This is a genomic window from Kitasatospora sp. NPDC058184, assembly GCF_042883725.1.
In the GTDB taxonomy this organism is placed as follows: Bacteria; Actinomycetota; Actinomycetes; order Streptomycetales; family Streptomycetaceae; genus Kitasatospora.
Window position 1 is genome coordinate 1 of record NZ_JBHVVE010000011.1, and the last position, 57,366, is coordinate 57,366.

Below are 57,366 nucleotides of genomic sequence, written 5' to 3' on the forward strand. Positions count from 1 at the left end.
GCGAAGGTGCTGGGCTTGTTCCCGGGGTTGCGGGTGGGCAACGGGTACGGTCCGGCGGAGAGCATGGGCTTCACGACGTGCCACGCGGTGACCGATGCGGACTTGGCGGGTTCGTCGTTGCCGATCGGGCGTCCGGTGGGCAACAAGCGGGTGTTCGTGTTGGACGAGTGGTTGCGTCCGGTGCCGGCGGGTGTGGTGGGTGAGGTGTATGCGGCGGGGGCCGGTCTGGCGCACGGGTATGTGGGCCGGGCGGGGCTGACGGCGGAGCGGTTTGTGGCGAATCCGCTGGGTGCGGCGGGTGAACGGATGTACCGGACGGGCGACTTGGGTCGTTGGCGTGCGGACGGGGTGTTGGAGTATGTGGGGCGTGCGGACGACCAGGTGAAGATCCGGGGCTTCCGGGTCGAGCCGGGTGAGGTCGCGGCGGTCCTGTTGGCGCACGAGGCGGTGGCGCAGGCCGCGGTCGTGGCACGGGAAGACCGGCCGGGCGACAAGCGCCTGGTCGGCTACGTGGTGCCGGTCGCGGGCCGGGAGATCGATCCCGACGAGCTGCGGCGTTTCGCCGTGGGGCGGCTTCCGCGTCACATGGTGCCGTCGGTGGTGGTGGTGCTGGAGGCGTTGCCGATCACGCCGAACGGCAAGCTGGACCAGCGCGCGCTGCCCGCGCCTGCCGCCGTCGCTGTCGAGCCGAGCGGTCGGGCGCCGCGTTCCGCGCAGGAGGAGATCCTGTGCGTGGTGTTCGCGGAGGTGCTGGGCCTGCCGTCGGTGGGGATCGACGACGACTTCTTCGCTCTGGGCGGGCACTCGCTCCTCGCGGCCCGGCTGATCAGCCGGATTCGCAGCACCTTCGGCGCGGAACTCGGGATCCGCGACCTGTTCGACGCCTCCACGGTCGTCGGCGTCGCCGAGAAGCTGAAGGAGGGGCGGCCGGCGCGGCCGGCGCTGGTGGCGGGTGAGCGGCCGGAGATGCTGCCGCTGTCGTTCGCGCAGCAGCGACTGTGGTTCCTGGACCAGCTCGAAGGCGCTTCCGCGACCTACAACAGCCCGTTCGCGTTCCGGCTGCACGGCGCGGTGGACGTCGAGGCGCTCCGTGCGGCGATCGGCGACGTGGTCGGCCGGCACGAGGCGCTGCGGACGGTCTACCCGGCGGTCGACGGACAGCCCCGCCAGCTGGTGCTGCCGGCCGGTGAGGTCGAGGTGCCGTTCAGGGTCGAGCCGTGCGCGGCTTCGGAGGTGGCGGGGCGGATCGAGGCCGAGGCCTTCGCCGTCTTCGACCTCTCCGTCGAACTTCCCTTGCGGGTCGTGCTGTTCGCGCTTGGCGAGGACGAGTCGGCCCTGGTGCTGACCCTGCACCACATCGCCAGCGACGGCTGGTCCTCCGGCCCGCTCTGGCAGGGGGTCACGTCGGCCTACCGGGCCCGGCTGGCCGGAGCCGCCCCGGAGTGGGAGCCGCTGGCCGTCCAGTACGCGGACTACACCCTCTGGCAGCACAACCAGCTCGGGGAGGCTCTCGACCAGCAACTCGCCTACTGGTCCGAGGCGTTGAGGGACGCGCCGCAGGAGGTGGCCCTGCCCTTCGACCGGCCCCGTCCTGCCGCCGCGTCGCATGAGGGCGAGCTGTTGGAGTTCCATGTCGGCCCGGAGCTGCACGCGGAGTTGGACGCGTTGGCGCGTCGGCATGGTGTGACGCTGTTCATGGTTCTGCACGCGGGCTTGGCGGCTCTGCTGTCGCGCCTCGGTGCGGGGACGGACCTCCCGATCGGCACGGTGGTGGCCGGGCGTTCGGATGAGGCCTTGGACGAGCTGGTCGGGTTCTTCGTGAACACCCTGGTACTGCGGACGGATGTGTCGGGTGAGCCGACCTTCGGTGAGTTGCTGGGCCGGGTCCGGGATGCGGACCTGGCGGCGTTCACGCACCAGGACCTGCCGTTCGAGCGGCTGGTGGAGGAGTTGAACCCGGTGCGTTCGCTGGGCCGGCACCCGCTGTTCCAGGTGATGCTGGTCCTGCAGAACAACGAGGAGGGCAGCCTCCAGCTCCCGGATGTCGTGGTGAGTACGGAGTCGTTCGGGACACCGCCTGCCAAGTTCGACCTCAACCTGACGTGCGTCGAGAACCGTGACGCCGCCAATGCGCCTGCCGGTATCACGGTGGTCCTGCAGTACGCGACCGATCTGTTCGATCAGGGGACCGCGGGTCTGGTGGCGGAGCGGTTGGTGCGGTTGCTCGGGGTGGCGGTCGGCGATCCGGAGGTTCCGGTGTCCGGCTGGGAGGTGTTCGACTCGCCTGAGCAGGAGCGGTACTTCCTCAGCCGGTCGGAGCGGGCCCGGGCCGGTGCCGTCGAGGCTGTGGAGGTGCAGGGGCATCGTGGTCCGAGGACGGCGCAGGAGGAGATCCTGTGCGCGTTCTTCGCCGAGGTCCTTGGTGTGCCGTCGGTGGGTATCGATGACAACTTCTTTGCTCTGGGCGGGCATTCGCTTCTCGCGACGCGCCTGATCAGCCGGATTCGTACCACGTTGAACGCCGAGCTGGGCATCCGCGACCTGTTCCGTAACCCGACCGTCGTCGGGGTGATGGAGAAGCTGAAGGAGGGCCGTCCGGCGCGTCCGGCGTTGGTGGCGGGTGAGCGTCCGGAGGTGCTGCCGCTGTCGTTCGCCCAGCAGCGGCTGTGGTTCCTCGACCAGCTCGAAGGCGCCTCTGCCACCTACAACAGCCCGTTCGCGTTCCGCCTGCACGGCGCGGTGGACGTCGAGGCCCTGCGCGGGGCGATCGGTGACGTGGTCGGCCGCCACGAGGCCCTGCGGACGGTCTACCCGGCGGTCGACGGCCAGCCCCGCCAGCTGGTGCTGCCGGCCGGTGAGGTCGAGGTGCCGTTCAGGGTCGAGCCGTGCACGGCCGACGAGGTGGCCGGCCGGATCGAGGCCGAGGCCTTCGCCACCTTCAGACTCTCCGCTGAACTTCCGCTGCGGGTGGCGCTGTTCACCCTCAGTACGACCGAGTCCGTCCTGGTCCTGACCCTGCACCACATCGCCAGTGACGGGTGGTCCTCGGGCCCGCTCTGGTCGGGCATCGCCTCGGCCTACCGTGCCCGTCTGGCCGGCCTGGTCCCGCAGTGGGAGCCGCTGGCCATCCAGTACGCGGACTACACGCTCTGGCAGCACAACCAGCTGGGCGAGATCCTCGACGAGCAGTTGAAGTACTGGCGTAACGCGCTGGGAGAGCTGCCGCAGGAGGTGGCTCTGCCCTTCGACCGATCCCGTCCTGCCGCCGCGTCGCACGAGGGCGAGCTGTTGGAGTTCCATGTCGGCCCCGAGTTGCACGCGGAGTTGGATGCGTTGGCGCGTCGGCACGGCGTGACGCTGTTCATGGTCCTACATGCGGGCCTGGCGGCTTTGCTGTCGCGCCTGGGTGCGGGGACGGACCTCCCGATCGGCACGGTGGTGGCCGGGCGTTCGGACGAGGCCCTGGACGACCTGGTCGGGTTCTTCGTGAACACCCTGGTCCTGCGGACGGATATGTCGGGTGAGCCGACCTTCGGTGAGTTGCTGGGCCGGGTCCGGGATGCGGACCTGGCGGCGTTCACGCACCAGGACCTGCCGTTCGAGCGCCTGGTGGAGGAGCTGAACCCGGTGCGTTCGCTGGGCCGGCACCCGCTGTTCCAGGTGATGCTCGTTCTGCAGAACAACGACGAGGGCACGCTCCAACTCCCGGGCCTCACCGCTCAGCCCGAGTCCTTCGGGACACCGCCCGCCAAGTTCGACCTCAACCTGACGTGCGTCGAGAACCGTGACGCCGCCAATGCGCCTGCCGGTATCACGGTGGTCCTGCAGTACGCGACCGATCTGTTCGACCAGGAGACTGCGGGTCTGGTGGCGGAGCGGTTGGTGCGGTTGCTCGGGGTGGCGGTCGGTGATCCGGAGGTTCCGGTGTCCGGCTGGGAGGTGTTCGACTCGCCTGAGCAGGAGCGGTACTTCCTCAGCCGGGCGGAGCGTGCGCGGGCCGGTGCCGTCGAGGCTGTGGAGGTGCAGGGGCATCGTGGTCCGAGGACGGCGCAGGAGGAGATCCTCTGCGCGTTCTTCGCCGAGGTCCTTGGTGTTCCGTCGGTTGGTATCGACGACAACTTCTTTGCTCTGGGCGGCCATTCGCTTCTCGCGACGCGCCTGATCAGCCGCATCCGCACGACCCTCAACGCTGAGCTCGGCATCCGCGACCTCTTCCGCAACCCGACGGTGGTCGGGGTGATGGAGAAGCTGAAGGAGGGGCGTCCGGCGCGGCCGGCGTTGGTGGCGGGTGAGCGTCCGGAGGTGCTGCCGCTGTCGTTCGCCCAGCAGCGGCTGTGGTTCCTCGACCAGCTCGAAGGCGCCTCTGCCACCTACAACAGCCCGTTCGCGTTCCGCCTGCACGGCACGGTGGACGTCGAGGCCCTGCGCGGGGCGATCGGCGACGTGGTCGGCCGCCACGAGGCCCTGCGGACGATCTACCCCGCGATCGACGGCCAGCCCCGCCAGCTGGTCCTGCCCGCCCAGGACGTCCAGGTGCCGTTCAGGGTCGAGCCGTGCACGGCCGAGGAGCTGGCCGAGCGGATCGAAGCCGAGGCCTTCACCACCTTCAAGCTCTCGACCGAACTTCCCTTGCGGGTAGTGCTGTTCACTGCCACTGAAGGGGAATCCGTCCTCGTCCTGACCCTGCACCACATCGCCAGTGACGGGTGGTCCTCGGGCCCGCTCTGGTCGGGCATCGCCTCGGCCTACCGTGCCCGTCTGGCCGGTCTCGTCCCGCAGTGGGAGCCGCTGGCCGTCCAGTACGCGGACTACACGCTCTGGCAGCACAACCAGCTCGGCGCGACCATGGACCAGCAACTCGCCTACTGGTCCGAGGCGCTGAGGGATGCGCCGCAGGAGGTGGCCCTGCCCTTCGATCGGCCCCGACCGGCCACCGCCTCGCACGAGGGTGAGCTGCTGGAGTTCCACGTCGACCCCGGCCTGCACGCCGAACTGGACGCCTTGGCACGCCGGCACGGCGTGACGCTGTTCATGGTCCTGCACGCGGCTCTGGCAGCTCTGCTGTCCCGCCTCGGCGCCGGCACGGACATCCCCATCGGCACGGTCGTCGCCGGACGTTCGGACGAGGCACTGGACGACCTCGTCGGGTTCTTCGTGAACACCCTGGTCCTGCGGACCGACGTCTCGGCGGAGCCGACCTTCGGCGAACTGCTGGACCGGGTCCGGGACGCCGACCTGGCGGCGTTCACCCACCAGGACCTGCCGTTCGAGCGCCTGGTGGAGGAGCTGAACCCGGTGCGTTCGCTGGGCCGGCACCCGCTGTTCCAGGTGCTCCTGGTCCTGCAGAACAACGACGAGGGCACCCTCCAACTCCCGGGCCTCACCGCCCAGCCCGAGTCCTTCGGGACGCCACCCGCCAAGTTCGACCTCAACCTCACCTGCGTCGAGAACCGCGACGCGGCCAACGCGCCCTCCGGCATCCTCGCTGTTCTCCACTACGCCACCGACCTCTTCGACCGCGACACCATGACCCTGCTGGCGGACCGCCTGATCCGGCTGCTCGGGGTGGCGGTCGGGGATCCGGAGGTTCCGGTGTCCGGCTGGGAGGTGTTCGACTCGCCTGAGCAGGAGCGGTACTTCCTCAGCCGGGCGGAGCGTGCGCGGGCCGGTGCCGTCGAGGCTGTGGAGGTGCAGGGGCATCGCGGTCCGAGGACGGCGCAGGAGGAGATCCTGTGCGCCTTCTTCGCCGAGGTCCTCGGCGTACCGTCGGTGGGCATCGATGACAACTTCTTCGCTCTGGGCGGCCATTCGCTCCTCGCGACGCGCCTGATCAGCCGCATCCGCACGACCCTCAACGCCGAGCTCGGCATCCGCGACCTCTTCCGCAACCCGACCGTCGTCGGGGTGATGGAGAAGCTGAAGGAGGGCCGCCCGGCGCGTCCGGCGTTGGTGGCGGGGGAGCGTCCGGAGGTGCTGCCGCTGTCGTTCGCCCAGCAGCGGCTGTGGTTCCTCGACCAGCTCGAAGGCGCCTCTGCCACCTACAACAGTCCGTTCGCGTTCCGCCTGCACGGCACGGTGGACGTCGAGGCCCTGCGAGGGGCGATCGGCGACGTGGTCGGCCGCCACGAGGCCCTGCGGACGATCTACCCCGCGATCGACGGCCAGCCCCGCCAGCTGGTCCTGCCCGCCCAGGACGTCCAGGTGCCCTTCAGGGTCGAGCCGTGCACGGCGGACGAGGCCGCAGGGCGGATCGAGGCCGAGGCCTTCACCGCCTTCGACCTCTCCGCCGAACTCCCTCTGCGGGTGGCCCTGTTCACCCTCGGCGCGACCGAGTCCGTCCTCGTCCTGACCCTGCACCACATCGCCAGTGACGGCTGGTCCTCCGGTCCGCTCTGGCAGGGCATCGCCTCGGCCTACCGGGCCCGCCTGGCCGGCCTCGTCCCCGACTGGGAGCCGCTGGCCGTCCAGTACGCGGACTACACCCTCTGGCAGCACAACCAGCTCGGCGACACCATGGACCAGCAACTCGCCTACTGGTCCGAAGCACTGAGGGGTTCGCCGCAGGAGGTGGCTCTGCCCTTCGACCGGCCCCGCCCCGCCACCGCCTCGCACGAGGGCGACCTGCTGCAGTTCCACGTCGGCCCCGAGCTGCACGCCGAACTGGACGCGGTGGCGCGCCGGCACGGCGTGACGCTCTTCATGGTCCTGCACGCGGCCCTGGCGGCCCTGCTGTCCCGCCTCGGAGCCGGCACGGACCTCCCCATCGGCACCGTCGTCGCCGGACGCTCGGACCAGGCGCTGGACGACCTGGTCGGGTTCTTCGTCAACACCCTGGTCCTGCGGACGGACCTCTCGGACGCCCCCAGCTTCGGCGACCTGCTGGGCCGGGTCCGGGACACCGACCTGGCGGCCTTCACCCACCAGGACCTGCCGTTCGAGCGGCTCGTCGAGGAGCTGAACCCCGTTCGCTCCAGCTCCGTGCATCCGCTGTTCCAGGTGATGCTGGTCCTGCAGAACAACGACGAGGGCACCCTTCAACTCCCGGGCCTCACCGCCCAGCCGGAGTCCTTCGGGATGCCGCCCGTCAAGTTCGACCTCAACCTCACCTGCGTCGAGAGCCGCGACGCCGCCGGCGCTCCCTCCGGCATCCTCGCCGTTCTCCACTACGCCACCGAGCTCTTCGACCGCGACACCATGGCCCTGCTGGCGGACCGCCTGCTCCGGCTGTTGACCACCCTGGTCGCGGACCCGGACCAGTCGATCGAGGCGGTCGACATCCTGAGCCCGGCCGAGCGCCGGCAGATCCTCGTCGAGTGGAACGACACCACGCGCGTCCCGGCGGACACCGGGCTGGTCCCGGAGGTCTTCGAGGGGCACGTCCGGCGGACGCCGGACGCGACCGCGCTCGTCTTCCAGGGCGAGGTTCTGACGTTCCGTCAGCTCAACGCTCGGGCGAACCGCCTGGCGCGGCTGCTGATCGACCGTGGGGTGGGGCCGGAGCAGTCCGTGGCCGTCCTGCTCCCGCGGGGTACGGACCTGGTCGTCTCGCTGCTGGCGATCCTGAAGGCCGGGGCCTGCTACGTCCCGGTCGACCCGGAGTACCCGGTCGAGCGGGTCGGGTACATGCTCGACAACTGCCGCCCCGGCCTGGTGATCACCGGCGGGGACACCGCCGAGCGTTTCGCCGGTCTGGCCGGGCGGGTGCCGCACCTGCTGGACCTGGCGGAGCCGTCGCTGGGCGCCGAGCTGGCCCGCCGGTCCGAGGCCGACGTGTCGGACGCCGACCGGCTCGCGCCCCTGCGTCCCGGGCACGCCGCGTACGCCATCTTCACCTCCGGGTCGACGGGGACGCCGAAGGGCGTGCTCGTCGAGCACCGCTCCCTCGCCAACCTCGTCCACAGCCACCGGGAGGACGTCTACCGGGCCGACATCGCCTCGGCCGGCCGTCCCCTGCGGGCCGCCATGATCGGGGCGACGACCTTCGACGCCAGCTGGCTGCTGCTCTTCTGGCTGCTGGACGGCCACGAGCTGCACCTGGTGGACGACGAGACGCGCCGGACGCCGGAGCTCCTGGTCGACTACATCGACGGCGAGCGGATCGACTACCTGGAGACGACCCCGACCTACTGCCGGCAGCTGGTCGAGCTGGGGATGCTCTCCGAGCAGCGCGCCTCCCGCCCGCGGATCGTGGACGTCGGCGGTGAGGCCGTCGACGAGGCGCTCTGGGATGTTCTGCGGCGGGCCGGGGTCACCGCCAACAACCAGTACGGTCCCACCGAGTGCACCGTGTACAGCACGAACGCCGTGATCGGCGAGTACGAGCGGCCGGTCATCGGCCGGCCGATCCGCAACACCCGGCTCTACGTCCTGGACGACCGCCTGCGGGTGGTCCCGCCGGGCGTTCCCGGCGAGCTGTACATCGCCGGGGAGAGCCTCGCCCGCGGCTACCTGGGCCGGCCGGGTCTGACGGCCGAGCGCTTCGTGGCGGATCCGTTCGGTGCGGCGGGCGAGCGGATGTACCGCACCGGCGACCTCGTGCGGTGGCGCGCCGACGGTGCCCTGGAGTACGTGGGCCGCGCGGACGACCAGGTGAAGATCCGGGGCTTCCGGATCGAGCCGGGCGAGGTCGCCGCGGTGCTGATGGCGCACGAGGCGGTGGCGCAGGCCGCCGTGGTGGTGCGCGAGGACCAGCCGGGGGAGAAGCGCCTGGTGGGCTACGTGGTGCCGGTCGCCGACCGGGCGGCCGACCCGGAGGAGCTGCAGCGCTTCGCCGCGGGCCGTCTGCCGCGGCACATGCTGCCGTCGGCGGTCGTGGTGCTGGCGGACCTGCCGATGACCTCGCACGGCAAGCTGGACCAGCGGGCGCTGCCGGCGCCGGTCGCCGGTGCGGGAGGCGGCGGACGGGCCGCGCGCTCGGCGCAGGAGGAGATCCTGTGCGCGGTCTTCGCCGAGGTCCTCGGGGTGCCGTCGGTGGGCATCGACGACGACTTCTTCCTCCTGGGCGGGCACTCGCTGCTCGCGGCCCGGCTGATCGGCCGGATCCGCACCGCCCTCGGCGCCGAGATCGGCATCCGGGACGTCTTCGACGCCCCCACCGTCGCCGCGCTCGCCGGCCGCTTGGACGACGCGGGGGACGGGGACGGCGCGCTCGCCACCCTGCTGCCGTTGCGCAGGAGCAGCGGCCCGGCGGCCCGGCCGCTGTTCTGCGTGCACCCCGCGGCCGGCGTCAGCTGGGTCTACTCGGGCCTGCTCCGCCACCTCGACGGCGGCCGTGCCCTGTACGGTCTCCAGGCCCGCGGCCTGCTGGCCCCCGAGGCGGTTCCGGCCGGCCTCGACGCCATGGTCGACGACTACCTGGCGCTGATCCGCTCCGTCCAGCCGCAGGGCCCGTACGCGCTGCTGGGGTGGTCGTTCGGCGGGGTCGTGGCGCACGAACTCGCCGTCCGGTTGCAGGAGGAGGGCGAGGAGGTCGAGGCACTCACCCTGATGGACAGCTTCCCGAGCGGGGGCGGCGGCGGATCGGCCGAACCGGCCCGGGAGTTGACCGGTGCGGAGGCCGTCGGGGCGCTCCTGGAGTCGCTCGGCCACGACCCGGAGTCCGCGCGGGCCGCGGACGGTCCGTTCGCCCTGCTCGGCGACGCCGCGCTGGAGGCGATGGCCAGGGTCTTCCTCGCGAACATCGCGGTGCTGGACTCCTTCAAGTCCCGTACGTTCAGGGGCGATGTGCTGTTCTTCGAGGCGACCCGGGAGGAGCCGCGCCCCCCGGTGCGGCCGGAGGACTGGCGGGCCCACGTCACCGGTCGGATCGAGGTGCACCGGGTGACCGGGCGGCATGGTGAAATGACGAGGCCCGATCAGCTCGCCCAGATCGGCCCCGTTCTCGCCGCCTGGCTGGCCGGCGGGCGCGACCGGTCCTAGCCGGCGGGGCCGGCGGCCCGTGCGCCGACCGGCTTACGGGCCGCGCGGCGGTCCTGCTCCCCGCGCCGGCGTCGGCCGCGGGGTGCCGGAGGGGACACAACCAGTGGGCGGCTCCGGGCAGTTCGGATTTCCTACCGCGACAGATCGGAGCGTTCAATGGGCAACGGCACACGTGGCGGCTTGCTCCGCCGCCACCGGGACTTCCGGCTCCTCTGGTTAGGCGAGACGGCGGGGCGGTTCGGCCAGTCGGTCACGGTCCTCGCCGTTCCGCTGATCGCCGTGTCGACCCTGCACGCCGACACCTTCGAGGTCAGCCTGCTGAGCGCGGCGCCCTGGGTGCCGTGGCTGGTCATCGGCCTTCCGGTGGGCGTCTGGGTGGACCGGCTGCGGCGCAGGCAGGTGATGTTCTGGGCCAACGTCATCTGCTTCGCGCTCTTCGCCAGCGTTCCGGTCGCGGCGTGGGCCGGAGTGCTGGGGGTGACCCAACTGCTGCTCGTGGCCCTGCTCGCGGGCGCCGCCACGGTGTTCTTCCAGACCGCGTACACCGCCTACCTGCCGGACCTGGTGAAACCGGAGGACCAGGCCGAGGGCAACGCCAAGCTCCAGGGCAGCGCCTCCGCGGCGCAGATCGCCGGGCTCGGCTGCGGCGGCCTGCTCATCCAACTCGCGGGCGCCGCCAACGGGATGCTGGTCAACACGACGACCTTCCTGCTGGCGACCCTCTGCCTGGTCGCCATCCGGCACCGGGAGTCCGCGCCCGAGCGGGTCCAACGGCCGCGCGGCGCCATGGCCAAGGAGATCCGGGAGGGGCTGGGACTGCTCTTCGGCGACCCCTTCCTGCGGAGCCTGGCGCTCTTCGGAGCGGCGTCCAACCTCGCCCTGACCGGGTACCAGTCGCTCATGGTCGTCTTCCTGGTCCGTGAGGTCGGCCTGTCCTCCGGCGAGATCGGCAGCCTCGCGATGGTCAGCGGCATCGGCGGTGTGCTGGGGGCGTTCGTCGTGCGCCGGGTCAGCGCCAGGCTGGGCAGCGGACGCGCCCTGCTGGTGTTCGAGCTGGTGCTGCCGGCGCTGGCCCTGCTCATCCCGCTGGCCGGCCCCGGGTGGGGCCTGCTGATGATCGTCCTCGCCTACAGCGGGGTGGCGATCGGCATCGTGGCGGGCAACGTCATCAAGTCCGGGTTCGTCCAGAGCTACGTCCCGAGCGCCGTGCTCGGCCGGCTCGTGGCGAGCTCCGCGTTCCTCAACTACGGCACGATGCCGCTGGGCGCCCTGCTCGGGGGCGCGCTCGGCACCTGGCTCGGCCTGCGCCCGGCCCTGTGGATCCTGACCGCGGGCGTACCGGCGGCGGCCCTCTTCCTCTACTGCTCCCCGATCCGCCGCCACCGGGACCTGCCGACCGGGCAGCTGCCCGGGCACCGGCCGCAGGCCGAGCCGGAAGCGGTCGAGGCGGTGCGGTAGAGCTTGTTGCGGAAGGTTCGGGCGCCGGGTCGGGGCACCTGAACGGGGGAGTCCCCCGCGCGGCGGGCGGGTGCGGCCGGTGAGCATGTAGTCCGACCGCCCGTGGCGCCGGGCCGGGTCCGCGGCGCGCGTCGGCGGGCGGGCACGGCCGCCCCGGGAACCCGCGGCGCAGGCCCGCGAGCCCCGCCGGGGGACTCCCCGAGGAAGGAAGCACCCGCCATGGAGGCATCGGCACAGATCGGCGTGACGGGGCTCGCGGTGATGGGCCGCAACCTGGCGCGGAACTTCGCCCGCAACGGCTACACGGTCGCGGTGCACAACCGGAGCGAGGGCCGGACCAAGTCCCTGGTCGAGGAGTTCGGCCACGAGGGCGCGTTCGTCCCGGCGTGGTCGCCGCAGGAGCTGGTGGCCGCACTGGAGCGCCCCCGCCGGCTGCTGATCATGGTGAAGGCCGGCCGGGCCACCGACGAGGTCATCGAGGAGTTCACCCCGCTGCTGGAGGCGGGCGACCTGCTCATCGACGGTGGCAACGCCCACTTCGCCGACACCCGCCGCCGGGAGCGGGCGCTGCGCGAGCGCGGCATCCACTTCGTCGGGACCGGCGTCTCCGGCGGGGAGGAGGGCGCGCTGCACGGCCCCTCGGTGATGCCCGGCGGCTCCGCCGAGTCCTACGCCGTGCTCGGCCCGATGCTGGAGCGGATCAGCGCCCACGTGGACGGCGACCCGTGCTGCACCCACATCGGCACCGACGGGGCCGGGCACTTCGTGAAGATGGTGCACAACGGCATCGAGTACGCCGACATGCAGCTCATCGCCGAGGCCTACCACCTGCTGCGGGAGGTCGGCGGGTACGCCCCCGCCGAGATCGCCGAGACCTTCCGGCGCTGGAACGAGGGGCGGCTCGACTCCTACCTGATCGAGATCACCGCCGAGGTGCTCGCCCACACCGACGCTGCCACCGGCGGGCCCTTCGTCGACGTCGTCCAGGACGCCGCGGAGCAGAAGGGCACCGGGCGCTGGACCGTCCAGACCGCCCTCGACCTCGGCTCCCCGGTCACCGCCATCGCCCAGGCCACCTTCGCCCGGGTCGCCTCCGCCCGGGCCGAACTGCGGGCGGCCTACCGGCCGCTGCCCGGGGGCGGCCGGCAGGAGTTGCGCCCGCACGAGGCCGAGCGCTTCACCCGGGACGTCGAGCAGGCCCTCTACGCGTCCAAGGTCATCGCCTACGACCAGGGCTGGACGATGATCCGTGACGCCGCGGCCGAGTACGGCTGGGACATCGACCTGGGGGCGGTGGCGAGGATCTGGCGCGGCGGGTGCATCATCCGCGCCGCGTTCCTCGACCGGATCCGTGCCGCCCACGCGGCCAACCCCGACCTGGTCAGCCTGCTCGCCGAGGAGGAGTTCGCGGCCGAGGTCTCCGACGCCCAGGCGGCCTGGCGCACGGTGGTGGCCGGCGCGGCCCAGCACGGCATCCCGGTGCCGGCCTTCTCCGCCGCGCTCGCCTCCTACGACACCCTGCGCAGCCCGCACCTGCCCGCCGCGCTGATCCAGGGGCAGCGCGACTTCTTCGGCGCCCACACCTACCGCCGCACCGACCGCCCGGGCAGCTTCCACACCCTCTGGGCCGAGCCTGGACGCCCCGAGGTGCGGACGGACGGCGGGACGGCGTAGCCGGACGGCCCCGGCGCCCCGGGGGGGGCGGGCGTCAGGGCCTCTCCGGGGCGGGCCTCAGGGCGTCTCCGGGACGCTCTTCCGCTCCGCCGCCCGCTCGATCTCCGCGAGCATGTCGCGCGGGAACCAGAGGCTGCTCGCGCCCGCGAGGGCGACGGCCGCCGCGCCGACCAGTACCGGCACGATGCCGACCCGGGAGGCGAGCCACCCGCCGAGGAAGGCGCCGACGGGCAGGGTGGCGGTCAGCACGGCCTGGAGGAAGGCGTTGACGCGGCCCAGCAGGTGGGCGGGGGTGACGAGTTGGCGCCCGGTGGTCATGGCGATCGACCAGATGGTGGCCATCAGTCCGAACAGCAGCTGGTACAGGACCAGCACGGCGAAGGACAGCCCCAGGGAGGCCGCCGGGATGAGGAAGAGGGCGGCGCCCGCGCCCACGGCGCACAGCCGGATGGCCCGGGCCATGCCCAGCGCCCGGGTCACCGAGGTCGCGACCAGCACGCCGGTGCCCATGCCGACGGCGTACGCGGCGTAGACCGTGCCGAGCTGCCACGGGGGCAGCTGCAGCTCCCGGTCGGCGTACAGGACGAACAGGCCGCCGCCGGCCCCGCCGCCGAGGTTGAGCCCGGCCGCGGCCAGCGCCTGGCGGCGCAGCAGGGTCTCGCGCCGGATGACCGCGAGGCCCTCCCGCAGGGCGTCGAGGCGGGAGCGCGCGCCGCTGCCCGCCTCCTGCGCGGACCGGTTCAGCGCGGCCGGCAGGGCGAGGAACAGGGCCCCGCCGACGAGGTAGGCGGCGCACTCGACCAGCAGCGCCGGGGCCGGGTCGATCAGGCCGATCAGGATGCCGCCGAGCGCCGGCCCGCCGATCAGGCCGATGGTCCGGGCCCCGGTGAGCGAGGAGTTGGCCGGCAGCAGGCGGTCCGGGGGCACCACGCGGGGCAGACAGGACTGCAGCGCGACGCCCTGCGCGGAGTTCAGCGCCCCGGAGGCGGCGGCCGCGGCGAACAGGTGTGGCCAGGTCAGGCCGTCCAGCGCGGCGGCGAGCGGCACGCTGCCGATGGCGGGGACCTGCAGCCAGGACACCGCTACCAGCATCCGCCGCAGCCGGGCCCGGTCGACGGCCACGCCGATCAGCGGGCTGAGCAGGACGCCGGGCAGGTAGGTCATCGCCATCAGCGCCGAGGCGCCGAGCGGGCCGGCGTGCAGGTGGGCGATGGCCAGCAGCGGCAGCGCCAGCGCGGTGACCTGACGCCCCACCGAGCTGGTCATCTGCTCCGTGACCAGCAGCAGAAGCGGCCGGTGCCGGCGCAGCGGTACGGAATCCGGGGCTTTGGCCGGGGCCGGGGTGGCGGCCGGGGTCGCGGCCGGGCCGGACTCCGGGGGTATGGACGACTCCTCGGCCGTGGAGGATCCCATGTATCAAACTCCTGTGTCGGGCACGGGCCAGTGGCGGATGCGGGGCGGGAGCGTCACCGCCCAGCCCCGGGTGACGAGCACGAGGCCCTCGGAGGCCGGCACGGACACCGCCTCACGGCCCGTACTGCTGAGGTCGTCCAGGGCGGTGGGGGTCAGGCAGGCCCGGAAGGTGGCCACCAGGTCGGGGTGGTCCAGGGCGAAGCGGGCCGAGGCGTCCGGGGTGCGGCGGTCGCGGACCTGGAGGACGTCCGGTCCCCGGATGCGCGGGCCCCACGTGCTCTCGGCAGCCCGTGGCGGGGAGTCACGGAAGTAGTCCATGCCGATGATGTTGTCGACCGTGATGAGGTCGAGCAACTTGTGCTGGTGGACGAGCCGTTCGGTCTCGGACTACGCCCGGCTCGCGGTCGTGGAGAAGGCGTACGACCCGGCGAACGTCCTGCGCGACAACCTGAGCATCCGACCCGAGGGCGACGAGCTCTAGGCAAGCGGCGGTCCGGGCCCGGGCTCAGTTCGGCGCGGAACCGCCCGGCCCGGCGACCAGCCAGTGCGCGGGCAGCTCGATCCGGGAGCCGTCGGCGGCCGACTCCGTGGTGGCCAGCGGCAGTTCGCCGGCGGCGAGGACGTCGAGGCCGGCCGTGCGGAACAGCTCCGGGAAGACCGCGTCGGCGACCTCGGCGGGGGCGAGCCCGTGCGAGAACACCGGGCGCAGCTTCGGCGGCGGACCGTCCGGGGCGTGGACGAGCTCGCCCAGCACGCCCTTGGCCGCCTCGGCGAGCTCGAACACGAAGGCCCGGCCGCGGTCCCCGAGCAGGATGCGAATGGCCTCGACCACCCGTGGGCGGTCCGCCGGCTCGCTCTGGTGGATCACCCCGCGCACGTACACGTTGGCGTCGCCGAGGCGCTGGTGGAGCGCCCGGACGGCCTCGGGGTCGGTGGCGTCCAACCGGGTGAACTCGGCCCGCCCGGCCGGGTCGCAGCGCCGGGCGAGGTCCAGCGCGGCGGCGGACAGGTCGACCCCGAGGGCGAGCGGGAAGCGCTCGGCGAGGAAGCGGGTCTGGGTGCCGTTGCCGCAGCCCAGGTCGACGATGGGCAGCGCGGGGTCCGCCAGGTGCGGGCGGAGCAGCGTGAGGTGGCGTTCGGCGCTGCGGGCCGGCTCCGCGTCCCAGATCACCCCGCCCGGTTCCTCGGGCGCGTCGCGCCAGAAGCCCTCCCAGGCGTCCAGGTACCGACTCGTCACGCTCATGGCGGAGGCCTCCGGGTGGTGCGCGGGGTGTCTGGCTCGTGTCTATCGGTACCCGGCCGGGGCGGCAAGCGGGTACCGGCGGGCGGCGGCGGGCGCGCGCGGTCGGCGTGCGGGGGGCGCGTACGGCGGCGCGCGGGATCGGCTCGCGAGGTCGGCCCGCAGGGTCAGCCCGCGGCGCGCGCCTGGCGCAGCAGGTAGAGGCCGGAGGCGGCGGCGAGCACCGCCATGCAGGCGGCGAAGACCAGGCCCGCGTGCGTCAGGCCGAGCGGCCCGGTCAGCAGGCCCACCCCGATGACCGGGATCGAGATGCCGAAGTAGGCGACCACGAACAGCGCCGAGAGGGCGCCGCCGCGGTGCTCGGGGGGAGCGGCCGCAGCCACCTCGCCCACCGCCCCGCGCAGGCCCATGCCCTGCCCGGCGCCGCCCGCCAGGGCGCTGAGCACCAGCGGTGGCAGGCTCTCCCAGGCGAGCGAGGCGGCCAGCAGGGCCATCCCGGCGATAAGCACCAGGCAGCCCAGCGGCACCGCCCGGGCGGTGCCCAGCCGGGGCACCAGGAGCTGGCCGAGGGTGGAGGCGAAGAAGGCCGTGAAGACGACCAGGCCGACCACCGCGCGGTTGTGGACGCCCAGACCGGTGGCGAGGAAGGCGGGACTGACCGAGGTGAACAGGCCCAGCAGGGAGAAGCCGGCGAACGCGGCGATCGCGGCCGGGACGAACACCCGGCGGACCTCCGGCGGCAGCGCCGGCCGGTCGGGCCGGGCCGTGCGCAGCGGACGGGCCCCGGCGACCGTCTCCGGGAGCATCCAGGTGAGGGCGAAGGAGACCGCGAGCAGCCCCAGGTGCACGACGAACGGCAGCACCAGCGGGTACGGCGCGTACTGCGAGAGCAGGCCCGACAGCAGCGGCCCGCAGCCGAGCCCGCCCATGTTGGCGGCGGTCGCGACGAAGCCCGCGCGGGCCTGGTGCCCGGGCGGGGCGAGCTCCAGCACGTACGCCGTCCCGGTGCCGGTGAACAGGCCCGCCGAGAACCCGGACAGCAGTCGGCCCAGGCAGAGCAGGGCGACGCTGTCCGCGGTCAGGAAGACCACGGCGCTGGCGGCCGAGCAGACCAGCCCGCAGAGCAGCACGGGCCGGCGCCCGACGGAGTCCGAGACGTTGCCGATCAGCAGCAGGACGCCGATGACACCGAAGGCGTACACCGCGAACACGACCGTCACCGTCAGCTCGGAGAAGCCGAGCTTCTCCTGGTACAGGCCGTAGAGCGGGGTGGGCAGCGTGGTGCCCGCCATGCAGACGGCGAACGCGGCGGCGGCGACGAGGTGGCCCACCCGGGCCGTACCAGGCCCGGCGGTCCGACGATCGGTCATTCGCCCACGATAGGCGCGCACCCGGGAGGGGGGCCGTGCCGTGCGGGGGAGCGCTGCGCCGAATGGCCGTCCGGCCGTGCTCGGCGGCTATCGGGCGCGGGAGGGCAGGGTCAGCGGTCCGGGTGCCAGGTGGATTCGAGGGCGGTGGTGCCGTCCGGCCGGGGCACGGGGTGCCAGCGGGCGCGCAGACCGGCCGGACGGGCGGCCGGCCGGGGCGCGCCCAGGGCACCGAGCACGGTGCTGTCGAGCGGGCTGGCGGCCAGCCGGTCCAGCACCCGCGCGCAGGCGCCGCGCAGGCCGTGGCCCTGGCGGCGCGCGTCGGGGACGTCGGAATGGAAGGCAGCGAGGACGGACATGCGGCTCACCTCCGGAGCGACCTGCGGGTCGTGCAGGCGTGGTCCGTCCAGCTTCGGGCCGTCCGGGGGCACCGGGCTCCGGATTGACGGGCTATTGACGGCTGCCGACACTCCGCTGACGAACTGCTGACGCGGAGGCGGTCCCCGCGCCCGCCGCCGTTGGTCCCCGCGCCCGCCGCCGTCGGTCCCGGACCCGCTCGGCGGAGGTCCGCTCGGCGGAGGTCCGCCCGGTGGCGGGACGCGGGGTCAGCCCGTCGCCTGCCCGGCCTCGCCCTGGTGCATCCAGGCGATGACGTCCAGCACCCGCAGCACGCCGATGTCCTCGCCGATCCCGGCCTCCGTGCGGAGCTCCGCCAGCCGGGCGCGGAACGCCCCGCCGTCCGCGCGCAGGGCGTCGGCCAGCGCGGACCAGAAGGTGGTGTCGACCTTCGGCCGCCGGAAGAGCGCCTTCACCCGGATGTCGTAGACGGGTATCAGGTGCGGCCGCTTGCGGGCCAGCAGCTTGCCCGCGACGACGGGGCCGACCCCGTCCGGCTTGCCCGGGTACGCGGCGCGGGGGTTCGCCAGCCGGTCCCACAGCTCGGCGGCCGGCCCGCCGGGGGCGATCAGCGGGGCACTGGCCGGGTCCTCCAGTCGGGCGTCGCGGGGGATCGCGGACAGCAGCCGGCCCCAGTGCCCGTCGGGGTCGGTGAGCAGCTCGACGGCTCCGTGCGGCTCGACCGAGACGCTCAGCATGGTGATCGCGAGCAGGTCGTCGGCGGTGAAGGCGTCCGCCGTCTCCGGGCGGTCGCCGCCGCCGGCGAGCCGCTCGAAGTGGGCGCCCGTGTAGTAGTGGTCGCCCTTCGCCCGCAGCCGGGTGAAGTAGGCACGCAGCAGCCGGACCGAGGCCCCGGTGTCCCCGTACACCGGGGGAATCCACAGCGCCGTCATGAGGGACCCCCTTCGAATCCGTGCGTCCGGGGGCAGTGTGGCAGAGGGGTCCGACAATCCGGTCCGGAGGCCGCTGAACCGGGCCGGTGCCGGGGGCCGTAGGACCGTAGTGGGCGCGCAGCGGTGCGTCCGCGAAGCGGCGGGCGCGTCCGCGAGGAACCCGGGAGGAAGTGGATGCAGTCCCGACGCGACCAGGTGCGGGCGCACCCGGTCGTGCTGACGAGGCCGGTCCCGGATGTGTTGCGGGTGGAGCCCGAGGCACCGGACACCCCCACCCGGCGCACCACCCGGGGCGCCACGACGGGCCCGGCGGAGGAGGAGTGATGGGCGCTGTGGAGGCCCCGGAGGCGGTCGGCGCCTCGACGCTGCGGGCGCTCGGCGCGCACTACGTGATCGCACCGCCCGGCGCGGAGGCCGACGGACTGGCCGAGGCGCTGGCGCCCGTACGCGCCCAGCCGGGGGCGCTGCTGCTGCTCGCCGCCGCCGAGGACGCGGCGCCCGTCCTGCTCGCCTCGCTGGACGAACTCGCCCGGGCCGCGCGCGGGCGCGACGCCGACGTGCTGGTGCTGGCCGCCTCCGGACTGGCCGCGGTCGGCCCCGACGGCCGGCGGCCCGCCGAACTGCTCGCCCGGCGCAGCGGGTTGACCGTCGTCGCACCGGACACGGTGGTCAGCGTCGAGCCGGACGGCACCCTGCCGGCCGTGGACGGGACGTGGTGGCGCTGCCGGCCCGGCGGGGGAGCGGAGCCGCTCGGCGGCCGCTGGCCCGCCGACGCGACCATCACCCCGCTGGCCGGCGGGGCGTACTGGATCACCGACGCGGCGGTGGGACCGGTCCGCCCCGCCGTGCTGGACCGGGCCTTCGCACCGCGCGACCGGCTGCTGATGATCATCGGCGCGCCCGCCCGGTCACTGCCCAGCGGTGCCCAACTGGCCAGCGCGGCGACCCTGTTGAAGGAGCAGGCGCCCCATCGGGAGTACCTCGCACTGAGCGCGCCGTGGGCCGCGCCGCTCGAACTCATCGAGACGGCCGCCGTGCTGGCGGCCTCGCTCGGGCAGGAGGTGCGGGCGGCGATCGGCGTGCCGGTGGCCAGGTCGGGCCTGCCGGGGGCGCCCGGGTGCGGAGTGCGGCACGTCCACGTGGCGCCGGACGGGGGCGAGGGCTGGGAACCGTACCTCATCGAGTTGTCCGCCCGCCCGCGCGAACGCACCGTCACCGCCGTCGGCTGGCGCGTCGGGCCCGGCCCGGGTGTGGGCCCTGGGACGGAGCGCTTTCCGGCTCTCCCCGGCCCGGGCGCGGGGCCCGGTCCGGGCCGCTTCCCGGCCTTTCCCGGCCCGCCTCCGGTCCCCGGCGCGGGGCGTTTCCCGGTCTTCCCGGGCCCGGCTGTGGGGCCTGGGGCGGGGCGTTTCCCGGCTCTCCCCGGCCCGCCCGCGGCCCCTGGGGCGGGCCGTTTTCCGGCTCTCCCCGCGCCGCCTTCGGTGCTCGGGGCGGCGCGCTACCCGGCCTTTCCCGGCTGGGAGGTGGAGGCGGTGGCGGCCGGACTGTGGCTGCGCCCGGCCGCGACCCCGGAGCGGGGCCCCCGGCTGCGTCGGCCGGACCCGGCCCAGCCCGTGCTGGTCGTGGGCACGCCGGGCCGCCCGGTTCCGGACGCGGTCTGGGACCACCTCGGTACGGTGCTGGGCTCGCTCCCGGCCGGGCCGGTACGCCTCGCGCTCGTGGTGGCGGGGGTGTTGGACGTGGAGTCGGCCGCGGTGGGTCGGTTCTGCGCGCGGCAGTACGGGCTGGACTGGGTCGGCGAGGAGGCGGTCGAGGCCGCGGAGGGGCGGGTGGCCGTGCTCGGTTCCGAGCCGGTGACGGCTCCGGAGCCCGTCGCCACGGTGCCGACTTCGGAAGGGGCGTTGGCGGCGGAGGCTCCCGGGGAGGCCCATGAGGGAACAATATTGGCCCCTGAGGTCGTCGTGGAGGAGCCTGAGGAGTCGGTTGCCGAAGTCCCGCTAGCAGAGCCAGAGTTGCTGTCCGAGCCTGAGGTGGAGGAGTCGGTCGCCGAGGCCCCGGAAGTCGAGCCCGAGCCCGAGCCCGAGGTGCCCGCTGCGACGCCCCCGGCCCCGGAACCGTCCCCGGAGCCGGAGCCGTCGGAGCCCGCCACCCCCGCCGGGGACGGCGAGGCCCTGGTCGCCCAACTCGGCTCCGCCTACGAGCCCTTGGCCCGACGGGCCGAGGACGTCGCCGCCCGGCTGCCCGCCCTGCGCGCCCAGGCGGAGGACGGCGACCAGGGGCCCGAGCTGGTCGCCCTCCTGCTGCACGCCGGCGACTCCGGCCCCCTGGCCCCGCGCGCCGAACTCCTCGAGGCGGCCCGCTCCGGCGAGCCCGGCCGCTACGGCCCGTACCTGCGCTGCCTGGCCGCCGGCCTGCGGCGGCTGCCCGGGTACTACGGCGGTGTGCTGGTCGCCGGTCCGGCGCAGGCCTGCGACCTCGCCGCGTACGCCCCGGGCACGGTGCTGACCGAGCGGGCCCCGGTGACCGCCCTGGCGGTGCCCGAGGCGGACCTGGGGGAGGACGTCGGGATCGAGTTCGCCATCTGGTCCGTCGGCGGCCGCCGCAGCTCGGCCTTCGGCGAGCCGGGCGACCCGCCCATGGTGGTCTTCGTCCCGGGCGCGGAGTTCGAGGTGGTCGAGGTCCAGCCGGCGGACCCGGAGGAGGGCCGCCCGGCCCGGGTCCTGCTCCACGAGATCGGCGGCGTCCGCCCGAGCCCCGAGCGGCTGCGCACCTGGCTCGCCCGCCGCGATGCCGTCGCCCCCGCCGACCGCGTCCGCCCCGCCGACCCCTCCCGCTACGCCCTCGCCCTGGGCGTCGGCTCCGGCCCCGCCGACTGACTGTCGGTGGGGCCGGATACGGTGCGTCCCGGAGCCGGACCACAGGAGGGGTCATGGAAGCAGGGGAAGCATCCGTCGCCGCGCTGAAAGCCGTCATGTCGCCGCACGACGGCGCCGACGAGCAGGTGGACTGGGCCGCGGTGGGCCAGGCCTGGGGCGTCCGGTTCCCCGCCGACTACGTGGCGTTCATGGCCACGTACGGGGCCGGTGGAATCGACGAGGCGTTCGGTGTCCTGGCCCCCGAGGCGAGCACGGAGCCGCCCGAGGGCCCGGGCTTCGGCAGCGCGGCCGGGGAGACCGCCATCCTGCGGAGCCTCTGGTCGACCGAGGGCGGGCCGGCCGGCGTCGAGGCCGGGCCGGACTCGGTGATCGCGTGGGGGGTGAGCTGCGGGGCGGACATCCTCGGCTGGCTCACGGTCGACGACGACCCCGACAGGTGGCCGGTCCTGGTGTGGGAGCGCCACGGGTCGCCGAACTGGCAGCTCTACGACTGCGGGATGGTTGAGTTCCTGCGCCGCCTGTTCACCGAGGGCTTCGACCGCTGTCCGCTCAGCGACGCCTCCCTCTGGGGCGATCCGTCCCCGCACTTCGTCCACTGGCGTGAGGAGCGGCGCCGCATCGAGGAGCGGTTGGACCCGTACACCGGAGAGCCGCTCTCTTGGTCCTTCTGAACCACCCGGTGAACCCCGCACGGGCGGCCGGCCGTCGGACGGAACACAGGGACGTGATCGGCGGGAGGGGCGCGGGGTGGGACCCGGCCGGTGGCGGGCGCGGAGCCGGTCCGGACGGTCGGGCCTGAGGCGCGCCGATTTCGGCTGAACCGGTTCGGCCGTGCGGGCCGTAGCTCCCCACAGGAGTGTCATCGAGCACAGGGGATGCATGGTGGGCGAGGAGCAGCGCGGCGGGCCGGAGCGGAGGCCGGGCGGCTTCCGGCTCCCGGCGGTGAACTGGGCGTTGGCGGCCGAGGCGGACCAGGGGAAGCCGCCGGAGGTGCCCGTGAGCGCGGAGACGGCGGCGCCGCCCGCGCAGCCGGGCGCCGGTGGCGGTACCGGCACTGGTGCCGGTGCCGGTGTCAGCGCCGGGGCCACGGGCGCTGCGACGGGCGGGGCGCGGACCGGTCCGAAGCCCGAGGTCGGGTCCAAGCCCGCGAGCCCTGCGCCGACGGTCCCGCCCGCGCGGCTGGGTGGCGGTCCCGAGGCCGGCGCCGGGTCGAAGCCCGCGAGCCCTGCGGCGCCGGTGCCGCCCGCGAGGTCGGGCGCCGAGGCCGGTGTCAGCGCTGGGTCCAAGCCCGCGAGCCCCGCGCCGACGGTGCGGCCCGCGCAGCCGGGCGCCGGCGCCAATGGCGGTGCCAGTATCGGTGTCAGTGCCGGGGGCACCGGCGCTGCGACGAACGGGGCACGGCCCGGGCCGAAGTCCGAGGCCGGGCCCAGGTCCGCGAGCGCCGAGACGGCGGTGCTGCCCGTGCAGCCGGGCGCCGGTGTCGGCGCCGGAGTCGGTGTCAGTTCCAGGGCCACGGGCGCCGCGACGAACGGGGCGCGAACCGGACCGAAGCCCGCGTCCGGGTCCAAGCCCACGGTCGGAGCCAGGCCCCCGGCCGGGACCGGTATCGGGCCGGCGCCCCTGCCGTCCCCCGCCAAGGGCCCGACGGCGCCCGTCGGCCCGGTGGCCCCCGCGGGGCCCGTGGGTCCGGGGGACCCTGGGCCGCGCACCGGCCGGGTCTCCCGTCCGATGATCGCCGCGGCCGTCGCCGTCGGCCTGGTGCTGGTCGGCACCTCCGTGATGGTGACCCAGCGCAGCGGCAGCGACCCGCACGGACCGGCCCAGGCCGACGCCCCGCCCGCCAACGTCCCCGGCTTCGACGAGCACGGTGGCACCGCCGGCGGCGTCGCGCCCGACGGGCAGTCGGGCTCGGCGGCACCGCAGCCGGACGGTTCGGCCGCACCGGCGTCGGGCGACCAGGCGGCCTCGGCCCCGAACGGCACCGGTGGCGGCGCTGGTGGCGGTGCCGGCGGTGGCGGGGGCGGTGCCGGTGCGGCCGCTCCTCCCGGCGTCGGGGCCAACCCCGCTGGGGGCGGCGCGGGTTCGGGCGGTGGGGGCGATCGCGCGCAGGGCGGTGCGGCCGCCGCCTCGGGTGGTTCGGGCGGCGGTGGCCCGGCCGCCGGTGGCACGGGCGGCGGCGGTGCGGCCAACCCGGCGCCGAACCAGCCGGCCCCCAACCAGCCGGCTCCGAACAAGCCGGCTCCGAACCCGTCGGCACCCCAGCAGCCCGTGCCCCCGGCGGCCAAGCCGCCCGCACCGGTCACCGTGATCGCCGGCCCGTACTGCTCGGGCGGCGGCCAGTACAAGACCAACGGCTGGTTCGACCAGGGCAGCAGCGGTTGGCGCAACAACTCCGGTGGCTACAGCGGCGACGGCTGCAACGGCACCTACGCCTCGATGCCGATGTCCGGCAACGCCAACAAGGACGACAACGGCAACTCGGTCGTCTGGACCTTCACCGTGGACAAGGTCACCAGCTGCACCCTGTCGGTCTACATCCCGGCCAGCGGCGACGTGAAGCAGGTCGGCGGCAACCCGAGCACCTACACGGTGCAGAGCGGCGGCGGCCAGGTGGGCTCGTTCACCATCAACCAGACGGCGAGCCGGGGCAGTTGGGTGAACAACGGGCCGTTCACCTACCGCGGCCCGATCTCCGTCACGCTGCACAGCCGCGGTGTGGACTGGGGCGGCTCCAGCGGCGCCCACCACGCCGCCAGCGCCGTCCGCGCCACCTGCACGGCCTGACCCCGGCGCGCACCGGGGCCCGGACCCGTCGAGCCACCGAGCCGCTGAGTCACCGAACCACCGAGCGACCGAACCACAACGCCCCACGACGAAGGGAACCCCAGGCATGTCGCGCCCGGTGCTGACGGTCTGCGCGGAGCAGCGGGAACCCGGCTCCTACCGGACGATCGGCGAGGCCCTCCGGGCGGCCGGCGGCGGCGCGGTGATCTCGGTCCGGCCCGGCCGGTACGACGAGAACCTGGTGCTCACCAAGGCCGTGAGCATCACCGCCGCCGACGTCCGGGGGAGTGTGCGGATCAGCCCCCGGCGCGGTTCGGTGGTCCAGGTGCTCACCGAGGCCGTCCGGTTGACCGGTCTGGTGCTCCAGGGGCAGGACGACGAGCTGCCCGCCGTCGACGTCCCGCGCGGCCGCCTCACCGTGCGGGACTGCGAGGTGATCGGCAACGCCTGGACCGCCGTGCTCACCCGCGGGCCGGGCGAACTCGCCATGTGCGGCAGCCGGGTCACCAACCCGGCCGGCGCCGGGCTGGTGGAGACCTCCACCGGCTCCAGCGTGATCGAGGACAGCGTCGTCGAGCACCTGGGCACCTCGGCCGTGGTCATCGGCGAGCGGGCCGACCCGACCGTCCGGCGCTGCGTGCTGCGCGACGCGCGCGGCAACGGCCTGTGCGCCAACGGCGAGGCGCGCGGCGTCGTCGAGGACTGTGAGATCTCCGGCACCGACAAGCCCGCCGTCGCCCTGGAGGAGCGGAGCAGCACGCGCCTGCTGCGCACGGCGATCCGGGACAGCGCGCTCGGCGTCTTCGTCGGCTCCGCCGCCCGGGTCGTGCTGGAGGACTGCACCGTCACCGCCGTGCGCGGCCACGGCTACGTCCTCACCGATGGCACCGACCCGCTGCTGTGCCGCTGCCGCGCCGTCCGCCCCCAGGGGTACGGTCTGCACATCGCGGGCCGGGCCCGGGGCACCCTGGAGGACTGCGAGGTCACCGCCCCTGCCGGGGTCGGCGTCCACGTCGGCGGGTCGGCCGGGCCCAGCCTGCTGCGGACGGTGGTGCGCGACGCCGGGACCGACGGCGTCGAACTCACCGGCGGGAGCGCCGCCGAGTTCGACCGCCTGGAGGTCCGCCGCGCGGCCGGCGTCGGCATCGTGGTGCGCGACGGCGCCGACCCGCTGCTGTGCCGCGGCACCGTCACCGCCGCCGGCCGCCACGGGATCGAGGTGCTGGGCGACGGGCGCGGCCGGCTGGAGGACGTCACGGTCGTGGACGCCGGACGGCACGGGGTGCGGATCGTCGACGGCGCCCACACCCACCTAGGCGGCGGCCTGGTGCGCGGCAGCGGGTCCTGCGGGATCTCGGTCGGCGCCGGGGGCGTCGCCATCCTGCGCGACGTCGAGTCCACCGGCAACGCCCTGGACGGCGCGAGCGTCGAACGCGGCGGCGAACTGGCCGCCACCCGCGCCCGGTTGGGGAGCAACCGGCGGCACGGGCTGCACCTGCTGCCCGGCTCCCGGGCCACCCTGACCTCCTGCCGGCTCGGCGACAACACCGTGGACGGGCTGCGCTCCGAGTCCGCGGAGCCCGTCCGGCTCACCGACTGCACGGCCGCCGGGAACCAGGGCGCCGGGCTGTGGCAGACCGCGCCGACCGACCGCCTCGTGGTGGAGAACCTCGACAGCCGGGACAACCGCTCGCCGGACGCCCGCGGCACGGCGGCCGTCGCCACCACCACCGTCGCTGCGGACGCCGCCGGCGACGGTACGGTAGCCCCCGCGGAGGAGGCCGTCGGCCCGCAGGCCGTCCTCCGGGCCCTGGTCGGGCTGGAGGGCGTCAAGGAGCAGGTCGCCACCCTGGTCAACCTCGGCAAGCTGACCCGCCGCCGCGAGCAGGCCGGGCTGCCCGCCCTGCCGATGAGCCGGCACCTCGTCTTCGCCGGTCCGCCCGGAACCGGCAAGACCACCGTCGCCCGGCTCTACGGGGCGATCCTCGCCGAACTCGGCGTGCTGCGCAGCGGTCACCTGGTCGAGGTCGCCCGGGCCGACCTGGTCGCCCCGGTCGTCGGCGGGACGGCCCTGAAGACCACCGAGGTGGTCAGGGAGGCCCTCGGCGGGGTGCTGTTCGTCGACGAGGCCTACACCCTGTCGGCGGGTTCCGGCGCGGCCGGCCCGGACTTCGGCCGGGAGGCTGTCGACACCCTGGTGAAGCTGATGGAGGACCACCGCGACGACCTGGTGGTGATCGTCGCCGGGTACGAGGCCGGGATCCGCGGGTTCCTGGCCTCCAACCCCGGCCTGGCCTCCCGGTTCAGCCGCACCGTCGAGTTCCGGAACTACCGCGCCGACGAGCTCGCCACGATCGTCGAGCAGGCCGCCCGCGGACACGGCTACGAGCTCGCCGAGGGCACCCGGGAGGCGCTCGCCGCGCACTTCGACCGGATGCCCAAGGGCGCGGAGTTCGGCAACGGCCGCGCCGCCCGCAAGGTGTTCGAGGAGATGGTCGACCGGCAGGCCTCCCGGCTCGCCGAACTGGAGCAGTTCGACAACGCGGCGCTCACCCGGCTGCTGCCCGCCGACGTCGGCGAGGAGTTCGCCCCGGCCGCCGCCGGCGAGGGGTGGGCCGGGGAGCCCGGCCTGCTCGACCGGCTGCGCGCCATGGTCGGCCTCGCCGCCGCCAAGGAGCAGGTCGAGGACCTGGTCAACCTGACCCGCCAGTCCCGGCGCCGGGTCGAGGCCGGGCTGCCCGCCGCCCCCCTCGGCCACCACCTGGTGTTCTCGGGCCCGCCCGGCACCGGCAAGACCACCATCGCCCGGCTGTACGGCGAACTCCTCGCCGAACTCGGCGTGCTGCCCTCCGGCCGGCTGGTCGAGACCGCCCGCGCCGACCTGGTCGGCCGCTACCTCGGCCACACCGCCCACCTCACCCGGGACGCCTTCGAACGCGCCCGGGGCGGCGTGCTGTTCATCGACGAGGCGTACACCCTGACGCCCCGCGACGGCAGCGGCGGGGACTTCGGGCAGGAGGCGGTGGACACCCTGGTGAAGCTGATGGAGGACCACCGCGACGAGGTCGTGGTGATCGTGGCCGGCTACCAGGAGGAGATGCGCGGCTTCCTCGCCTCCAACCCCGGCCTGGCCTCCCGGTTCTCCCGGGAGATCACCTTCGAGCACTACGCGGACGAGGAACTCGTCGCCATCGTCCGGGCGCGGGCCGAGACCGCCGGCTACACCTGCACGCCGGAGACCCTGGCCGCACTCGGCACCCTGTTCGGCGCCGTCCCGCGCGACCGCTCCTTCGGCAACGGCCGGTTCGCCCGGCAGGTGCTCGAAGCGATGGTCACCCGGCAGGCGGGCCGGCTGTCCCGGGTCGACGTGGTGGACCTGGACGAACTCAGCCTGCTGCTGCCGCAGGACATCCCGGCCGAACGGTTCGGCACCTTCGCGTGACCACGCCGCCGCCCCGCCCCCGGGCGGCGGCCGACCCGGGCTCGGCCGCCGCCGTCCTCGGCTACCGCCCGGACCTGACCGTCGACCAGCCGGCCGAAGACCGGCAAGCCGCCGCCTCCCGCGGCCCTGGCCATCAGTACGGCCACGGCACCGTCGGCCCCGTGGCCGCTGTCACCCCGGCGGTCGTCCTCACCACGCGCCCCGCCCCACCCGACAGCGGCGCCGGCATCGAGGCGGGCCTCCTCGCCCTCACCGTCCTCGCGGCCGTCGCCCTGGCGGCGGTGGCCGCCGCCTTGGCCCCGCGTGCCCGGGGCCGGCGCCCGGGCCGTGCGGAGGCGAGCCGACGGGGTGCCGGTCCCGAGCCGGTCGTCCGGCCGGGGCCGAGGGCCTGACGGGAGGAATCCGCTCGCTGTGGTGATCGGCGCCGTGGGACCGTCAGGGCCCGTCGGGGACCGGATGCGCCCGGCGGGTGAGGGGCGGCACGGCACGGGAACGGAGGGCCCTGATGACGGATCGACAACCGCCGACGGCGAGAGAGCTGGTGCTCGGCTTCGTCGCCGCGCTCGACCGGGCGGAGGCGGCGTTGTGTGAGGCGGTGACCCTGCTGGAGCGGGCGGACATCCTGGCGGCGGCGCGCTCGGGTCGGATCAGCGGTGCTCGGCCATGCCGTCGCCGATGAGGGCGGCGAGTTCCAGGTAGTCGAGGCGGGCCCGGGAGCGGAGGGCGGCGGGGGCGGCCGGGAGCGTGAGGGCGGCGCGGCAGCGGGTGCGGAAGTGGGGGAGGAGGTCGCGGTCGGCGACCGGGCGGTCGGTGGGCGGGGCGGGGGTGAAGGCGGCGACCGCCCCGCGGGCCAGGCCGTGGTGGCCGAGGGCGGCGAGGTGGTCGAGGAGGGCGTCGGCGGTGCGGGCTCCGGTGGCGGAGGCCGGGGCGCAGAGGAGCAGCCGGTCGGCGTGTTCGACGGCGGCGAGCCGGACCTCGGCCGGGGCGCCGGTGGTGTCCGCGAGGATCACCGGGTAGTGGCCGTCGGCCTCGCCGAGGGCCTCCCGCAGGGCGGCCGGGTCCGGCCGTACGGACCGCAGCACCCGGCCGCCCGTGCGGCATTCGCTCCCGGCGGGCCCGGCGGTGGTGAGGACGAGCACCGGGTGGGCCCGGTGTTCCGCGAGCAGGGCGCCGAGGAGGGCGGCGGCTCCCTCGGCGGGGCCGCCCAGGACGGCGATCCGGTGGCGGGTCCGCAGCGGCGCCCGGACGCGGTCGAGCAGGCGCCGCCGCCGTGCCTCCCCGCCGCCGGGGAGGGCGAGCCGCAGGCTGCGCGGGCGGTCGGAGTCGAGGCGCGGTACGGGCGGTGCGGGCAGCGGTGCGGGGGTAGGCGGGCTCGGCGGCCGGAACGGGAGCGGCGCCGCCGAGGACGGTCCGACGGCCGGCTCCCGGGTGGACGGCCGCCGTTCGGCGGGCGGGATCAGGACGGTGCCGAGCGGGTCCAGCGGGCGCGGGGGCAGCCGGGGCAGTGGGGGCAGCAGGGCGACGGGCTCGGGCCAGACGGCCGGCGAGTAGTCGGGTGCGGCCTGGGCGGTGCCGCCCGCGCCCGCGGTGCCGTCGGAGTAAGCCATCGGACGACCTCCCGGTCCCTGGTGCGCCGGACGGGTGCCTCCGGTCCGGCCGACCGTACGGTCTACCCGTACAGCCGGGAGTACGGCTGAAGGCTACCCTCCGGTTCAGCTGAACCGCTGGTGGTGGAGGGCCCGTTGAGCGGAACAGGGCGCACGGCGCGCCCCCTGTCGCTTCGGGAGGCCCGTAACGAGAAAACCCTCCGCCCGACCGGCTACCGATCGGTACCGTCATCGGGTGGCACCCGGCGTCCGCCGAGTGTCACCGAGTCGGAAGGAGCGTGAGTCCCGTGAACGGGACGGGGGAGGGCCGCGGCATGGCCGCGGACGGGCCGGAGGCGCGGGAGTTCGTCGCGGCCCTGGTGCGGGCCGGGGCACCGAGTGCGGCCGGGCCGGCCGGGCTGGCGGTGCCCGAGGCGGCGGCGGAGCGGGTGATCGCGGTCGCCCGGCGGCTGGCGCTGCGTGCGGCGCCGGAGGAGCGGCCGCGGCCGGAGTCGGGGCTGCTGGGCGTGGCGACGGCGCTGGTGGTGGACGAGCACCCGTCGGCACCGGTGTGGTCGGCGGCGGAGCGGCAGCTGTTGGCGGGCTGGGTCGCGGTGCTGATCGAGCACCGGGGCGAGGACGGGGTGCGGGAGCTGCTCGGGGCGCTCGCCGAGGGCTGACACCGCGGCCCGGTACGGCGCTCGGCGGGGGGCCGGGCGCCGAACCGGGCGGTGGGGAAGAAGCCGCAGCTCACGGCCGCTAACGACCGGCCAACAGTCGTCGGCGCCCGCCAACGGTGGCACTCGGGGGCGGCCCGAGTGCCCCGGGCGGGGGCGTTGGCGGATCCTTGGTGCGGACTTGGCGGGCTCCGGCAGTGTGCTGGTGCAGCCACCGCCGGGGATCTCCGGCGGTGCCCAGCACGCCCTGCCCGTGCTGCGTCCCCTGCCCGTGCTGCGCCCCCTGCCCGACCTGAGAGGTAGCGCGTGTCGAAGCCGTCCGTCGCCCAGCCCACGTCCGTCACCCCGCCGTCCGAGGGTCCGGCCGCCGCGCCGGAGGGCGCCACCGCCCCGGCCCGCCCGACCCTCGACCCCGACGTGCTCGCCGAGATCCACCGGCTGCACGGCGGCTACCTGCTGCGCGCGCTGCTGCGGGCCACCGGCGGGGACCGCGGCAAGGCCGAGGACATCCTCCAGGAGACCCTGCTGCGCGCCTGGCAGCACCCGGAGGCGCTGGCCGCCGGCGCGGAGGCGGCCCGGCCCTGGCTGTTCACGGTCGCCCGGCGGATCGCGATCGACCACTACCGGATGGCCGCCGCCCGCGCCAAGGAGGTGATCGGCGAGACGGTCGAGGACCGGCCGGTCGCCGACGACCCGTACGAGCAGGTGGTGGTGGCCCGGGACCTCGCGCTGGCGCTGCGCCGGGTGCAGAAGCACCACCGCGAGGTGCTGGTCGAACTCCACCTCAAGGACCGCTCGGTGCTGGAGGCCTCGGCCCGGCTGGGGGTGCCGCCGGGGACGGTCAAGTCCCGCAACTTCTACGCGATCCGGGCGCTGCGCCCGGTGCTGGCGACGGAGCACGGGTACGCCCCGACGGTGCGCGGGGCGGCCTCGGCGGCCGGCTGACGGGGCCGTCCGGCTCCGGATGGACAGGAGCACCGGCCGACCGGGGCGCGGCCCCTCGCGCCGACCGTCCGGTTCAGTCGTCCGTCGCCCGCCGGCCGGTGCGGAGGTTGAGCGACTCCTCCAGGCTGGTGGTGAACTCGCTGCAGTGGCCCGCCTGCCGGTCGTGCGAGCGGAAGCGGTCCAGCGCCGTGCGCAGCCGGCCGCGCACCTCCGGTTCCCGTCCCCGGGCCAACAGGTAGGCGGCGTAGGACTGTTCGGCCACCGCGTGCAGGTACAGCAGGCCGGCCTCCTCGCAGGCGGCGAGCAGCCGGTGCCAGGCGAGGTCGGCGGCGTCGTCGCGGACGGTCGGCGCGAGGGCCTGCGCCTCGGTCAGCAGCGACCAGAGGTGGACCTGGGTGACGGGCGTGGCCGGCAGCAGCTCGCGGGCCTCCCGGGACCGGCGCTGGGCGCCCTCCCGGTCCCCGGCGGCCAGGCTCACCCAGCCCTGGTGCACCTTGGCGTCGACCAGCCGGCGGCGGTCACCGGACTCCAGCGCGAGCGCCGTGGCGGCGGCCGCCAGCCGCTCGGCCTCGGCGGCGTGGCCGAGCATCGCGGTGACCAGCGCCAGCGTGGCGAGCGCCCGGACGTGCGCGGACGCGGCGGCGGGCCCGGTGGCGGACTCGGCCGCGGCGACCGCCTTCCGGGCCGCCTCCGCGGACTCCTGCCGGCGTTCCAGCGCGACCAGGGCCTGCGCCCGGCAGTTGAGCAGCAGCGCGACCGCGACGGGGTCGCCGCACCGTTCGGCCGCGGCCTGCCCCAGCCGGGCACTGGCGAGCCAGTCGGTGAAGCGGCTGGCGCCGTAGTAGAGCGAGCCGCAGGTCAGCGCGAGCCGCCAGGCCCGGGCCGGGTCGGTGTCGGGGGACGCGACCAGCGCGGAGACCGCCGGCTCCTCGGCGTCGAACCAGTCGAGCGCGGTGCGGATGTCGCCGACGGCCGGGAGGGCCTGCGCCGGACCGGCGGGCGGGGCGGTGTCCTCCTGGCCGGGGTCGAGGAAGGACCCGCAGTGCCCGAGGGCCGTGAGGTAGTGGTCGGCCAGGCGGTCGCGCAGCAGCCGCCGGTGCTGTTCGGGCCGTTCGGCGAGCAGCCCGGCGCCGTACAGCCGGACCAGGTCGGTCCGGGCGTGGCGGCCGGGGGCGGTGCCGGTGAGCAGGTGGTGGGAGGCCAGCTCGCCGAGCACCCGGTGGGCGGTCGCGGTGTCGCTGCCGAGCAGGGCGGCGCCCGCCGGGGTGTCCACCTCGCGGCCGGGGTGGGCGGCCAGGGCGGTGAGCAGTTCGGCCGCGGGTTCGGAGAGCCGGCGGTGGGTCAGCCCGAGCCGGCCCGCGACGGAGAGCGTGCCGTCGGCGTCCAGGACGGCCAGCCTGGTCCGTTCGTCGGCGAGTTCGGCGACCAGCCCGGCGATCGTCCGGTCCGGCCGGTCGGCCAGGCGGGCGGCGGCGATCCGCAGGGCGAGCGGCAGGTGGTCGCAGAGCCCGGCGAGGCGGGCGGCGGCCTCCGGCTCGGCGCGCAGCCGCTCGGGCGTCAGGGCGCGCTCCAGCAGGTGCAGGGCGTCGTCCTCGGGCAGTGCGGCCAGGCGCAGCAGGGTGGCCCCCTCGACGGCGACCAGGCTCTCCAGCGAGCCCCGGCCGGTGACCACGGCGGTGCCGGCCGGGCCGGCGGGCAGCAGGTCGGCGACCTGGTCGGCGTCGGCGGCGTCGTCCAGCAGCACCAGCAGCCGCCGGCCTCGGGTGCGCTCGCGGTAGAGCGCGGCCCGGGCGGCGCGCCCCTCGGGGACGCCGTCCTCCGGTACGCCGAGCGCGCGCAGGAAGCCGGCCAGGACGGCCTCGGGCCGGGCCGGGCCGTCCGGGGCGAGGCCGTTCAGCTCGGCGTGGAGCAGTCCGTCCGGGAAGCGGTCGGCGACCCGGTGCGCCCAGGCGGTGACCAGCGCGCTCTTGCCGACCCCGGCCGGGCCGACCACCAGCACCGGGCCGTCCCCGGCGCGGCCGGTCCCGCAGGCCAGGTCGAGGCGGGCCAGGTCGGTGGTGCGGCCGACGAAGTCCGGGTGGCGGCGGGGGAGTCGGCGCGGCACCGGCGCGGGCTGCGGCGCCGCTCCGGGGGCCGGCGCAGCGGCGGGCGGCGGCTCCGCCGTACGGTCGTCGGCCAGCACCTCGGCGAGCGCCGCGCGCAGCGCCGGGCCGGGGTTGATGCCCAGTTCGTCGTCCAGCCGGACCCGGGCCTGGTGGTAGGCGGTCAGCGCCTCCGCGGACCGGCCCGCCTGGTGCAGGCAGCGCATCAGCATGGCCACCAGCTCCTCGCGCAGCCCGTCCAGCCGCACCCCGTGCTTCAGCAGCGGCACGGCCGAGGCCCCGGCGCCCTGGCCCAGCCGCAGCCCGGCCCAGCAGAGCAGGGCGGCCGTGCGGGACTGCCTCAGCCGGTCCACCGCGGCGTCCCGCAGGGGGGTTTCGGGCAGGTCGGCCAGCGCCTCGCCGCGCCACAGCCGCAGCGCCTCCTCCAGCAGCGCGACCGCCGTGGCGCAGTCGCCGAGCCCGGCCTGCCCCTCGGCCTCGCCGGCGAGCTCCTCGAAGCGCAGCGCGTCCACAGCGTCGGCCGGCCCGGTCAGCAGGTAGCCGGAGTCCCGGGTGTGCAGCTCGAACGGCGTGTCGGCGAGCACCTTCCGCAGCGCGGCGACGTGCCCCTGCACGGCCGCCCGGGCGGTGGGCGGCGGCTGCTCGTCCCAGAGCAGCTCGCACAGCTGGTCCATGGTGACCACGAGCCCCAACCGCAGCGCCAGCATCGCCAGGACGGCCCGCCGCTGGGCACCCGCCACGCTCGCGAAGCCGTCCGCCCCGACCCGCAACTCCACCGGCCCGAGCAGCCGAATCCGCACCGGTACCCCCCACCTCGCCCCAAAACCGCACATCACACCCGAAGCGGCCATCGGCCCTCGGGGTGGAGCAGTGTAGTGCGAGAACCTGTCCGGTCCACGCCGGACGGCTGCTCCCGCCCTCGGACGCCCGCCCGCGCGGGGCGCCCACCCCCGGTCCGACCGGGCTCCACGGGGCACCCCTGAGAGGGATGCCGATGGGGCCGGTGACGGTTGCACCGGACGGCCGACGCGGGGCCGTGCGGCGATGCCTGGCCCGTCCGGAGCGGCGGGCGCGGGGCCGTGCGGCGGTGGCCGCCCGGCCAGAAGCCGCGGACGCGACGCCGGTGTCGTACCGGCCCGGTACCGTACGGCCGACGTCAAGGGCCCGGTCGGCCCTATCCTCGAACCAGCCGGGGAGTCGACGGATGGTGGGGGAGGGGAACGGGCGCGTGCACATCGATCTGCTCGGGCCGGTGGTGGTGCGGCGGGAGGACGGGACGGCGGTGACGCCCTCGGCCCCCAAGCGCCGGGCGCTGCTGAGCGCGCTCGCCGTACGGCTGAACCGGACGGTGGCCACCGAGGAGCTGATCGAGCTGGTCTGGGAGGGCTGCGCGCCGCCCACCGCGCGGGCCGCCCTGCAGGGCCACGTCGCCGCGGTGCGCCAACTGCTGGACGGCTCCGGGCTGGAGCTGGGCACCCGGGGGGCCGGCTACCTGCTGGCCGGTGAGCCCGACCGGGTCGACGTGCTGCGCTTCGGCCGGCTCTGCGAACAGGCCGGCGTGCTGCTCCCCGAGCCCGCCGCCCCGCTGGACGGTGCCCCGCCGGGGACCGCCCCGCCGGAGCCCGCCCCGATGGAGGCCGCGCCGGTGGAGGCCGCGCCGGCGGACGGCGCCCCGCCCCTGCTGCGCGCCGCGCTGGACCTGTGGCGCGGCCCGGCGCTCGCCGACTGCGGCTCCGCCCTGCTGCGCGAGCGGACCCTCCCGTACCTGACCGACCTGCGGCTGCGCGCCCTGGAACGGCTGGCCGACGGCCTGCTCCGGGACGGCCGGGGCGGCGAACTGGCCGCCGAACTCGCCGAGGCCGCCGACGGCCACCCCGCCCGGCAGACGCTGGCCGCCCGGCTGGTGCGCTGCCTGGAGCAGGACGGGCGGAGCGCCGAGGCGCGGGAGCGCTACGAGCGCGCGGTGGCCCGGCTCTCCCGGCCGCCCGGCCCGGAGCTGCGCCTGGCCGGCGAGCAGTCCGGCGCCCGGCCCGCCGCCGACCGCCGGTTCGTCGGCCGGACGGACGAACTCGCCCGGCTGGACCAGGTGTTGCCCGCCGCCCGGGACGGCCGCCCGATCCTGGTCACCGGCCCCGCCGGGGTCGGCAAGACCAGCCTGGTCCGGCAGTGGACGGCCCGGCGCGGCGACGCCTACTTCCCGGACGGCGTCCTCCACGCCGAGCTGCGCGGCTTCGACCCGGACGGGCCGCGCGAACCCGCCGAGGTGCTCGGCGAGTTCCTCACCGCGCTCGGTACGGCCCCGGACGCCCTGCCCCGCGACCCCGAGGACCGCGCCCGCCGCTACCGCGAACTGGTCGGCGGCCGAAGGATGCTGGTCGTGCTGGACGACGCCGCCTCCTACGAGCAGCTCGCCCCGCTGCTGCCCGACCCGCCGGCCACCGACAGCGAGCCCGCTCCGGTCGCGATCGTCACCAGCCGCAGCCGGCTGCGCCACCTGGTGGTCCGCACCGGCGGCATCCCGCTGCCGCTGGGCGTGCTCGGCCCCGAGGAGGCCGCCGCCCTGCTCGCCCGCGTCCTCGGCGAGGACCGCACGGCCGGTGAGCCGGAGGCGGTCGCGGAACTCGCCGAGCGCTGCGACCGCCTGCCGCTCGCGCTGCGCCTGGCCGCCGCCCGGCTGGCAGCCCGGCCCGACTGGTCCGTGGCCGACCTCGCCGCCGAACTCGCCGACGAGCAGACCGGTCCGGCCGCCCTCTCCGGCACCGGCACCGCCGGCGGCCCGCTCGGCCTCACCGCCGCGCTGGACCGGACGTACCGCACACTGGCGCCCGACGCCGCCCGGCTGTTCACGCTGCTCGGCCTGCACCCCGGCGCGGAACTCGACACCGCCACCGCCGCCGCCCTCGCCGACCTCCCGTCCGCCGCGACCCGCACCCTGCTGACCCGGCTGGACGCCGTCCACCTGCTGGAGGAGAGCGGCCCCGGCCGGTACGCCCGGCGCGAGCTGGTCCGCCGCCACGCCGCCGCGCAGGCCGCCGAACTCACCTGCGACGAACGGTTCCTCGCCCTCGACCGGCTGATCGCCCACTACCTCGACGTCACCGCCGGCTGGACGGCCGGGGGCGCGGCGACCGTGGGCGCGGGGGCCTGGTTCCGCCGCGAGGAGAGCGCCCTGCGCGCGGTGGTGGTCTGCGCCGAGCAGCAGGGACGGCCCGCCGCGGCCTGGCAACTCGCCCACCGGGCCAGCCGGTTGTACGAGACCACCGGCCACGACCGGACGCACTGGCGGGCCGTGGTCGAGGCCGGGCTGCGCGCCGCCCACACCGACCGGGACGAGGCGGCGGTGGCCCGGCTCGCCACCGACCTCGCCGTCCTGCACGTCGACCGCGCGGCCCACCGCACCGCCGCCGACACCCTGGAGCGGGCCGTCGCGGCCGCCGACCGGTCCGGCGATGCGGCGCTGCGCCACCACTGCCGCAGCCGGGTGGCCGCCGCCCTGCTGCGGGCCGGCCGGTACGAGCGGGCGGTGCCCATGCTCGGCGACCTGGTCGCCGCCGCCCGCACCCCCGCCACCGACCACCTGCTGGTCCGCGCGCTCACCGACCTCGCCGACGCGCTGGTCCTGGCCGACGACCCCGGGCCCGCCCTGCGCCACGCCGACGAGGCGGTGCGCGCCGCCACCGCCCGCTCCGGCGGCGCCGAGGCCGTCCTCGCCACCCACAGCCGGGCCCGTGCCCTGCACGCGCTCGGCCGCCGGGACGCCGCGCTCTCCTCGGCCCGGCTCGCCGTCGCCCTAGGCCGCACCGTCGGCGACCCGGCCCTCGAAGCCCGCTCCCACAACCTGCTCGCCGACCTGCTGGACGCCCTCGGGCGCACGGTCGAGGGCGCGGAGGCGAGACGGCCGGCGTAACGGTCCGGCGCAGGAGGCCGGGGTGGAGGTCCGGCGCAGGAGGCCGGGGTGGAGGTCCGGCGCAGGGGGCCGGCATGGACCGGGGCCGGCCGCCGGTGGCGGGAATCCGCTGTTCGACCAGCGGAACCACAGGCGGAACTACCGGCGTCCCGCCCCTCGCGGAACCGCCCCCGCCCCGCCGCCCCGCCCGTACTCGTCCCTCCTGACCTGGGCGGATGCCCCGGGAGAGGGCGGAATAGGTGGAACCTGTCCGCCGGGGCATACTTCTGCCTGGAGCGCACCGCAGCGAACCGCCGGAGGCGACTCCAGGCAGAAGTGCGGAACTGCGCAGGACCGAGCGAGTGGGGGCGGGGCATGGCGGCCGGGGGCGGCACGGACACGGACGCGAACGAGTTCAGCCGCCTGCTGGCCGGGCACCGGGTGGCGGCGGGCCTGACCCAGGAGGAGCTCGCCGCGGCGGCCGGGGTCAGCCTGCGCGCCCTCGGGGACATGGAACGCGGCCGCACCCGCGGACCGCAGCGGCGCACCGTACGGGCCCTGGCCGAGGCGCTCGGGCTGGGCGGCGCGCAGGCGGACCTGCTGGACCGGGCCGCGCAGTCCGGACGCCCGCGCGGGGCGCGGCCGGCCCTGACGCCCGCCGGAGGCCGGGCCCGGCCCGGCCGGCCCGCCCCGCGCGAAGCCTCCGCCGACTCCACCGTCCGCGCAGCCGGCGCCCGCGACGACGCCCCGCCCGCGATCCCCGCCGAGCTGGGCCAGAGCGCCCTCGCGCTGCCCCGCGACATCGCCGACTTCACCGCCCGCGAGGACGCCCTCGCCCTGCTCGCCCGCCTGGCCGAGGACGAGCGCCCGGCCCACCCGCGCGTGGTGCTGGTCAGCGGTCAGCCCGGCCTCGGCAAGACCTCCTTCGCGCTGCACGCCGCCCACGCCCTGGCCGGGCGCTTCCCGGACGGCCAGCTCTCCCTCGACCTCGGCGGCATGTCCCCGCAGCCGCTGCCCGCCCGGGACGCGCTCGGGCAGGTGCTGCGGGCCCTGGGCGTCGCCGACGCCGCGGTGCCCGCCGGGACGGAGGAGCGGGCCGGCCTCTACCGGGCGCTGGTCCGCGAGCGGCGGCTCGTGCTGGTGCTGGACAACGCCGCCGACGAGAGCCAGGTGCGCCCGCTGCTGCCCGGCTCCGGCCCGGCCGTGACCATCGTGACCAGCCGCAACGTGCTGCCCGGCCTGGAGTCGGTGCACCGGCTGAGCCTGGACGTGCTGGCCCCGGCCGAGGCGGCCGGGCTGCTGGCCCGGATCGCCGGCCGCGAGCGGATCGAGGCCGCGCCCGACGCCACCGCCGAGCTGGCCAGGCTCTGCGGCTACCTGCCGCTCGCGCTGCGGATCGCCGGGCAGCGCCTGGTCGCCCGCCCGCAGCAGCCGGTCGCCCACCTGGTGCGCCAGCTCGCCGCCGAGGAGAACCGGCTGGACCTGCTGGAGACCGGCGACCTGGCCGTCCGCCCGGCCTTCGAGCTGTCCTACCGGCGGCTGCCCGCCGAGTCCCAACTCGTCCTCCGCCGCTGCGCGTTGACCGCCGGCCAGGACTTCACCGCGGAGATCGCCGCGGCCTACGCGGGCCGGTCGGCGGCCCGCACCGAACTGGTGCTGGAACAGCTCGTCGACGCCGGACTGATGCAGGCGGCCACCCCGGACCGCTACCGCCTGCACGACCTGGTGCGGCTCTACGCCGGCGAGCGGCTGGCCGCCGACGAGACGGGCCAGGAGCTGGCCGAGGCCCGCACCCGGGCCGGCCGCTGGATCCTCGGCCGGGCGGCCGAGTACGGCCTGCGGTTCGACCCCGACCACGCCACGGACGCGACCGGCACCGGCGGCACCGCCCCCGCGCACCTCACCGAGGCGGCCGCCTGGCTGGAGTACGAGCACCCGGAGTGGCTGGCCGCCCTGCAGCAGGCCCAGCGGGCCGGCCGCCACCGGGAGGTGGTGGACACCGCCGAGGCGATGCACTGGTTCTCCGACCGGCTGCTGAGCTGGGGCATCTGGGCCGAGGTGTTCCAGCTCTCGGCGGACGCCGCCCGCGCGATCGGGGACGAGCGGGTGGAGGCGGTGCACGTCAACTACCTGGCCTGGACGTACGTCACCTGCCTGCACCGCTACCAGCGCGGCATCGAACTGGCCACCGAGGGGCTGGAGCTGGCCCGCGCGGTGGGCGACCGGGAGCAGCAGGGCTGGGCGCTGACCTACCTCGCCTCGGGCCTGCGCTACCTCCAGCGGCACCGCGAGGCGACCGACGCCTTCCACCGGGCGGCCGACGCCTTCGCCGAGGTGGCCAACCGCTCCGCGATGATCGGCCGGCTGGTCACCCTGCGGGGCGCCGCCAACTGCCTGCGGGAGTCCGGCCGGGCGGAGGAGGCGGTGGAGTCGCGCCGGCGGGCCCTGGCCGGGGCGCTGGAGCTGGTGGAGCGCTGGTCCTCGCCGCTGATCCACCTGCTGGCGGCCATGACCGCGCACGAACTGGGCCTGGACCGCGCGGCACTGAAGCGCTGGCCGGCCGCCGAGAAGGCCTACCGGCAGGCCCTGGTGCACTTCGAGGCGGTGGGCCGCCCGGACAGCATGACCAAGACGCTGACCGAGCTGGGCACCGCGCTGATCGAGCAGGGTCGCGCCGAGGAGGCCCGCGAGCTGCTCACCGAGGCGCTCACCGACCTGAGCGCGGAGGGCCCCCGGGGGGCGGGCGCCCGGCACTGACCGGTTCCCTCCGGGGGCCGTGTCCGGCACCGACCGGGTGCCCTCCGGGGGCCGCGTCCCGTCACGCCGAACGCCCGCCCCCGGCCGGACCGGAGCGAGCCGGAGGCGGGAGCGGGCCGTACGGCCGGTGTCAGATCCGGGTGTCCTCCACCACCGGCAGCGTGTCGACCGGGGCCGAGTCGACCGGGGCCGAGGCCGGCGCGAAGGCCGTCCGCGGGGCGACGGTGGGCTGCTTGCCGCAGAAGGCCGGCTCCAGGGTGTTCATCAGGCCCTGCGTCACCGCGCCGTTGTTGGAGGCGTTGGCGAAGACCACCACGCTGCGCCGCCCGTCCGGGGTCGTGAAGGACTGGGTGTTGAAGCCCTGCACGATGCCGCCGTGGCCGTACACGTCCCCGCAGGAGAGCGAGATGCGGCGCAGGCCCAGACCGTAGGCGATCTTCGCGGTGGGCGTGGGCAGGGCGGCGGTCATCTGCTGGAGCGAGGCGTCCGAGACGAGCCCGCCCTTGCCGCCGGCCATCAGCGCGGTGAGGAAGCGGTCGAGGTCCCCGGCGTCGGAGATGACGGCCCCGGCGGCCCACACCCAGGAGCCGGTCTGCGCGGTGGAGTCCAGCAGCGGCTTGGTGCGGTCGTCGTTGGTGAGGTAGCCGGTGACGTGGGTGCCGGTGATGCCCTGGTCGGGCACCACGAAGGAGGTCTTGTGCAGGCCGAGCGGCTGGATGATCCGCTCGTTCAGCACCTCCGGGAAGGTCTGGCCGGTGAGGTGCTCGACGGCCAGGCCCATCAGCACGTAGTCGGTGTTGGAGTAGGAGTAGCGGCTGCCGGGGGTCGACTGCAGGCCGTGCCTGACCGACATCGCGACCAGCGCGCGCGGGTCGTACACGGTGCTGCGGATGCGCGCCTCGAACGCGCTGGTGGTCTCCTCGCCGGCCTGCTCCAGCAGGTCGTTGGTGTGGTCGTAGACGCCGGCCCGGTGCTCCATCACCTGGCGGCCCGTCATGGTCCAGCTCTCCGGCAGGGTGTCCGCGGGCAGGTACTCGCGCAGCGGCCGGTCGAGGTCGATCCGGCCCTCCTGCGCCAGCTGCATCACGAGAACGGCGGCGAACATCTTGCTGTTGCTGCCGACCCGGAACCTCCACGAGGAGTTCATCGGGGTCCCGTCCAGGTCGGCCAGGCCGACGTTCACCGAGCGGGTCCGGTCGACGGCGCCGTGGTCGCTGATCACCGCGAAGGCGCCCGGGGCGCCGGCCGCGGTGGTGGCCTGGAGGGCGGTGCGCACACCGGTGAGGTCGGGGGCGGTCGGGTCGGTGGTGTCCTGGCCGGCTGCCGCGGCGGGCAGGGCACCGGTCGCCACCAGGACGGCGCCGGCGGCGGCCACCGCGAGCGGACGCAGAAGGCTGGTCTTCGCCATGTTCCTCGGTTCTCTCGTGAGCTGACGCGGCGTCGGACCGCGCCGTTCGAAGATCACTATCACCGGACCGGGCGGTTGCTGGCAATGTGAACCGGTTCGCCCGCATTTCGCGTTGTCAGTGGCGGTTTCGGCGCGTCGGGGCGGTGGCACCGTTCGTTTCCCGCTCCGGGGCCAAGGTTTCACCTGCCGTCGTCTGCCCGCGTCACCCCGGGGGCCCCATGCTGTTCGGGCGCTTCCGCGCACTCCGGTGCGCCCGCCGCGCCGGCCCCCCCCTCACCGACCACGGAGCTTCCCCACGCCCCGGCCGGGCCGGCGGGGCCGGGGCGGCGTCCTGCTGCCCGCCGGGCCGTCTCCTAGCCGAGGAATTGTCATGACTTCGTCCACAAAGCCCCTGAACCCCCGCTCCCGCCGCACCGCGACCGCGATCGGCTCCGCCGTCGCCCTGCTCGCCGCCTCCGCCGGCCTCTGGGCGGCCACCGCCCCCACCGCCCAGGCGGCCGCGCTGCCCACGCCCGACCACATCGTCGTCGTGGTGATGGAGAACCACGCCTACACCCAGGTCATCGGCAGCAGCAGCGCCCCGTACCTCAACAACACCCTGAAGGCGGGCGGCGCCAACCTCACCCAGTCCTTCGGCATCACCCACCCGAGCGAGCCGAACTACTACGCGCTGTTCTCCGGCTCCACCCAGGGCACCGTCGACGACAGCTGTGTGACGGTCGGCGGCTTCCAGGCGGCCAACCTGGCCTCCGAGGTCATCGCCGCCGGCAAGACCTGGGGCAGCTACAACGAGTCCCTGCCCAGCCAGGGCAGCACCGTCTGCAGCAGCGGCAGCTACGCCCAGAAGCACAACCCGTGGTTCGGCTTCGGCAACGTCCCGGTCAGCTCGGCGAAGACCTTCGCCCAGTTCCCGACCGACTACAGCACCCTGCCGAACGTCTCCTTCGTGGTGCCGAACCTCTGCAGCGACATGCACGACTGCTCGGTCGGCACCGGCGACACCTGGATCAAGAACAACCTGGGCGCCTACGCCACCTGGGCGCAGACCCACAACAGCCTGCTGGTCGTCACCTTCGACGAGGACAACAAGCTGTCCGGCAACCGCATCCCGACCCTGGTCTACGGCGCCCACGTGACGCCCGGCAGCAGCAGCGCCACCACCTACAACCACTACAACGTGCTGCGCACCCTGGAGGACCTGGCCGGCGTCACCGGCCACGCGGGCAACGCGGCCTCCGCCGCCGACATCACCGGCATCTGGAACTGACCGGCGGCGATCAGCCCTTGACCCCGGTTCGGGTTCGCGCCCGCGCCTGATCCCGAGCCCGGGCCGGTGGCCGTTCGGTCGGCGGCCCGGGCTCGGGCACGGTCGTCCGCCGGGCGCCGTACCGCCGGACGCCGGGCACCGCCGCCGTGCCCGCGCAGACCGCCGTCACCAGCCCCGCCGCCGCCAGCAGCGGCACCCGGTCGCCCCAGGCCCCGGCGGCCAGCGGGGCCAGGACGTAGCCGAGCGGGGCGGCGGCCAGCGAGAGCAGCCAGTCGTACGAGGTGACCCGGGCCAGCGTCCCGGGCGGGAAGTCCTGCTGGACCACCGTCTCCCAGAGCGGGTTGAGGAAGCCCAGCCCGGCCATCGCCACCGCCTGCGCGGCCACCGCGACCGGCGCCGGGGCGGGGAGGGCGAGCGCGAGCAGCGGCAGCCCGTACAGCGCGAGGGCGAGGTTGCCGGCCAGCACCGGGCGGCTGGGCCGCAGCCGGGCGGCGACCAGCGAGCCGACCAGCAGGCCCACCGCGCCAGCCTGGGTCAGCGCCACCCAGGCGCCGTCCCCGCCGAGCCGGGTGGCGGCGATCAGCGGGCCGAGGGTGAGCAGCACGGCGCTCGCGCCGTTCCACACCCCGTGGGCGATCAGGCTGGTCCAGTACCAGTCCCGGGAGCGCACCTCGCTCCAGCCCTCGGCGAGGTCCCGGCGCAGCGAGCGCGGGGCGTCGGGCACGGTGTCGTCGGGTGCGGGGTCGCCGGTCGCGCGGTCGACGCGGAGCCGGGCGAGCAGGGCGGCGCTCAGGACGAAGGAGGCGCCGTCCAGGACGAACGCCCAGCCCGGTCCGGCGGTGTACACCAGCAGTCCGGCGAGCGCCGGGCCGCCGAGCCGGGCGGCGCCGGTCGCGGTGCCGAGCAGGGCGTTGGCCCGCAGTCGCAGCTCGCCCCGGACGGTGGCCGCGACCAGTGGCGAGGCGGTGGGAATGGCGAAGGCGGAGGCGATGCCGCCGACGGCCGAGGCGGCCGCGACGTGCGACAGCCGGGGGTGCCCGTCGAGCAGTTCCAGGCCGACGAGCAGCTGGGCGAGGGCCCGGACGAGGTCGGTGCCGAGGGCGACCAGGCGGGGATCGAAGCGGTCCCCGACCACTCCGCCGACCGGCAGGAGGAGCAGCTTCGGCACCATCGCGCAGCCCAGGACCAGGGCGAGTGCGGCGGCCGAGCCGGTGGCGCGGGTGATGGCGATGGCGAGCGCGGCCGGGACGACGGCGTCGCCGAGCGTGGAGACCGTCCGGCCGATGAAGAGCAGGCGGAAGCCGCTCAGGCTCAAGGGGTGTGCTGTCACGCGCCGCACTGTATTTCGGTGTCGAAATTTCGACAACGAATATTTTGACGCCGTCGTTTCTGTGGCGGTTTGTAGACTCCTTCCCATGGCCGAGCACCCTTCCGAACAGCACACTCCGCCCCGCGGCCGGACGGGGCCCCACGACCGGACGGAGCCCCGCGACTGGACGGACGGTCACGTCGACCGCTGGCAACCGGTGCTGCCCGACCTCGACCCGGTCATCGAGGCCTCCGTCACCCGGATGTGGCGGCTCACCCGCCACCTCGGCCGGGTCCGCGAACAGGGCGTCGCCGACTACGGCCTGCACAAGCACGAGTTCGACACCCTGCACGTGCTCGCCGGCCGCGGCGGCCACGCCGCCCCCTCCGACCTGCGGGCCGACCTCAACCTCGCCCCGGCCTCGGTCACCGGCCGGCTGGAGACCCTGGAGCGGCGCGGCTTCGTCCTGCGCACGCCGTCCACGGAGGACCGCCGGAAGGTCGACATCGTCCTGACCGAGGCCGGGCGCGCCGCCTGGCGCAAGGCCCTGGACGTGGTGGGCCGGGAGGAGCAGCGGCTGCTGGGGGTGCTGTCCGAGGAGGAGCGGCGCACACTGGCGGACCTGCTGCGGAAGGTGATGCTCGCTCAGGAGACGACGCCGGAAGGCTAGACGTCCGCCACCGCTCCCGTACCGGGGTCGACCCGTGGCGCCCGGGGCGGGCGATTCGAACGAGTGCCGGTGCCGGATGGTGTGGGGGCGCGGCCCCGGGACGGGCGGGGCTACCCCGTACCGGCGATCACGCCCTGGCAGGACGGCCTGCCGCAGTTCGCGCTGACCGACTACGGGCGCAGCGCCGAGTGCGCGCTGGAGCGCACGTGCTCGGTGTGCGGGCGGTTCATGGAGCGCGGACCGGTCTGGCGGGTGGTCGGCGCCGCCGAGAGCGCGGCGATCGCCGGGGCGCTCGCGGCCGGGCAGCCGTACCGCAACCTCGCGCCCACCATGGAGGGCCCCGGCCACCGGGCCTGCATGCTCTACGCCGCCATGGTCTGCCCGTACCCGGCCCGCCCCAACGCCCGGCGGCGGGCGGGCGCGGCGGGCACGGCGGGTTCGGGGGATCCGGCCGACGAGCTGACCTCGGCCGCCGTCCGGGGGGCGGTGCGCGGCGGCACGGGCGCGGTGGTCGGGTTCGGCGACTACGAGTACGCCGTCACCGGGGCTCAGGTGCTGTTCCGCTTCCTCGACGTGGTCGAGTTCCTGCCGCACGAGTCGGCGGACGAGCACCTGGCCGAGCTGCGCGCCGAGTTGGCGAAGCCCTCGTAGCGTTGGTGGCCCTCCCCGCTTTCGTGGCCCTCGCGGCCCGGTGGCCCGGCCGGCGGGAGGCGCCGGCCGGGCCGGGGCGTGGGCCGGAGGGTCAGAGTGCCCGGCTCTGCGCCCAGTCGTAGAGCCGGTGGGCGCTGTCCCCGAGGCGGGTGGCGTACAGCGTGTTGACCGTGCCGCCCGCGAGCTCCTCGGAGGTGGTGGTGACGCCGACGAGGGTGCCGGTCCCGGTGGCCGGGTCGAACCGGGCGAAGTGGGGGCCGCCGCTGGCCCCGTGGGACATGTCGCAGGACTCGCCCCACAGGACCGGGGCCTGGGGGCCGGGGCGGGCCGGTCCGGCGCAGTGGATCATGCGCGAGCCGGAGTACGTGGCGGCGGGGTTGTTCAGCCGGTCCTTGGGATAGCCGAAGGTGTGGACGAACTCGCCCTCGGCGGGCGGGGTGAAGGCGATCCGCTGGGCACCGGTGACGTCGGCGATCCGCCGCCCCCCGGTCGAGGGGTTCGCCACCAGGACCCCGGTGTCGTAGCCGGCCACGGCGACGTCGTTCGAGGTCGTCCCGGCACGATCGGCGTCCCAGCGGGAGGAGGTGGCCATGGTCCTGATGCTGAAGCCGCCGAGCGGCTTGGTCCCGTTGCGGTAGCCGGGCACGAAGTAGAGGTTGTGGTTCCAGGTGTCGGCGGTCGCGGGGGCCCCGACGCCCCGCAGGCAGTGCGCCGCCGTGAGGAGGGTGCTGCGGTTGGCGCTGTTGACGACGGTCGCGGTGCAACTGCCGTCGTAGCCGTCGGAGAAGGTGAAGAAGAGCCGGCCGACGCTCCGGTCCACCGCTCCGCCGTGGGTCCACACGGCGCCGGGGTCCGGGGTGTCCGCGGGCAGCGGCCGCGGGTCGTCCGAAGTGTTGTCGTCCTCGGGCAGGGGCGTGATCTCGGGGACCAGGGCGCCCGCCAGCTTCATCCGGTCGGGCGTCCAGTAGGCGTCGATCCGGCCGCGCTCCTGCGCGGTCGTGGCGCCGGCGTGCGTGGTGACGGTCTCCCGCTCCGCGGCGAGGGCCGTGTTCGGCAGCAGCACCGCCGCCGTGGTCGCACTCAGCAGGAGGGCGCCCACGGCGGCGAGCCTGCGGGGCATGGCGCGGTCGGTGGTCGGTGTTCCGGGTGTCTTCGGCATGCACGGCACCGTAGGCACGGGATGTCAGGCTCCCGTGTGGATCGGGTCTCGGCCGGCCGTCGAAACGATCAGGTTCCGGTAACGGCGTCCCGGTCCTGTACTGGTGGCCGCCGCGCCGCCTGAGCCGGAATCAGGGCCGGTAGGAGGGAAGGCCCTTGACGGTGGACACCTGGGTCGGCGCGGCCGAGCCGTCGGCGGGCAGGGTGCTGACGCCGTCCGGGGTGCGGACCGCGATGGTCCTGCCGTCGGGGAGCCAGGCCAGGTCGCGGACGACGGTGCCGAAGTCGACTTCGACCTCGACGAGGAGCTTCGCAGGGCGGGGTCAGCGGCGGATGCGGGCCGTGTCACAGCCGTGGAACAGGACGGGCGCGCGCCGTGGCCCGCGCGGGGTGCCGGTTCAGAGGCCGAGGTCGGTGAGGCCCGGGTGGTCGTCGGGGCGGTGGCCGAGCGGCCAGTGGAACAGCCGCTCCGCGGCGGTGATCGGCAGGTCGTTGATCGAGGCGTGCCGCTCGGCCATCAGGCCGTTCCGGTCGAACTCCCAGTTCTCGTTGCCGGAGGAGCGGTACCAGTGGCCGTCGCCGTCGTGCCATTCGTAGGCGAAGCGGACCGCGATGCGGTCCCCGCCGTACGCCCAGAGCTCCTTGATCAGGCGGTAGTCCAGCTCGCGCTGCCACTTGCGGGTGAGGAAGTCGGCGATCCGGTCGCGGCCGGTGAGGAACTCGGAGCGGTTGCGCCAGCGGCTGTCCGGTGTGTAGGCGAGGGCGACCCGTCGGGGGTCGCGGGTGTTCCAGGCGTCCTCGGCGGCCCGGACCTTCCGGTGGGCGGTCTCCTCGGTGAACGGGGGCAGGGGCGGGCGCTGCTCGGTGCCGGTCTCGGGCATGGATGCTCCTCGGAATGGGCGTTCCATCGGTGAGAACGATCGTTCTCACTGTTGTGGCTACAGTAGGAGAACCATCGTTCTCACGCAAAGGGCACGGCAGATGGAGCAGGAAGACCCACGGACCCGGATCCTCGACGCGGCCGAGGAGCTGTTCTACGGGCAGGGCGTCCAGTCGGTCGGCATGGACGCCGTCCGGGCCGCCTCCGGCGTGACCATGCGCCGCCTGTACCAGCACTTCCCGTCCAAGGGCGAGCTCGTCGAGGCCTACCTGCTGCGCCGCGACGGCCGCTGGCGGGCGAACCTCGCCGTGTACGTCTCACGCACCGGAGGCTCCCCGAGGGAGCAGCTGCTCGCGGTCTTCGACTGGCTCGGCCGGTGGTTCGCCGAACCCGGCTTCCGGGGCTGCGCCTTCGTCAACTCACTCGGCGAACTCGGTGCCGTCAGCCCCGCGGTGGTGGCCGCCGCCCGGCACCACAAGGAGGAGTTCGGCGGCTACCTCGCGGGCCTGGTCGAGGCCGCCGGAGCCCCGCCCGCCACCGCCGTCCACCTGGCCCTGCTGGCCGAGGGGGCGATCACCAGCGCGGCCGTCCACGGGGATCCGACGGCCGCCGCCGATGCCAGGGAGGCCGCCCGGCTGCTGCTGGACGCGGCACCGGCCCGGTAGCCGGCGGCCCCGGCGCGGATGCCGACCGTCCGGCCCGCGGCCGTCACCAGGGCTGTGGAGCAGGTGAGTTGTGGCACCGGGTGGTACCGGGTGGTACCGGGTGGTGCTGGTGGGGCGTCGTCGGATGCGAGCGTTCCGGGCCGAACCGCACCGGGCGAGTGCTTTTCGCTCGAACGCGCGTTTATCGCCCATTGATCGACACCGCCTAGCCTCGGGTGCATGGACGAGAGAACGGCCGAGCGGCCGGGGGCGTTGCCCGAGGGGCGGATGACGGAGCAGGACACCGAGCGGTTCCGGCAGCTGCTGGCGCGGCTGGAGGACTCGCTGGCGGTGGACCGGAAGACGGCGCGGCGCGATGCCTGAGTGCGCCGAGCCGGGCCCGGTGGCGGTGCTGCCGGCGGTGGTCCCGCCGGTCGAGGTCCTGCCGCTCTGGCGGCGGGGCGAGGCCGGGCAGGACCGGAACGCGGACCGGCCCGGGGTGCTGCGGGGGCACCCCGGGCCGGTGGCGGCCGGTCGGTCCGGTCGGTCCGCTCAGGACGGTCAGGCCGGTCGGTCCGGTCAGGACGGGAGGGCCGGCGCGGAGCCGGCGGGCTGACCGGTCAGCTGCAGCCGCAGTCGCAGCAGCAGCCGTCGCAGCAGTCGCACCCGTCGCAGCAGTCCCCGTCACAGCAGTTGCAGCAGTCGCCGCAGCCGGGGTCGCCGCAGTCGCAGCAGTCGTGGCGCTGGCAGAAGCCCTCGCGGCGCTCGCGGCTGAACGGGTCCTCGTGGTCGCAGCAGAGCAGCTGGCAGGTGCAGGCCATCAGGGCCCACATCGCGCACCCGGCGAGCAGGTTGCGGGGGTTCGGCGGCTTCTGGCCGGGCGGGGTGAAGCCCGGGCCCTGCGGCACCCACGGCGGGATCGGCGCCTGGCCCGGCGGTGTCTGCTGCGGCGGCGCCTGGTGCGGGTGCTCGCCCGTGGTGGTGCCCGCGGCGGCGCCCGCGGTGTCCGGGCGGCGGCAGCTCGCCGTGTGCCGGGCGCGCCCGAAGACCCGCTCCACCGCGCGGTCGGTCTCGTGTCCGAGCAGGACGTGCACGAGGGTGCGGTCGGTCAGGTCGACCTCGCGCAGCGCGAGCCGGATGCCGTGGACGGCGTCGCGGCAGAGCCGTTCGGCCTCGGCGCGGTCGGTGCCGGTGGCGGTCAGCGGGTTCCAGGCGCCCGAGGCCGCGTCGGCGGCCTGGTCCTCGGCGGCGTCGAGGAGGTGGGCGAGCCGGCCGAACAGCCGCCCGGCCTCGGCGAGCGGGGCGGCGTTGCCGGGGCGCCCGGCGATCACGGCGGTGTGCGCGAAGGCGGCCGAGGTGGCGGTCTCGGTGGGCTCGGTGACCAGCAGGACGGAGCCGCCGGGGCGCAGCGAGCGCTCCAACTCGCCCTGCCGGGAGGCGGCGTCGAGCAGTACGGCGGTGTCGAAGCCGACGGCCGAGGCGCTGCCCGCGCTCTGCCGGTCCCAGCGCCGGGTGACGGCCCGGGCTCCGGCGGCGACCGGGCGGCGGGCGAAGACGCCGTCGCGGTCCTCGACGTGGTCGCGGATCTTGACCGAGGCGAGCGCCAGCGAGACGGCGGCGGCGAGCCGGGCGCCCTCGCCCTTGGCGACGGACGCGGTCCGCATGCCGCGCAGCGGGCACGGTCCGGCGGTGCGGCGCCAGGAGGAGTCCTCCCGGGCGGCCTGGGCCTCGACCAGGACGGAGATGATCAGACCGTCGTAGTTGGTCGCCGTCCGGGCGAGCTGTCCGTGGTCGTCCCGCAGCGCGAGGCAGAGCCCGCACAGGTGGGCCATCCAGGAGGTCTGCAGGCGCTCGGACAATCGATGCCTACACGGTCTGATGATGCCGAACACGCTGGTCCCCCTCGCCTTACGGGCCGCCGACCGGCCACGATTCGCCGCACATCATATGATCAGCGCCCCTCCTGGAAGCCCAGGTCCCGTCAAGCCGCCGCCCGACAGCCGGGCGCGCACCCCGCCCGGCGTCCGCGTGCACGCCACGCCCCGCCCCGGCGTCCGCGCGCACCTCGCCCCGCCCCGGCGTCCGCGCGCACCTCGCCCCGGCTCGGGGCGCCGCGTGCGCCGGGGCGGGGCTGCCGCCCGAAGGCTTCCGACGATCTGGGCCCCGGGCCCGACCCCGGTGAGTGGATCTCATATCCGGGATAGCATCGCGAATATGGGAATCGACGCGGCCGCCGACGAGCGGCTGGCACAACGACTCGCCGAGCTGAGGCTGGAACGCGGGTGGACCTTGGAGGAGTTGGCACGGCTGGCGGACGTCAGCCGGTCGACGCTGTCCCGGGTGGAGCGGGCGGAGGTCAGTCCGACGGCCGCGCTGCTCGGGCGGCTCTGCGCCGTGTACGGGCGGACCATGTCCCGGCTGCTCGCCGAGGTGGAGTCCGGTCCGGCCCGGCTGGTGCGGGCCGGGGAGCAGCAGGTGTGGCGGGACGGGACGACCGGGTTCGTCCGCCGGTCGGTCTCGCCGCCGCACGGCTCGCTGCGCGCGGAGATCATCGAGGGCCGGCTGCCGGCCGGCGCGGACATCGCCTACGACCGCGCCTGCACGCCCGGCCGGGAGCACCACCTCTGGCTGCTGGAGGGGAACCTGGAGCTGACCGTGGACGGTGAGCCGCAGCCGCTCGGCCCCGGCGACTGCCTGCGCTACGTCGGCAGCACCAGCCGCTTCCGCAGCCTCGGCCCGGGCGAGGCCCGGTACGCGCTGGTGGTGGTCGAGCCGTGAGCGCCGCCACCGGGCCGATAGCGAAGGAGCCCGAGGAGAGCCCCGGGAACGGCGGGGCGCCCCAGGAACCCGGGAAGCCCGGGGGACCCAAGGAGCGCTTCGACGCCGCCGGGCGCCGGGTCCTGCTGGTCTGCGTCGCGGGCGGCTTCACCACGCTGCTCGACCAGTCCGTCCTCAACACCTCCATCCCCGCCCTGCGCGAGACCCTGCACGCCGGGCCCGCCGACCTCCAGTGGATCGTCGCCGGCTACTCGCTCGCCTTCGGCCTCGCGCTGATCCCCGGCGGGCGGCTGGGCGACGTCAGGGGCCGCAAGTGGTTCTTCGTCACCGGCCTCGCCCTGTTCACCCTGGTCAGCCTGGTCTCCGCGACCGCCACCGAGCCCGGGGTGCTGATCGCCGCCCGGCTGCTCCAGGGCGTGGGCGCCGGCCTGGTCAACTCCCAGATGATCGGCACCCTCCAGGACGTCTTCGACGGCCAGCTGCGGGCCCGCGCCCTCGGCATGTACGCCGTCACCGGCGGCCTCGCCTTCACCCTCGGCCCGCCGATCGGCGGCGCGGTGCTGGCCCTGGCCGGCCCCGAGCACGGCTGGCGGCTGACCTTCCTGCTCAACGTCCCCTTCGGCCTGGCCACCGTCGCCCTGGCGGCCCGCCACCTGCCGAAGCCCCGCCCCAGCGCCCGGAACGCCGACCTCGACGTCCTCGGCCTGCTGCTGGTCGGGGCGCTCACCCTGGCCCTGATGCTGCCCTTCGTCCGGCCGCCCGGCTGGACCGGCTGGCTCGCCTTCGCGGCCGCCGCCCTGCTGCTGCTCGGCGCGCTCGCCTGGTGGCAGCGGCGCTACGCCCGGTCCGGCGGCCACCCGCTGATCCACCCGGCCCTCACCCGCTCCGCGCCGTACGCGCTCGGGACGGCCACCGCGATGGCCCAGTTCGGCTCCTCGCTCGCCGCCTCGCTGGTCCTGACCATGTTCCTCCAGGACGGCCTCGGCCTCTCCCCGATGGGCGCCGCGCTGGTCGCGCTGCCCTCCGCCGTGGCCATGGGCGTGGCCTCCGCGCTCGCCTGGCGGGTCGTCCAGCGCTACGGCCGACGCACCGTCACCGTCGGGATGGTCGGCTCCGCGCTCGCCATGCTGCTCAGCGGACTGCTCGCGCACTGGGCGCCCGCCGCCGTGCTGCCCTGGCTGCTGGCCCTGCTGCAACTGCTCGGCGGCGCCTCGGTGGGCCTGATGGGCTCCACCAACCAGGCGTACGTGCTGCGCCACGCGCCCGCCGAGGCGGCCGGCGTGAGCGGGGCGATCCTGCAGATGGCCCAGCGGATCGCGGCGGCCGTCGCGGTCTCGGCCCTGTCCGGGGTCTACCTGCGGGAGACCGTCGGCGGCGGCGGGCACCGCTCCGCCTACCTGACGGCGAGCGTGGTGTGCGCCGCGGTGGCCGGACTCGCCGTCCTGGCCTCGGTGTTCGCCGGCCGCGCCACGGCCCGCGAGCAGCGCGACGGCGGACCGGTCGCGATGAGCCGAGGGCGAACACCGGTCCGTTAGGCGGTGGTCGGCGCGTACCGTGGCGGGCATGACCGACGTACGGACCCGGACCGTGGACCTGCCCGAGGTGAGGCTCGCCTACCGCGAGAGCGGACGGCCCGGCGGCCCGCCGCTGGTGCTGCTGCACGCCCTCGGCGAGCGGGCCGCCGACTGGGACACCGTCCTGCCGGAGCTCGCCCCCGGCCACCACGTGTACGCGCTCGACCTGCGCGGCCACGGCGACAGCGCCCGCACCGCCGCCTACGCGCTGGAGGCGATGCGGGACGACGTGCTGGCCTTCCTCGACGCCCTCGGGCTCGCCCGCGTCGACCTGGTCGGCCACTCGATGGGCGGCGCCGTCGCCTACCTGCTCGCCCAGGCCGCGCCGGAGCGGATCGACCGGCTGGTCCTGGAGGAGATCCCCGCGCTGTACCCGCGCCCGGCGAGCGCGCCGCCCGAGGACCCGGACCCGGACGTGCACTTCGACTGGGCGGCGGTCCGGGCGGTCAAGGCCCAGCTCGACGACCCCGACCCGGCCTGGCGGGAGGGGCTGGCCGGGATCACCGCCCGCACCCTGGCCGTCGCCGGCGGCCCGGCCAGCCACGTCCCGCAGGAGCGGATCGCCGAACTCGCCCGGCTGATCCCGGACTGCCGCCTGGTCACCGTCGAGGCCGGGCACCTGGTGCACGGTGCCCGGCCCGCCGGGTTCGTCGCCGCGGTGGCGCCGTTCCTGGCCCGCTGAGCCGCCGGGCCGCTGCCGTCGAGTGAGGCGGACGCCGGATGGGGCGGGCGGCGGAACGGTCAGACGCCGTGCTCGACGGGCAGCCGCCCGTTGCGCACCGCCGTCAGCAGGTCGGCGTGGTCGGCCTCGGTGCGGTCGGCGTAGGCCACCGCGAAGGCGGCGACGGCCTCGTCCAGCGCCTCGCTCTTGCCGCAGTACCCGGCCAGCAGGCCCGGGTCGGCGGTGTGCGAGTGCGCCCGGGCCAGCAGGGCGCCGGTGATCCGGGCGTAGTCGTCCAGTTGGCCCGGCAGCAGCGCCGCCGGGTCGACACTGCCCTTGCGGTTGCGGAACTGCCGCACCTGGTAGGGGAGTCCGTCGACCGTGGTCCAGCCCAGCAGGGTGTCGCTGACCACCTGCATGTGCTTCTGGCCGAGCACCACCCGGCGGCCCTCGTGCCCGTCCGCCGCGGGCCGCGGCCCGGCCGGCAGGTACGGCAGCAGCGCGGACGGGCGGGCCTCCTTCACCTGCAGCACCAGCGGCTGGTCCCGGTGGTCGGTGAGCAGCACCACGTACGAGCGGGTGCCCACGCTGCCGGTGCCCACCACCCGGAACGCCACGTCCTGCACCCGGTAGCGGGACAGCAGGGTGCGGACCTCGGCCGGAACCGTCTCTACGTACGGGCCGAGCGCGTGCGCGACGGCGCGGGCGGTCGCGTCGGTCACCTCGGTGAGCACCGGGGGAGCGGCCGTGAACCGCCAACCGCCGTCCGCGGTACGGGCGGTGCTGCGGGCGGCGAACCGGGCGCTGGTGTTGCCGAGCGCCTTCGCGCCGACCTTGCGCAGCACCTCGGCGAGGTCGTGCGCCTCGGCGAAGGAGACCAGCTGCTCGTCCGCGATCGCGTTCCAGGCGTCCAGCCCGGGCAGCTTGGCGAGCGTGCGCACCGTCCGGCGGTAGGAGCCCGCCACGTGCTGGGCGGCCTCGCGCGCGGTGGTCTCGCTCGCCCCAGCCTCCCGGGCGGCCAGCACCAGGCTGGCGGCGAGCCGCTTGAGGTCCCACTCCCAGGGGCCGGGGACGGTCTCGTCGAAGTCGTTGATGTCCAGCACGATCTGGCCGCGCGCGTCGCCGTACAGGCCGAAGTTCGCGGCGTGCGCGTCCCCGCAGAGCTGCGCGCCCACCCCGGTCACCGGGGTGCCCGCGAGGTCGGCGGCCATCAGCCCGGCCGAGCCGCGCAGGAACGCGAACGGGCCGGCGGCCATCCGGCCGACCCGGATCGGCACCAGCCGGGCTATTCGGCCGGCGTTGGAGGCCTCCAGCGCGGTCACGGCCGTCGGCCGGTCGGGTGCGGGCGCGAACTCCGCGTGCCGCTCCCGGGGCACCCGGGTCCGCAGCTCCTTGCCGCGCTCCCGCGCCCGGCCGTCCTGCGCCGGGGCGAACCCGGCCACCGCGAACCCGCGCCGGGTCCGCTCGTCCCGCCCCGCCGCCGACCCCGACCCGGCCGCCTCGGCCCCACCCACGTGCGCCACTGTCCCCGCCCGTCCCTTCCGGTCCTCGCCCCGCCCGCGACCTGCGCGGACGTTTCATCGGGGGGAGTGACGTACGGGGTGGCGCGGTGGTTCCGGGAGGGGAGGGTCCGCTTGCGGGTCGCGGGGGTGGTGTGGGGGGCGGCGGGGCGTGCGTGGGGCGCGGGGCCGGGGCGGAGCCCGTGGGGCGCGGGGTAGCGTGGGGCGGGTGAACGATCTTGGGGGGAGCGGTTCCCGGGCGCTTCGGCGCACGCGCCTGGCGGCCGCGTCGGCGGCGGTGCTGACCGTGGCGGCCGGGCTGGGTGTGCGGGCCGTGTTCGGCGGGGACTTCGCCAAGTGCGCCGGGGACGCGCTCTACACCGTCCTCCTGTACGCCCTGCTCGTGCTGGCCGCGCCGAGGCTGCGCCCCGGCCGGGCCGCCGCCGTGGCCGCCGCGCTCAGCTGGGCCGTGGAGCTGTTCCAGCTGACCGGACTGCCGGACGCCTGGGGGCGGCACAGCACCCTGGCCCGGCTGGTGCTGGGCTCGACCTTCAACCCGCCGGACCTGCTCTGGTACCTGGTCGGCGCGGGCTGCGCCGGGGTGCTCCACCGGGTGCTGCGGACCTCCCGGGTCGCGGCACCCGGCGGAGCCGTCTGAACGCGGCCGCCCGGGCCGGGCGAGCGGCCTGACGGACCGTCAGAGCGGGAGCAGGTCCGGCCGCTTGGGCTCGACGTGGTCGCCCGAGGACTCGCCGCGCAGGCGCCGGCCGACCCAGGGCAGCAGGTACTCGCGGGCCCACTGGATGTTCTCCCGCCGCTGGTCCGCGGGGGTGAGCGCCTGGGCGTCCGGCCACGGGGCCTCCGGGTCCTGCGCGGTGCGCAGGCCCAGCGAGCGGGCGGCCAGCAGGGCGACCCGCTGGTGCCCCTCGGGGGACAGGTGCAGGCGGTCCTCGCTCCACGCGCGGCGGTCCTGCACCGCGCGCAGCGACCACAGGTCGGCCACCTTGCAGCCGTTGCGGTCGGCGACGGCGCGCATGTGCCCGTTGTAGGTGGCGATCTTGCCGCGCAGGTGCTTCAGCAGCGGCACGTCCTTGGTGTCGAAGCCGGTGCAGATCAGCACCGTCCCGGCGCTTTCGGTGAGTTGGACGACGGCGGCCTCGAAGCGCTCGGCCACCTCGTCCGGGTCGGCGCCCGGTCGGAGGATGTCGTTGCCGCCCGCGCAGAAGGTGACCAGGTCGGGCTGGAGGCGCTGGACCTGTGGCACCTGCTCGGCGGTGATCTGGTCCAGCAGCCGGCCGCGCACCGCGAGGTTGGCGTAGCGGAAGGCACCCGGCGGGCGCCCGTCGGCGAGGATCCCGGCGAGGCGGTCGGCCCAGCCGGCGAACCTGCCGTCGACGCCGGGGTCGTTCAGACCCTCGGTGAAGCTGTCGCCGATGGCGGCATACGAATCGAGGTCAAGGGTCTCCTGGAGATTCGGCATGAAAGAGATAGTTCACCCAATCAAGTGACCTACGCCACCGTAGGTGACTCCGGCGGCACGTGAGATGGACCACGTGCCCCCGTGGGCCCCTCCCGCCCGCAGAGAGCTGGCCCCCGGAAAGCACAAGATCCGCGCCCCCTTCCGCTTTCCGGCCGGCCCGGCGGATGCTCGAAGGGAGCGGCCGGTCCGGCCGCCGTCCTCCCGGGGGAAGGCACCCATGACCACCGACCCGCGCCCCGACCCGCCCGAGAACTGGTCCATCGACGACCGGTGCACCAACTGCGACGTCGCCCGGCAGCTCGCGCCCGACCTGGTCCGCGAGCGCGCGGGCCGCTCGGTGCTGGTCCGCCAGCCGCGCGACGCGGCCGAGCGCCGGCAGCTGCTCGCCGCCGCCCACGCCTGCCCGACCCGTTCCATCCGCCCGGGCGCCGGGCCGCTGGACCGGGCCGGGGACCCGTTCCCGCTGGCCCTCGCCGACGACCTGCTGCTGCTCGGCCACAACTCCCGGCAGACCGCGGGCGCCAACTCCTACCTCTGCCGCCGTCCCAGCGGCTGGGTGATGGTCGACACGCCGCGCTACAGCGAGGCCCTGGCCGCCCGGTACGCCGCGCTCGGCCCGGTCACCGACGTCCTGCTCACGCACCGCGACCACGCCGCGCACGGACGGGCGTACGCCGACCGGTTCGGCGCCCGGCTCTGGATCCACGAGGGCGATCTGGCGGCCGCCCCCGACGCCGACCGGGTGCTGCGCGGCACCGCGCCGACGGAGGTCTCGCCCGGCCTGGTCGCCCACCCGTTCCCCGGCCACACCCGGGGCAGCGTGCTCTTCCTCGCGGACGAGCGGTACTGCTTCAGCGGGGACAGCCTGTACTGGTCCCGCACCACCGGGGACATCGAGGTGGCGGAGTCGGTCACCTGGTACTCGATCGAGGAGCTCGCCGCCTCGCTGCGGCGCGGCCTCGGCGTGCTGCGCTTCGAGTGGCTGCTGCCCGGCCACGGCGACCGGCGCCGGATGCCCGCCGGGGAGGCGGACCGCCGGCTGCGGTCGCTGGCCGAGCGGTGCCGGGAGCTGCGGCCGAGGCCCGTGGACTTCGGCGCGGTCCGCTGGTAGCCGGCGGCCCGCCGGTACGGGACGGCCTGCCGCTGGCCGGTAGCCGGTGGCGCGGTCCGCCGGTCGGCGCCGGAGGGTCGGTGCGCCGGTGCCTGCGCCGGGTGCGCGGGGGCGTGCGACCGCTGGGAGCGCCCACCCGGGTGTGCGAACGGTTCCGTCGGGGCAGCCGCCTTGGGAACGAAGGTGTTCGGCCCCGTGAACCCCGAACTCCGTGCGACGAACTCCCCGCGATCCAAGGATGGTTGAGCCATGCTCACGCAGACCCCGGAGCGCCACGCCCGGCCTCGGCGCTACCTGATGTGCCGGCCGACGCACTTCACCGTGGACTACGCGATCAACCCGTGGATGGACCCCGCCCAGCCCACCGACACCGCGCTCGCCCTGCGCCAGTGGGAGCGGCTCTACTGGACGTACCGCCGGCTCGGCCACACCGTCGAGCTGATCGACCCGGTGCCCGGCCTGCCCGACATGGTGTACGCCGCCAACGGCGCCACCGTCCTGGACGGCCGCGCCCTGGTCGCCACCTTCCGCTACCCGGAGCGGGCCGCCGAGTCGGAGGCCTACCTGGCCTGGTTCCGCGAGCGCGGCTACCGCGAGGTGCGCCGGGCCGGGCACGTCAACGAGGGCGAGGGCGACCACCTGGTGGTGGGCCGCCGGGTGCTCGCCGGGACGGGCTTCCGCACCTCGCGCGCCGCGCACGCCGAGGCCGGGGAGCTGTTCGGCGTCCCGGTGGTCAGCCTGACCCTGGTCGACCCGCGCTTCTACCACCTGGACACCGCACTGGCGGTGCTCGCCGACGACCACGTCATGTACTACCCGGAGGCCTTCGACGCCGACAGCCGTTCGGTGCTGCGCGCCCTCTACC

The 57,366-nt window shown here is 75.6% G+C and carries 41 protein-coding genes and 1 pseudogene (1 of these 42 only partly in view); 27 read left to right on the forward strand and 15 right to left on the reverse strand.

The features are described 5' to 3' along the window. Positions 1-6 precede the first annotated feature (6 nt). The 4 genes and pseudogenes from ACFVXH_RS21765 to gndA all read left to right on the forward strand — a co-directional run. Positions 7-228, forward strand: a pseudogene (locus ACFVXH_RS21765) (AMP-binding protein); the annotation flags it as partial. Between the two features lie 132 nt (positions 229-360). Beyond that, complete coding sequence (locus ACFVXH_RS21770) at positions 361-9,918, forward strand: amino acid adenylation domain-containing protein (protein ID WP_387826664.1); 9,558 nt, start codon at positions 361-363, stop codon at positions 9,916-9,918. A gap of 156 nt (positions 9,919-10,074) precedes the next feature. Continuing rightward, positions 10,075-11,376 carry an MFS transporter gene (locus ACFVXH_RS21775; protein WP_074004955.1) on the forward strand — a complete coding sequence of 434 codons (1,302 nt, stop codon included), beginning with the start codon at positions 10,075-10,077 and terminating at the stop codon, positions 11,374-11,376. A gap of 219 nt (positions 11,377-11,595) precedes the next feature. Next, positions 11,596-13,050 (forward strand): NADP-dependent phosphogluconate dehydrogenase, encoded by a 1,455-nt coding sequence (gene gndA / locus ACFVXH_RS21780; RefSeq protein ID WP_387826208.1) that lies wholly within the window; start codon positions 11,596-11,598, stop codon positions 13,048-13,050. Positions 13,051-13,107: 57 nt separating this feature from the next. On the opposite strand, the gene ACFVXH_RS21785 is transcribed toward gndA, so the two are convergent. Both ACFVXH_RS21785 and ACFVXH_RS21790 read right to left on the reverse strand, forming a co-directional pair. After that, on the reverse strand, positions 13,108-14,463 hold the full coding sequence (locus tag ACFVXH_RS21785; RefSeq protein ID WP_387826211.1) for an MFS transporter: 1,356 nt from the start codon (positions 14,461-14,463) through the stop codon (positions 13,108-13,110). Positions 14,464-14,466: 3 nt separating this feature from the next. Next, a complete protein-coding gene (locus tag ACFVXH_RS21790) occupies positions 14,467-14,817 on the reverse strand; it encodes a DUF5825 family protein (protein ID WP_387826214.1) in 351 nt (116 codons plus the stop codon). Here ACFVXH_RS21790 and ACFVXH_RS21795 point away from each other — a divergent pair. Further along, entirely contained in the window at positions 14,804-14,944 is a 141-nt protein-coding gene (locus tag ACFVXH_RS21795; RefSeq protein WP_387826217.1) for a BBE domain-containing protein, read from the forward strand. The two genes, ACFVXH_RS21790 and ACFVXH_RS21795, sit on opposite strands and share 14 nt — an antisense overlap. 24 nt (positions 14,945-14,968) lie before the next feature. Here ACFVXH_RS21795 and ACFVXH_RS21800 read toward each other — a convergent pair whose 3' ends face one another. The 4 genes from ACFVXH_RS21800 to ACFVXH_RS21815 form a co-directional block, all read right to left on the reverse strand. Further along, the gene (locus ACFVXH_RS21800) at positions 14,969-15,706 is read right to left on the reverse strand and encodes a class I SAM-dependent methyltransferase (protein ID WP_387826219.1); all 738 of its coding nucleotides are present in this window, start codon (positions 15,704-15,706) and stop codon (positions 14,969-14,971) included. A 164-nt stretch (positions 15,707-15,870) separates the two neighbouring features. Then, a complete protein-coding gene (locus ACFVXH_RS21805) occupies positions 15,871-17,073 on the reverse strand; it encodes an MFS transporter (RefSeq protein WP_387826222.1) in 1,203 nt (400 codons plus the stop codon). Between the two features lie 110 nt (positions 17,074-17,183). After that, the gene (locus ACFVXH_RS21810; RefSeq protein WP_147409344.1) at positions 17,184-17,429 is read right to left on the reverse strand and encodes a hypothetical protein; all 246 of its coding nucleotides are present in this window, start codon (positions 17,427-17,429) and stop codon (positions 17,184-17,186) included. 246 nt (positions 17,430-17,675) lie between these two features. After that, positions 17,676-18,359 carry a DUF6308 family protein gene (locus ACFVXH_RS21815; RefSeq protein ID WP_049657380.1) on the reverse strand — a complete coding sequence of 228 codons (684 nt, stop codon included), beginning with the start codon at positions 18,357-18,359 and terminating at the stop codon, positions 17,676-17,678. A 174-nt stretch (positions 18,360-18,533) separates the two neighbouring features. Between ACFVXH_RS21815 and ACFVXH_RS21820 the strand changes: the two genes are divergently transcribed. The 7 genes from ACFVXH_RS21820 (at position 18,534) to ACFVXH_RS21850 (ending at position 28,137) form a co-directional block, all read left to right on the forward strand. Continuing rightward, positions 18,534-18,683: a hypothetical protein gene (locus ACFVXH_RS21820; protein ID WP_159028590.1), complete on the forward strand. Its 150-nt coding sequence runs from the start codon at positions 18,534-18,536 to the stop codon at positions 18,681-18,683. Beyond that, positions 18,683-21,232 carry a hypothetical protein gene (locus ACFVXH_RS21825; RefSeq protein WP_387826226.1) on the forward strand — a complete coding sequence of 850 codons (2,550 nt, stop codon included), beginning with the start codon at positions 18,683-18,685 and terminating at the stop codon, positions 21,230-21,232. The genes ACFVXH_RS21820 and ACFVXH_RS21825 overlap by 1 nt, the downstream gene beginning before the upstream one ends. A 53-nt stretch (positions 21,233-21,285) precedes the next feature. Continuing rightward, positions 21,286-21,903: a hypothetical protein gene (locus ACFVXH_RS21830; protein WP_387826229.1), complete on the forward strand. Its 618-nt coding sequence runs from the start codon at positions 21,286-21,288 to the stop codon at positions 21,901-21,903. A gap of 1,057 nt (positions 21,904-22,960) precedes the next feature. Then, positions 22,961-24,016, forward strand: a complete 1,056-nt coding sequence (locus ACFVXH_RS21835) for a hypothetical protein (RefSeq protein WP_387826231.1) — start codon at positions 22,961-22,963, stop codon at positions 24,014-24,016. Between the two features lie 106 nt (positions 24,017-24,122). Then, positions 24,123-27,458: a right-handed parallel beta-helix repeat-containing protein gene (locus ACFVXH_RS21840; RefSeq protein WP_387826234.1), complete on the forward strand. Its 3,336-nt coding sequence runs from the start codon at positions 24,123-24,125 to the stop codon at positions 27,456-27,458. Beyond that, a complete protein-coding gene (locus ACFVXH_RS21845) occupies positions 27,455-27,850 on the forward strand; it encodes a hypothetical protein (protein ID WP_387826237.1) in 396 nt (131 codons plus the stop codon). The genes ACFVXH_RS21840 and ACFVXH_RS21845 overlap by 4 nt, the downstream gene beginning before the upstream one ends. Before the next feature lie 113 nt (positions 27,851-27,963). Further along, the gene (locus ACFVXH_RS21850; RefSeq protein WP_387826240.1) at positions 27,964-28,137 is read left to right on the forward strand and encodes a hypothetical protein; all 174 of its coding nucleotides are present in this window, start codon (positions 27,964-27,966) and stop codon (positions 28,135-28,137) included. Here the strand turns inward: ACFVXH_RS21850 and ACFVXH_RS21855 are convergent. After that, complete coding sequence (locus ACFVXH_RS21855) at positions 28,106-29,065, reverse strand: hypothetical protein (RefSeq protein WP_387826243.1); 960 nt, start codon at positions 29,063-29,065, stop codon at positions 28,106-28,108. The genes ACFVXH_RS21850 and ACFVXH_RS21855 overlap by 32 nt on opposite strands. A 287-nt stretch (positions 29,066-29,352) precedes the next feature. On the opposite strand from ACFVXH_RS21855, the gene ACFVXH_RS21860 reads away from it, so the two are divergent. Next, a complete protein-coding gene (locus ACFVXH_RS21860; protein ID WP_074004943.1) occupies positions 29,353-29,724 on the forward strand; it encodes a hypothetical protein in 372 nt (123 codons plus the stop codon). Positions 29,725-30,027: 303 nt separating this feature from the next. Continuing rightward, positions 30,028-30,666, forward strand: a complete 639-nt coding sequence (locus ACFVXH_RS21865) for a sigma-70 family RNA polymerase sigma factor (RefSeq protein ID WP_074004942.1) — start codon at positions 30,028-30,030, stop codon at positions 30,664-30,666. 73 nt (positions 30,667-30,739) lie between these two features. Here the strand turns inward: ACFVXH_RS21865 and ACFVXH_RS21870 are convergent, their stop codons facing one another. After that, positions 30,740-33,568 (reverse strand): BTAD domain-containing putative transcriptional regulator, encoded by a 2,829-nt coding sequence (locus ACFVXH_RS21870; RefSeq protein WP_387826246.1) that lies wholly within the window; start codon positions 33,566-33,568, stop codon positions 30,740-30,742. 428 nt (positions 33,569-33,996) lie between these two features. On the opposite strand from ACFVXH_RS21870, the gene ACFVXH_RS21875 reads away from it, so the two are divergent. Next, positions 33,997-36,675: a BTAD domain-containing putative transcriptional regulator gene (locus ACFVXH_RS21875; protein ID WP_387826249.1), complete on the forward strand. Its 2,679-nt coding sequence runs from the start codon at positions 33,997-33,999 to the stop codon at positions 36,673-36,675. Positions 36,676-37,029: 354 nt separating this feature from the next. Then, positions 37,030-39,411 carry an ATP-binding protein gene (locus ACFVXH_RS21880; RefSeq protein WP_387826252.1) on the forward strand — a complete coding sequence of 794 codons (2,382 nt, stop codon included), beginning with the start codon at positions 37,030-37,032 and terminating at the stop codon, positions 39,409-39,411. Between the two features lie 130 nt (positions 39,412-39,541). Here ACFVXH_RS21880 and ACFVXH_RS21885 read toward each other — a convergent pair whose 3' ends face one another. Continuing rightward, entirely contained in the window at positions 39,542-40,819 is a 1,278-nt protein-coding gene (locus ACFVXH_RS21885) for a serine hydrolase domain-containing protein (protein WP_387826255.1), read from the reverse strand. Between the two features lie 370 nt (positions 40,820-41,189). Between ACFVXH_RS21885 and ACFVXH_RS21890 the strand changes: the two genes are divergently transcribed. Beyond that, complete coding sequence (locus tag ACFVXH_RS21890) at positions 41,190-42,086, forward strand: alkaline phosphatase family protein (RefSeq protein WP_049658959.1); 897 nt, start codon at positions 41,190-41,192, stop codon at positions 42,084-42,086. A gap of 10 nt (positions 42,087-42,096) precedes the next feature. On the opposite strand, the gene ACFVXH_RS21895 is transcribed toward ACFVXH_RS21890, so the two are convergent. After that, entirely contained in the window at positions 42,097-43,416 is a 1,320-nt protein-coding gene (locus ACFVXH_RS21895; protein WP_387826258.1) for an MFS transporter, read from the reverse strand. A gap of 85 nt (positions 43,417-43,501) precedes the next feature. Here ACFVXH_RS21895 and ACFVXH_RS21900 point away from each other — a divergent pair, with 85 nt between their 5' ends. Next, a complete protein-coding gene (locus tag ACFVXH_RS21900; RefSeq protein WP_079272614.1) occupies positions 43,502-44,065 on the forward strand; it encodes a MarR family winged helix-turn-helix transcriptional regulator in 564 nt (187 codons plus the stop codon). Between the two features lie 69 nt (positions 44,066-44,134). After that, positions 44,135-44,716, forward strand: coding sequence for a hypothetical protein (locus ACFVXH_RS21905; RefSeq protein ID WP_387826261.1), 582 nt, complete (start codon positions 44,135-44,137; stop codon positions 44,714-44,716). 91 nt (positions 44,717-44,807) lie between these two features. Here the strand turns inward: ACFVXH_RS21905 and ACFVXH_RS21910 are convergent, their stop codons facing one another. Together ACFVXH_RS21910 and ACFVXH_RS21915 are read right to left on the reverse strand one after the other, a co-directional pair. Continuing rightward, the gene (locus ACFVXH_RS21910; RefSeq protein WP_387826263.1) at positions 44,808-45,875 is read right to left on the reverse strand and encodes a trypsin-like serine peptidase; all 1,068 of its coding nucleotides are present in this window, start codon (positions 45,873-45,875) and stop codon (positions 44,808-44,810) included. A 397-nt stretch (positions 45,876-46,272) separates the two neighbouring features. Beyond that, on the reverse strand, positions 46,273-46,755 hold the full coding sequence (locus tag ACFVXH_RS21915) for a DUF1348 family protein (RefSeq protein ID WP_387826266.1): 483 nt from the start codon (positions 46,753-46,755) through the stop codon (positions 46,273-46,275). A 100-nt stretch (positions 46,756-46,855) separates the two neighbouring features. Here ACFVXH_RS21915 and ACFVXH_RS21920 point away from each other — a divergent pair, with 100 nt between their 5' ends. Then, positions 46,856-47,419 carry a TetR/AcrR family transcriptional regulator gene (locus tag ACFVXH_RS21920; RefSeq protein ID WP_375873717.1) on the forward strand — a complete coding sequence of 188 codons (564 nt, stop codon included), beginning with the start codon at positions 46,856-46,858 and terminating at the stop codon, positions 47,417-47,419. A 219-nt stretch (positions 47,420-47,638) separates the two neighbouring features. Further along, positions 47,639-47,782 carry a hypothetical protein gene (locus ACFVXH_RS21925; protein ID WP_158077759.1) on the forward strand — a complete coding sequence of 48 codons (144 nt, stop codon included), beginning with the start codon at positions 47,639-47,641 and terminating at the stop codon, positions 47,780-47,782. 236 nt (positions 47,783-48,018) lie between these two features. Here ACFVXH_RS21925 and ACFVXH_RS21930 read toward each other — a convergent pair whose 3' ends face one another. Then, positions 48,019-49,290, reverse strand: a complete 1,272-nt coding sequence (locus ACFVXH_RS21930) for a DUF5685 family protein (protein ID WP_387826269.1) — start codon at positions 49,288-49,290, stop codon at positions 48,019-48,021. A 322-nt stretch (positions 49,291-49,612) separates the two neighbouring features. Between ACFVXH_RS21930 and ACFVXH_RS21935 the strand changes: the two genes are divergently transcribed. The 3 genes from ACFVXH_RS21935 to ACFVXH_RS21945 are packed head-to-tail and all read left to right on the forward strand — an operon-like array spanning position 49,613 to position 52,432. Then, positions 49,613-50,176: a helix-turn-helix domain-containing protein gene (locus ACFVXH_RS21935; RefSeq protein ID WP_049659259.1), complete on the forward strand. Its 564-nt coding sequence runs from the start codon at positions 49,613-49,615 to the stop codon at positions 50,174-50,176. After that, a complete protein-coding gene (locus tag ACFVXH_RS21940) occupies positions 50,173-51,711 on the forward strand; it encodes an MFS transporter (RefSeq protein ID WP_380775823.1) in 1,539 nt (512 codons plus the stop codon). The genes ACFVXH_RS21935 and ACFVXH_RS21940 overlap by 4 nt, the downstream gene beginning before the upstream one ends. Before the next feature lie 28 nt (positions 51,712-51,739). Beyond that, on the forward strand, positions 51,740-52,432 hold the full coding sequence (locus ACFVXH_RS21945) for an alpha/beta fold hydrolase (protein ID WP_387826273.1): 693 nt from the start codon (positions 51,740-51,742) through the stop codon (positions 52,430-52,432). A gap of 59 nt (positions 52,433-52,491) precedes the next feature. Here the strand turns inward: ACFVXH_RS21945 and ACFVXH_RS21950 are convergent, their stop codons facing one another. Continuing rightward, positions 52,492-53,925 (reverse strand): DUF2252 domain-containing protein, encoded by a 1,434-nt coding sequence (locus ACFVXH_RS21950; RefSeq protein ID WP_198959471.1) that lies wholly within the window; start codon positions 53,923-53,925, stop codon positions 52,492-52,494. A gap of 214 nt (positions 53,926-54,139) precedes the next feature. On the opposite strand from ACFVXH_RS21950, the gene ACFVXH_RS21955 reads away from it, so the two are divergent. Next, on the forward strand, positions 54,140-54,568 hold the full coding sequence (locus ACFVXH_RS21955) for a DUF2809 domain-containing protein (protein WP_049652467.1): 429 nt from the start codon (positions 54,140-54,142) through the stop codon (positions 54,566-54,568). Positions 54,569-54,607: 39 nt separating this feature from the next. Here the strand turns inward: ACFVXH_RS21955 and ACFVXH_RS21960 are convergent, their stop codons facing one another. After that, positions 54,608-55,390: an SGNH/GDSL hydrolase family protein gene (locus tag ACFVXH_RS21960; protein WP_074004931.1), complete on the reverse strand. Its 783-nt coding sequence runs from the start codon at positions 55,388-55,390 to the stop codon at positions 54,608-54,610. A 217-nt stretch (positions 55,391-55,607) separates the two neighbouring features. On the opposite strand from ACFVXH_RS21960, the gene ACFVXH_RS21965 reads away from it, so the two are divergent. Continuing rightward, positions 55,608-56,501: a 4Fe-4S domain-containing protein gene (locus tag ACFVXH_RS21965; RefSeq protein WP_387826278.1), complete on the forward strand. Its 894-nt coding sequence runs from the start codon at positions 55,608-55,610 to the stop codon at positions 56,499-56,501. A gap of 249 nt (positions 56,502-56,750) precedes the next feature. Further along, positions 56,751-57,366 carry the 5' portion of a dimethylargininase gene (gene ddaH, locus ACFVXH_RS21970; protein WP_049652461.1) on the forward strand. It continues 212 nt past the right edge of the window, so the window shows 616 of its 828 coding nt (coding positions 1-616); the start codon lies at positions 56,751-56,753; the stop codon falls past the right edge of the window.

What these genes read in the sequence shown, in the direction of transcription:
- ACFVXH_RS21775 (WP_074004955.1), top strand. Translation starts at nt 10,075, where the DNA reads ATGGGCAACGGCACACGTGGCGGCTTGCTCCGCCGCCACCGGGACTTC.
- gndA (WP_387826208.1), top strand. Translation starts at nt 11,596, where the DNA reads ATGGAGGCATCGGCACAGATCGGCGTGACGGGGCTCGCGGTGATGGGC.
- ACFVXH_RS21785 (WP_387826211.1), bottom strand. Translation starts at nt 14,463, where the DNA reads ATGGGATCCTCCACGGCCGAGGAGTCGTCCATACCCCCGGAGTCCGGC.
- ACFVXH_RS21795 (WP_387826217.1), top strand. Translation starts at nt 14,804, where the DNA reads ATGAGGTCGAGCAACTTGTGCTGGTGGACGAGCCGTTCGGTCTCGGAC.
- ACFVXH_RS21800 (WP_387826219.1), bottom strand. Translation starts at nt 15,706, where the DNA reads ATGAGCGTGACGAGTCGGTACCTGGACGCCTGGGAGGGCTTCTGGCGC.
- ACFVXH_RS21805 (WP_387826222.1), bottom strand. Translation starts at nt 17,073, where the DNA reads ATGACCGATCGTCGGACCGCCGGGCCTGGTACGGCCCGGGTGGGCCAC.
- ACFVXH_RS21810 (WP_147409344.1), bottom strand. Translation starts at nt 17,429, where the DNA reads ATGTCCGTCCTCGCTGCCTTCCATTCCGACGTCCCCGACGCGCGCCGC.
- ACFVXH_RS21815 (WP_049657380.1), bottom strand. Translation starts at nt 18,359, where the DNA reads ATGACGGCGCTGTGGATTCCCCCGGTGTACGGGGACACCGGGGCCTCG.
- ACFVXH_RS21820 (WP_159028590.1), top strand. Translation starts at nt 18,534, where the DNA reads ATGCAGTCCCGACGCGACCAGGTGCGGGCGCACCCGGTCGTGCTGACG.
- ACFVXH_RS21825 (WP_387826226.1), top strand. Translation starts at nt 18,683, where the DNA reads ATGGGCGCTGTGGAGGCCCCGGAGGCGGTCGGCGCCTCGACGCTGCGG.
- ACFVXH_RS21830 (WP_387826229.1), top strand. Translation starts at nt 21,286, where the DNA reads ATGGAAGCAGGGGAAGCATCCGTCGCCGCGCTGAAAGCCGTCATGTCG.
- ACFVXH_RS21835 (WP_387826231.1), top strand. Translation starts at nt 22,961, where the DNA reads ATGATCGCCGCGGCCGTCGCCGTCGGCCTGGTGCTGGTCGGCACCTCC.
- ACFVXH_RS21840 (WP_387826234.1), top strand. Translation starts at nt 24,123, where the DNA reads ATGTCGCGCCCGGTGCTGACGGTCTGCGCGGAGCAGCGGGAACCCGGC.
- ACFVXH_RS21850 (WP_387826240.1), top strand. Translation starts at nt 27,964, where the DNA reads ATGACGGATCGACAACCGCCGACGGCGAGAGAGCTGGTGCTCGGCTTC.
- ACFVXH_RS21855 (WP_387826243.1), bottom strand. Translation starts at nt 29,065, where the DNA reads ATGGCTTACTCCGACGGCACCGCGGGCGCGGGCGGCACCGCCCAGGCC.
- ACFVXH_RS21880 (WP_387826252.1), top strand. Translation starts at nt 37,030, where the DNA reads ATGGCGGCCGGGGGCGGCACGGACACGGACGCGAACGAGTTCAGCCGC.
- ACFVXH_RS21885 (WP_387826255.1), bottom strand. Translation starts at nt 40,819, where the DNA reads ATGGCGAAGACCAGCCTTCTGCGTCCGCTCGCGGTGGCCGCCGCCGGC.
- ACFVXH_RS21890 (WP_049658959.1), top strand. Translation starts at nt 41,190, where the DNA reads ATGACTTCGTCCACAAAGCCCCTGAACCCCCGCTCCCGCCGCACCGCG.
- ACFVXH_RS21900 (WP_079272614.1), top strand. Translation starts at nt 43,502, where the DNA reads ATGGCCGAGCACCCTTCCGAACAGCACACTCCGCCCCGCGGCCGGACG.
- ACFVXH_RS21910 (WP_387826263.1), bottom strand. Translation starts at nt 45,875, where the DNA reads ATGCCGAAGACACCCGGAACACCGACCACCGACCGCGCCATGCCCCGC.
- ACFVXH_RS21915 (WP_387826266.1), bottom strand. Translation starts at nt 46,755, where the DNA reads ATGCCCGAGACCGGCACCGAGCAGCGCCCGCCCCTGCCCCCGTTCACC.
- ACFVXH_RS21920 (WP_375873717.1), top strand. Translation starts at nt 46,856, where the DNA reads ATGGAGCAGGAAGACCCACGGACCCGGATCCTCGACGCGGCCGAGGAG.
- ACFVXH_RS21925 (WP_158077759.1), top strand. Translation starts at nt 47,639, where the DNA reads ATGGACGAGAGAACGGCCGAGCGGCCGGGGGCGTTGCCCGAGGGGCGG.
- ACFVXH_RS21935 (WP_049659259.1), top strand. Translation starts at nt 49,613, where the DNA reads ATGGGAATCGACGCGGCCGCCGACGAGCGGCTGGCACAACGACTCGCC.
- ACFVXH_RS21945 (WP_387826273.1), top strand. Translation starts at nt 51,740, where the DNA reads ATGACCGACGTACGGACCCGGACCGTGGACCTGCCCGAGGTGAGGCTC.
- ACFVXH_RS21960 (WP_074004931.1), bottom strand. Translation starts at nt 55,390, where the DNA reads ATGCCGAATCTCCAGGAGACCCTTGACCTCGATTCGTATGCCGCCATC.
- ACFVXH_RS21965 (WP_387826278.1), top strand. Translation starts at nt 55,608, where the DNA reads ATGACCACCGACCCGCGCCCCGACCCGCCCGAGAACTGGTCCATCGAC.